The organism is Caballeronia arationis (assembly GCF_001544975.2).
GTDB lineage: Bacteria > Pseudomonadota > Gammaproteobacteria > Burkholderiales > Burkholderiaceae > Caballeronia > Caballeronia arationis.
On record NZ_FCOG02000004.1, the window covers coordinates 1 to 57,671 of the forward strand.

The window sequence follows — 57,671 nt, forward strand, 5'->3', positions numbered from 1 at the left end:
GTGAAAGTAGGTAATCGTCAGGCTCCTCATGCAGCAAAACAAAAACCCCACCCCCCAAAGGTGGGGTTTTTGCGTTCAGTTCAGCGTCTCAAACGGACTCGGTGGCCAATGCACGCCTGCGTTTTCGTGCCGCGAACCAAAGCCATGCGCATCCACCCTTCCAATCGTTGCCTCAGCGACGACGAGTTATGATCTCGCAGTTTTTTTATCCTCCCAAGCCCTGCTCGAAACGGCGATAACGCGCCGCAGCCAATCCTGCTTCCGGTCACCTGCGCTGCGCCGCGCAAAACGAACGAAGATCTCTCAAGGCCGAAGCCTCAGGAAAATCGGTGGCATCTACCGCCAGCCAAGCTCGCTCGGCCACGCTATTGCGTCAGAAAACGCTCAGCCAGCCGGACCCAATACGTCGATCCAATGGACAACAGTCCATCATTGAAGTCATAACTTGCGTTATGCAGCATGCAAGGTCCCGCGCCATGGCCCGACTCGCGATGTCCTCCCTCTCCGTTGCCCAAAAACGCGTAACACCCCGGTTTTTCCAGCAGCATGAATGAAAAGTCCTCGGCGCCCATCGTCGCTTCAACTGATGCGTCGACCTTTTCCTCGCCTACAACCCCCGCCATCACCGATGCAGCAAATCGAGCCTGCTCCGAATCATTGATCGTCGGCGGATAGTTGCGGTGGAAGTATGTTTCGACCTCACAGTCATACGCAGCGGCCGTCGACTCGACGATCCTGCGCATGCGATTTTCGATCAAATCGAGCGTCTCCACGGAGAACGTTCGCACGGTGCCCCCGAGCCAGGCTTCATCCGGAACGACATTCAGCGCATCGCCGGCATGAATTTGCGTGATCGAAAGAACAGCCGTGTCGATGGGCTTCTTGTTGCGCGTAATGATGCTCTGCAGACCGTTGGCGATCTGCACGGCCGTGAAGACGGGATCGTGCCCGTTATGCGGGAGCGCGGCGTGCGAACCCGTGCCGCGGATCTTGATGCGAAACTCGTTGCTGGAGGCCATGATCGGACCCTCGGTCACACCGAAGTGACCTGCCGGAATGCCGGGCCAGTTATGAATGCCGAAGACAGCGTCGACTGGAAAGCGTTGAAAAAGTCCGTCCTCGATCATCGCCCGCGCGCCCGCGCCGCCTTCCTCTGCGGGCTGGAAGATGAACACGACCGTGCCGTCGAATTTGCCGTGCTGCGCCAGATGTTTTGCCGCGCCGAGCAGCATGGCCGTGTGGCCGTCGTGCCCGCAAGCATGCATACGGCCGGAATTTTTCGAGCGATGATCGAACGTATTGAGTTCCTGGATGGGTAGCGCGTCCATATCGGCGCGAAGGCCGATGGCCGACGTGCTCGTGCCACGCTTGAGCACACCAACAACACCGGTCTTGCCGATTCCGCGATGAACGGTCACTCCCCAGCGTTCCAGATTTTCGGCCACCAGCTGCGCGGTGCCGACTTCTTCGTAGCGGAGTTCCGGATGCGCGTGGATCGTTCGTCGAAGTGCCTTGATCTCGTCGTGCGCTGCTTCTATTTCTGGAATCAGGTTCATTGAACTGGTCTCACTGTACAGAAGGAATGCGCAAAGTTGCGGCGCGCGCTTAAGACCATTTTACGCCGCGACAATTTAATCGATCTGACCGCTTGCCCACGGCCAGCCGTAATAAAATCGATGGATTAGCCTAGATCTGCGTGTTTTCTACCGGACGTCCGCATGAATGCCCCCACAGCTCCCGTCGAATTCGCCCGTGCCGTCTGTCCGCACGACTGTCCCGACACCTGCGCGATGCGCGTCACCGTGAAGGACGGCAAAGCCGTGAAGGTGACGGGCGATCCCGATCATCCGCCGACGCAAGGCGTGCTCTGCACGAAGGTGTCGCGTTATGCGGAGCGGACGCACCATCGCGATCGACTGCTGACGCCGCTTCGGCGCATTGGACGCAAAGGCGAAGGCCGGTTCGAAGCCATCGGCTGGGATGAAGCCCTGCGCTACGCCGCCGAGCGTCTGGAGCCCATCGCTGCGCGGGCGCCCGAAGCGATCCTCCCGTACAGCTATGCGGGCACGATGGGACTCGTGCAGGGCGAAAGCATCGCCGCGCGCTTTTTCAATGCGCTCGGCGCGTCGCGACTCGACCGCACGATCTGCGCCGCGGCCGGGGCGGCAGGCCTTCGATACACCTACGGCGCGAGCCTCGGGATGCATACCGAGTACTTCGAGGAAAGCGAACTGATCCTGATCTGGGGTTCGAACCCGATCGCGTCGAATCTCCATTTCTGGACGCGCGCGCAGGAAGCGAAGCGTCGCGGTGCCAAGCTGATCGCGATCGATCCTTATCGATCGCTCACCGCCGAAAAGTGTCATCAGCATATCGCGCTCAGGCCAGGCACCGACGCGGCGCTCGCGCTCGCGATGATTCACGTGCTGATCGGCGAGAACCTGATTGATCGCGAATACATCGATGCTCACACACTAGGATTCGAGCCGTTGAAAGCGCGTGCCGCCGACTATCCGCCGGCGCGCGCCGCACAGATATGTGGCATCGAGGAACAAGTGGTTGTCGATCTGGCCCGCGCGTTCGGCGCGACCAGAAAGGCGTCGATCCGGCTCAACTACGGCATGCAGCGCGTGCGCGGCGGCGGCAACGCGGTTCGGGCGATCGCGAGCCTTCCTTCGCTGACGGGCGCATGGCGCGAGCGCTCGGGCGGCGTTCTGCTGTCGTCGTCGGGGTGGGCGCCGGTTAACTCCGGCGCGCTCGAGAGGCAGGACTTGCTGCCGGGCTGGCCGTCGAAACTGCCGCGCATGATCAACATGAATGCGATCGGCGATGCACTGCTGCATCCAGGCGACGCCGGTTTCGGGCCGAAGGTCGAGGCGCTGATCGTCTACAACTCGAATCCGGTCGCGGTCGCACCGGATTCCGAGAAGGTCGCAGCGGGCTTCGCGCGTGAGGACCTGTTCACCATCGTGCTCGAACACTTCCAGACCGACACCGCGGACTACGCCGATCTGATCCTGCCTGCGACGACACAGCTCGAACATCTGGACGTCCACAAGTCGTACGGACACACGCACGTGATGGCGAACGTCCCCGCGATTGCGCCGGTCGGCGACGCGCGAGCGAACACCGAAATTTTCCGCGGACTCGCGCGGGCGATGGGCCTGAGTCACCCGGCCCTGCTCGAAACCGACGAGCAAATCGCCGCTAACGCGCTTCGCTGGGACGATCCGGCGCTGGCGGGCCAGAGCTGGGAAACGCTGAAGGCGAACGGCTGGGCGCAACTGAAGCTGGCCGAGGCGCCGTTTGCGAACGGCGGCTTTCGCACGCCGTCGGGCAAATGCGAGTTCTACAGCGAGCGACTGGAGAAAGAGGGGCGCGACCCGCTACCGGATTATCTGCCGCCGTACGAATCCGCCGACGGCGCTCCCGAACTCGCCGCGCGCTTTCCGCTTGCGATGATTTCGCCGCCCGCGCGCAATTTCCTGAACAGCAGTTTTGTGAACGTGGAGAGCCTGCGCTCGACGGAAGGCGAACCGCATGTCGACATTCATCCCGCCGATGCGCAAGCGCGCCAGATCGCGGACGGCGAAATCGTGCGCATCTACAACGATCGCGGCTCGATGCAGGCACGCGCCCGTGTGACCGATCGCGCGCGCGAGGGCGTGGTCGTCGGGTTGTCGATCTGGTGGAAGAAGCTCGCGCCGGACGGGCGCAACGCCAATCAGGTGACGAGCCAGGCGCTAACCGATCTGGGTGGATCGGCGACATTTTACGATTGCCTTGTCGAGGTCGAGCCGGCGCACTGAGCGGCATGAATCAGGATGTATCTGGACGAAATGGAAGGTGGCGTCTAACCCGGTTGTGGGAACGAAGTCGAGCCGTTAGCATTCGCTTTCCGCACGACCATTCGAAAATAAATAAAGGAGACGCCGTATGGAAAAAATCTGGCTGAAGTCTTATCCGGCCGGCGTGCCCGCGGCAATCGACGCTTCGGCGTACCGCTCGGTTTCGCAACTGCTCGAGGACAGTTTTCGCAAGAACCGCGACCGGCGCGCGTTTCTTTGCATGGGCCAATCGATCACCTACGCCGAGCTGGACGCAATGTCGCGAAAGCTCGCCGCGTGGTTCCAGTCGCGCGGGTTGAAACCCGGCGCGCGCATCGCGCTGATGATGCCGAACGTGCTGCAATATCCGGTCGCGATCGCGGCCGTTCTGCGCGCCGGCTATATCGTCGTGAACGTGAATCCGCTCTATACGCCGCGCGAGCTCGAACATCAGTTGAAGGACTGCGGCGCCGAAGCCATCGTCCTGCTCGAAAACTTCGCGAAGACCCTGCAGGCGGTGGTGCAGAACACGGCGATCAAGCACGTCGTCGTGGCGGCGATGGGCGACCTGATGGGACTCAAGGGTCTCGTCGTCAATTTCGTCGTGCGCCGCGTGAAGAAAATGGTGCCGGAGTGGCAGTTGCCGGGACACATCCGCTTCAACGACGCCCTCGCAGAAGGCGCACGCGAGCCGCTGAAGCCCGTCGAGCAGCATCCCGACGACGTAGCGTTCCTCCAGTACACGGGCGGCACGACCGGCGTCGCGAAAGGCGCGACGCTCTTGCACAGGAACCTCATCGCGAACGTGCTGCAGTCGGAAGTGTGGCTCGATCCGGCGCGCAAGAAGCGGCCGGATATCGATCAGTTCGTGTGCGTCGTCGCGCTGCCGCTCTATCACATCTTCGCGCTGACGGTCTGCGGGCTGCTCACGATCCGGACCGGCGGCCTCGGCGTGCTGATTCCGAATCCGCGGGACATCGCGGGCACGATCAAGGAACTGAAGGGCATCCCGATCAACACGTTTCCGGCCGTCAACACGCTCTATAACGCGCTCTTGAATCACCCGGATTTCGCGAGCCTCGACTTTTCGAAGCTGATCGCGGCGAACGGCGGCGGCATGGCCGTGCAGGAAGCGGTGGCGAAGCGCTGGTTCGAGACCACGGGCGCGCCGATCATCGAGGGTTATGGGTTGTCGGAGACGTCGCCTTGCGTGACCTGCAATCCGGTGACCGCGACCGAATACACGGGCACGATCGGCCTGCCGTTCCCGTCGACGGAAATCTCGATCCGCGACGACGACAACAACGAACTCCCGCTCGGCGCCGCCGGCGAGATATGCATTCGCGGACCGCAGGTCATGGCGGGCTACTGGAACCGGCCGGACGAAACGGCCAAGGTCATGACGCCCGATGGTTTCTTCAAATCGGGCGACGTCGGCGTGATGGACGAGCGCGGTTACGTGAAGATCGTCGACCGGAAGAAGGACATGATCCTGGTGTCGGGCTTCAACGTGTATCCGAACGAGATCGAGGATGTGGTCGCGAAGCTGCCGGGCGTGTTCGAAGTCGCGGCGGTCGGCGTGAAGGACCAGAACTCGGGCGAGGCGGTGAAGCTCTTCATCGTCAAGAAGGACCAGAGCCTGACGGAAGCCGACGTGATCGCGTTCTGCAAGGACCAACTGACGGGTTACAAGCGGCCGCGCATCATCGAATTCCGCAGCGATCTGCCGAAGAGCAACGTCGGCAAGATCCTGAGGCGGGAATTGCGCGACGGCAAGGCGTAGACGCCGCATCTAGCGCTAGTAAAAAGCCTTCGCGTCGAGAGACGCGAAGGCTTTTTTGTTGCGTAGCCGCAACGAAAGCGGATAAAAAAAGGCGCCCGAAGGCGCCTTTCCAATCGTGTGCTGCTTTGTTCAGACTTATTAGAACTTGTGGCGGATACCGACGATCGCGGCAACCTGGTTCGACGTCGACGACGGCGACAGGCCGTTGATGTTCGCCACTGCTGACGTGTTGGTCGAATCCGTGCCGATTGCGTGCTGGTAGACGCCTGCGACGTAGAAGTCCGTGCGCTTCGACAGGAAGTAGTCCGTGCCAAGCATTGCCTGGTGGTACTTCGCGTCGTTCACGCCGTAACCGTGCGTGTAGTCGTAAGCAGCGCCCAGCAGGAGAGCCGGGGTCAACTGATACTTGAAGTTGATTTCCGCGTTGTGGAAACGTGCGGAGCCGCCGTAGCCCAGCGGGTTCAGGCCGGCTTCGGAGCCCAGATCCTTGAACGCCGTGTTGCTGTACGTCACGCCGACCGTTGCAGCAGCGAACGTGTAAGCAGCGCCAGCCGAAATCACTTCTTGCGTGCGTGCCGATGCGTAGCCCGAGTACACGCGGCTGCCGGCCATGTTCGAACCGGTTGCGCTCGACGTTGCGTTGTTGCCGAAGAACGAGAAGTTCGGATCCTTGACGTTCAGGTAGCCAGCGCCGACTTGCAGCGGACCGCGGTTATAGCCAACACCCAACGACCAGATCTGGTTGCGGTTGAACTGGCCAGCGACGCCGCCCAGGCTGTACAGGCCGCCGAACGTGAAACCACCGTAGTTCGTGCTCGTGTACTTGACCGCGCTGTTCACGCGGTTCGAGTTGTTCATGTTGTCCAGGTCGCCCGGGTGCGCACCGAAGTACGTCGCCCACTGGCTACCGACTTCCAGCGCGCCGGTGTAATCGACGACGGAGTCGTACTGGCGACCGAGCGTGACCGTACCGTACTGGCTCGTCGACAGACCGACGTATGCCTGACGGCCGAACTCGTCGCCGCCTTGACCCAGACGGCCGTTCATCACGTTGAAGCCGTTTTCCAACACGAACAGGGCCTTCAGGCCGCCGCCCAGATCTTCCGTGCCACGCAGGCCCCAACGGCTGCCTTGCAGGTTACCGCTGTTCAGCGAGTACAGTTGTTCGCCGTTGCTGTTGTTGTTGAAGACAAAACCAGCGTCGACGATGCCGTACAGCGTCACGCTGCTCTGTGCTTGAGCGGCACCAGCAAACGTGCCCAATGCGGCCAGAGCGAGAAGCGACTTTTTCATTGAAATGATCTCCAAGGATGTTGAAACTGTTTGGCAAGGTCACTGTTCTAGCGCCAGTGTGTTGACGTCCCCGCCGGGTACTTCCAAAGAAGTTGACCGTAATGTAACAAAGAGGCTTTTGAGGACAAAGGAAAAGCCGGCCGTGCGGCCCCGTCCTGTGACGTTTACGCAACATGCGCTAAAATCCCGTTTCGCCGCTTTTTTGCGACCGGTGTTTGCCCTAATTCCAAAGCGCGACGCATTTTTCACGCTTTTTCGAGACACTCGGACAAGCACGGCAATTCGTAAGGATCGCGAACGACAGTGCGGCGATTGCACGTTGAGGGAGGGGTAAATGACGCTTGATGAACTGATTACGGAGTTCGATCGCGGACTGCGATCGATGGCGGGCGTAAGTCGCATGTCACGTCCCATTCCGGTTTCGAAAGCCGCTGGGAATGTCGACGAGTACGGTGTGCCCGTTGAAGTGGCGGAGTTGAGCGCCGAAGAGAAGGCGCATGCGGCCGGCCTGATGCGTGTGAACCATGTCGGCGAAGTGTGCGCGCAGGCGCTGTATCAGGCGCAGAAGCTCGCGACGGCGTCGCCCGCGCTCAAGGACGATTTCGAGCGCGCGGCGCGCGAGGAAGAGGACCACCTCGCGTGGACGGCCCAGCGGCTGAAGGACCTGGATTCGCGCCCGAGCTTGCTGAATCCGTTCTGGTACGCGGGTTCGCTCGCGATCGGCTTGCTCGCCGGGCGTTTCGGCGACCGCACGAGTCTCGGCTTCATGGCGGAAACCGAGCGCCAGGTCGAGCATCATCTCGACGGCCACATGAAGACGCTGCCGGCGAACGATCTGGCATCGCGCGCGATCGTGGAGCAGATGCGCATCGACGAAAGCGCGCACGCGGCCTCGGCGATCGCGGCGGGCGGCGCAGAATTGCCTTTCCCCGTTCGTGCGCTGATGCGGGCGGCATCGAAGGTCATGACCACCGCCGCTTATCGCATTTGAATCTCTCCTGCGCGGTGGGACGGCGTCCCACCGCGCCCGACACTTCCCGACCCGAGCGCGGATGCCGCGAATCGCGCTTGCAGAAGCTTTACGATTCGCGCGCTTCCCCGCTTCATTTCACGTACTACCTTCACATCCCGCACTAGTTCTTTCATTCATAACGGTTTTCGCTTTTCGGACGACTTCAAGGTCCCGCGCTAAGTCCTTGTTCTGGAAAACAAAATTAATCAAATAAAAGGGCGGAGTCTTGACCCTCGAAATACGTTCCTCTAAAGTGGGAGAACGTGTGAGAAAGTGTATTTTCGTGTGATTCCGATAGCACTTTCCGGCATATTCCAGCAGAGCAAGACGCCAACGGGGGCGTCGCAAATAGGGGAGAGGGCGAGTGTTCCAGGGGGCGTCGGCGCTGACGCTCGATGCGAAAGGGCGGATGTCGGTTCCGTCCCGCTATCGGGAAGCGCTGCAAGCACAGGCAGAAGGCCGGGTGACGCTCACGAAGAGCCCGGATGGATGCCTGTTGCTGTTTCCACGCCCCGAGTGGGAAGTCTTTCGCGCAAAGGTCGCCGCGCTTCCGATGGAAGCCGCCTGGTGGCAGCGTATTTTCCTTGGCAACGCAATGGACGTCGAACTCGACACTGCCGGGCGCGTGCTCGTGTCGCCGGAATTGCGTTCGGCCGCCTCGCTCGAGAAAAACGTGACGCTGCTCGGCATGGGAAATCGCTTCGAGCTCTGGGACGCAGACACGTACGCCGCGAAGGAAGCGGCGGCGATGGCGCAGGGCATGCCCGAAGCGCTGAAGAATTTCACCTTCTGACGCGGCGCTGAACATATGGCACCTGCGATGGGAAACGAATTGCAGCATCGCACGGTGCTGCTGGATGAAGCGGTAGACGCATTGGTCACGCGCACGGACGGTATCTATATAGATGGCACGTTCGGGCGCGGCGGCCACAGCCGGGCGGTTTTGGCGAAGCTTGCGGATGCGGGGCAACTGATCGCCTTCGACAAGGATCCTCTTGCCATCGCCACGGCGCAACAGATTGAGGACTCACGCTTTTCGATCGTGCATGACAGCTTTGCTGCCTTGCGCGACGCGGCGAGCGAACGAGGAGTAGCGCGAGTGTCGGGTGTGTTGCTGGATCTCGGGGTGTCGTCGCCGCAAGTGGACGATCCGGGTCGCGGCTTCAGCTTCCGGGCGGAAGGCCCGCTCGATATGCGGATGGACCCGACTCGAGGCGAGTCGGCGGCCGAGTGGCTCGCGCGGGCAACGGTGCAGGAATTGACGGAGGTGATCAGAGATTATGGGGAAGAACGGTTTGCTTTTCAGATTGCAAAGGCGCTTGTTGCTCGCCGGGCAGAGTCCGACCGTCTTGGGCCTCTCGTCAGCACGAGCGAGCTTGCCGAAATCGTGGGTCACGTCGTCAAAACCCGTGAGAAGGGCAAGGACCCGGCAACCCGCACCTTTCAGGCTATACGGATTCACATCAATCAAGAGCTTGCGGAGCTGCAGGTAGTCCTTGAAGCGGCATTGGCGTTGTTGGAGCAAGGGGGGCGGCTGGTCGTGATCAGCTTTCATTCGCTCGAGGATCGGATCGTCAAACGGTTCATGCAGGCGCACGCGAGCGCGCCCGCAATCGATCGCCGCCTGCCGATCCGCGCCGTCGATCTGCCGAGCCCGCCGCTGCGTATCGTCGGCCGCGTGTTCGCGAGCGAGGCCGAGGTCGCGGCGAATCCGCGCGCCCGTTCCGCCGTGATGCGCGTCGCGGAGCGCATTGCACCATGAACCGCCTCAACATTTTCTTGCTGATCGTCGTGCTCGGATGCGCGCTTTCCGTCGTCAGCGCGACGAATCAGCAGCGGCAGATTTTCATCGAATTGCAGCGCGCGCAGTCGCAGGAGCGTCAGCTTCAGCAGGACTATTCGCAGTTGCAGTATCAGCAGAGCGCGTTGTCGAAAACCTCGCGCATCGAGCAGTTGGCCACTAACTCTTTGAAGATGCAGCCCGTGACGACCGGCCGCACGCAATATCTCACCTACGATCCGGCGACCTCCAAGGCCACCGACGCACCGATGCCGCCGCCCCTGCCGGCGTCGGCACCTCCTGCGCGCGGAGCGAAGCGATGAAGAAATCCGCGAAGCAGAAGGACGTGGCCTACACCCCGAATCCGATCCTGTCGCTGCGCCTGCCGATGTGGCGCTCGAAGCTCGTCGTGTTCTTGCTGTTCATGGCGTTCCTCGCGCTCGCCGCGCGCGCGTTCTGGATTCAGGGCCCGGGCAACGCGTTCTTCAAGAAGCAGGGCGAGAGCCGCTATCAGCGCACGCTCGAATTGCCGGCGACGCGCGGCCAGATCCGCGACCGCAACGGCCTCGTGCTCGCGACGAGCCTGCCGGTCAAGGCGATCTGGGCAATTACCGAGACCGTGCCGAACGATCTCGGCGCGGACAAGCTCGCCCAGCTCGCCAAGCTCCTCGACATGACGGACAAGGAATTGCGCGCGAAGCTGTCGGTGGACAAGACGTTCGTCTACGTGAAGCGCCAGGTGTCGCTCGAAACCGCGCAGAAAGTCGCGGCGCTCGACATTCCCGGCATTTATTCGCGCGGCGAATACAAACGCTTCTATCCGGAAGGCGAAATCACCGCGCACCTGATCGGCTTTACTAACATTGAAGACAAGGGTCAGGAAGGCGTCGAACTCGGCGACCAGCACGTGCTCGCCGGCACGCCCGGCATGCGGCGCGTGATCAAGGACCGGATGGGTCACATCATCGAAGACGTCGACGAGCAGGTCGTGCCCCATAACGGCACCGACGTCGATCTTTCGATCGACAGCAAGATCCAGTACATCGCGTACACGAACCTGAAGGCGGCGGTAGAGAAGTCGAAGGCGAAGGCAGGCGCGGCAATCGTGATCGACGTGAAGACGGGCGAAGTGCTCGCGCTCGTCAACTATCCCACTTACAACCCGAACGACCGCTCGCGGATGACCGGCGAGCAGTTGCGCAACCGCATCCTCACCGACACCTTCGAACCCGGCTCGATCATGAAGCCGTTCACGGTGTCGCTCGCGCTCGACCTGCATCGCGTCACGCCGAACACACTCGTGGAGACGGGCGGCGGCGTATTCGTGCTCGATGGCGCGCGCATCACCGACGACGCCGGTTTCGGCACGTTGACAGTCGGCGGCGTGATTCAGAAATCGAGCAATATCGGCGCGACCAAAATCGCGATGCAATTGCGCCCCGAGGAAATGTGGAACATGTATACGAGCATCGGTCTGGGACAGGCGCCGAAGGTCGGCTTCCCGGGCGCGGTGACCGGGCGCCTGCGGCCGTGGAAAAGCTGGCGTCGCATCGAGCAGGCGACGATGTCGTACGGCTATGGCCTGTCGGCGTCGCTATTTCAGCTCGCGCGCGCCTACACGGCGATCGCGAACGACGGCCGGGTCCTGCCGGTGTCGATTTTCCGCACGCCTGGCGATCAGCCGGTGCAGACAACGCAGGTTTTCGCGCCGGCCACCGCGCGTGAAGTGCGCGCGATGCTCGAAACCGTGACGGCGAAGGGCGGCACGTCGCCGGATGCCGCTGTGCCGGGTTATCGCGTCGGCGGCAAGAGCGGCACGGCGTACAAGCACGCTGGCCGCGGCTACGACAAGTCGAAGTACCGCGCGTCGTTCGTCGGCATGGGACCGATGCCGAATCCGCGCATCGTTGTGGCGGTTTCCGTCGACGAACCGACGGTTGGCAGCCACTTCGGCGGCCAGGTGTCCGGTCCGGTGTTCTCGGCGATTGCCGGCGACACGTTCCGCGCGCTCAATCTCCCGCCCGACATGCCGGTCAAGCAGATGGTCGTGAACGACGAATCGCAGGCAGCTTCGCAGCCTGCGGCGGCCACGGCGCCCGGGCAGAACGCAGCGAAGAAGCTCGCCGTATCGAGCACTAACAAGAGCCATCCGGGAGTGGTTCGATGAGCGCGCAGAAGCAATCGAAGGCGCGCAAGGACGTCGCGCAGGCGGTGCAATGGCTGCGCGCGCATGCACAGCCCGACGCCCAGCTCCACGCCGACACGCGTTCGCTGCAAAGCGGCGACGTGTTTTTCGCATATGCGGTCGATGGCGCCGACAATCGTCCGTACATCGATGCCGCGCTCGCGAGCGGCGCCGCTGCCGCGCTCTACCAGCCGGAAAATTTCGACGGCAAGCCCGATGCCGCGAAGACGCTCGCGGTCAAAGGGCTGAACGAACTGGCCGGACCGATTGCCGCCGCGTGGTACGGCGAGCCGACCGAGTCGATGCTGACGGTCGGCGTGACCGGCACGAACGGCAAGACGTCGTGCAGCCAGTGGCTCGCCACCGCGCTGACGGCGGTGGGCAAGCCCTGTGCGATCGTCGGCACGCTCGGGATCGGCATGTCGGGCAAGCTCGTGCACAGCGGCTTCACCACGCCCGATGCGCCGCAGCTGCAGCGCAGTCTCGCGCAACTAAAGGCCGAGGGCGCGCAGGGTGTCGTCATGGAAGTGTCGTCGCATGGGCTGCACCAGGGGCGCGTGAACGGCACGCAGTTCGACCTCGCCATCTTCACGAATCTCACGCAGGACCATCTCGACTATCACGGCACCTTCGACGCCTACGAAGCCGCCAAGGCGCGACTGTTCGCGTGGCCGTCGCTGACGGCTGCAATCGTCAATCGCGACGATGCCGCCGGCCAGCGCCTGATCGAATCGTTGCGTGGCAAGCTGCGCACGATTGCATACGGTGTCGAAATTGCGGCTGAAGCCGCGCCGCGTGCCGACGCGATGCTGCTCGCCACGAACGTGCGAGCGACGGCGAATGGCACCGCGTTTCATCTGGCGTCGGACTGGGGCGAGGCGGACGTCGAAGTCGGCACGCTCGGCACGTTCAACGTGAGCAACCTGCTCGCGGTGACCGCGGCGCTGCTCGAAAGCGGCGTCCCGCTCGACGCCGCGCTCGCGCAGATCGCAAAGCTCGAACCGGTCAACGGTCGCATGCAGCGTCTTGGCGGCCGGCTGCAGAGCGACGAGCCGCTCGTCGTGATCGACTACGCGCACACGCCCGACGCGCTCGACAAGACGCTCGACGCGCTGCGGCCGATTGCCGAAGCACGCGGCGGCGAACTCATCTGCATGTTCGGTTGCGGCGGCGACCGCGACGCGACCAAGCGTCCGCTGATGGGCGCGATCGCGGAGAAGCTCGCGGATCAGGTGGTGATCACGAGCGACAACCCGCGCAGCGAGGACCCGCAAGCCATCATCGACCAGATCGCCGTCGGCATGAGCAATGCGCAAAAGGCGCGCCGCATCGAAGACCGCGCGAGCGCGATTCTCCAGGCGATCCGCACGGCGGCTCGCGAAGACGTGGTCGTGCTGGCCGGCAAGGGGCACGAGGCAACACAGGAAATCATGGGAAAGAAACGCGCCTTCTCCGATCAGGATCACGCGCGCCTCGCGCTCGCCGCACGCGCCACGCACACGCGCGGAGGTGGCGAATGACGATGTTCACCTTGCGCGAAGCCGCCGCGCTGATTCCGGGCGCCGTCGTGATCGGCGACGAGAACGTGGCGATCGAACGCGTATCCACGGACAGCCGCAAGGCGCAGGCCGGAGATCTGTTCGTCGCGGTGAAGGGCGATCGTTTCGATGCGCATGATTTCCTGACGCAGGTTGCGGAGCGCGGGATATCGGCGGCGCTGGTCTCTCGCGTGCCTGCCGATCTGTCCCTGCCGGTCATCAAGGTAAAGGACACCCGCGCGGCCCTCGGTGCGCTCGCGCACGGATGGCGCAAGCGCTTCACGTTGCCGCTCGTCGCGGTCACCGGCAGCAACGGCAAGACGACGGTCAAGGAAATGATCGCGTCGATCTTCGCGGCGGCTGTCGGCGAGGAGGCGCGCATGGCGACCGCGGGCAACTTCAACAACGACATCGGCTTGCCGCTCACGCTGTTTCGCCTGAACGCGACGCATCGTCTCGCGGTGGTCGAGCTCGGTATGAACCATCCGGGCGAAACTGACGTGCTTGGTAAAATCGCGGCGCCGACGGTCGCGGTGGTCAATAACGCGCAGCGCGAGCATCAGGAATTCATGGCGACGGTCGAAGCGGTCGCGCTGGAGCACGCATCGGTGATCCACGCGCTCGGCGAAACGGGTACCGCCGTATTCCCCGCCGACGACGCCTACGCCAGCATCTGGCGCGTCGCGGCAACCGGCAATCCGATCATCGACTTCGCGCTCTCCGACGATCCGTCGAAGGCAGCGGTGACGGGGCGTCTTGCCGGCACGACTGTCGAGATGGTCACGCCGCAAGGACCGTTGACGGTCGCGTTGCGTGTGCTCGGCGAACACAACGCGCGCAACGCGCTTGCCGCGACGGCGGCGGCGCTCGCCGCAAACGTCTCGCCCGATGCGATCAGGCGCGGTCTCGAAGCGTTCGAGCCGGTGAAGGGCCGCCTGCAGGTGAAGCGCGCGGCCGTGGCGCCGATCGAAGGCGCAACCGTCATCGACGACACCTACAACTCGAACCCCGATTCGATGCGCGCAGCCATCGACGTGCTTGCTTCGCAGCCGTCGCCGCGCGTGCTCGTGATGGGCGACATGGGCGAAGTCGGCGACCAGGGACCGGCGTTTCATCGCGAAGTGGGCGCCTATGCGGCACAGCGCGGCATCGACGCACTTTTCGCTCTCGGCGACGCCAGCGCCGATGCAGCGAAGTCGTTCCATTCGGCTGCATCGAACAAGACGGCAAAGCATTTCAGCGATGTCGCCGCGCTCACCGCAGCATTGAATAACGCCGGTTTCGGACCCGGCGCAACGTTTCTCGTGAAAGGCTCGCGATTCATGCAGATGGAACGCGTGGTGGACGCCGTGACGAGTCCACACCAACCCGCTGCGGGCGAGAAGCCCGCGGCACACTGAAAGAAAAGAAGGACCAGCATGCTACTCGCACTCGCGCAATGGCTCCAGAATGACGCCAGCTTCATGCGCGTGTTCATTTACATCACGTTCCGCGCCGTGGGTGCCACGGCGACGGCGCTGTTGATAGGCCTCGTCTGCGGACCGTGGGTCATCCGCAAACTGACGGCGATGAAAGTCGGCCAGGCCGTGCGCAAGGACGGCCCGCAGTCGCATCTCGTCAAATCCGGCACGCCGACGATGGGCGGCGTGCTGATCCTGCTCGGCATCGCGGTATCAACGCTGCTGTGGGCCGATCTCACGAACCGCTTCGTGTGGATCGTGATGCTCGTCACGTTCGGCTACGGCGTGATCGGCTGGGTCGACGACTACCGCAAGGTGGTTCACAAGGACCCGCGCGGCATGTCGTCGCGCGAGAAGTATTTCTGGCAATCGGTGATCGGCCTGTTCGCGGCCGTGTATCTGGCGTTCAGCGTCTCCGAGGCGAACAACGCGCGCGTGTTCGATCTCTTCATGGCCTGGGTGCGAAGCGGCCTCTCGATGGGCCTGCCCGCGCGCGCCGACCTGATGCTGCCGTTCGTGAAGGCGATCAGCTATCCGCTCGGCGTGTGGGGCTTCATCGCGCTGACGTATTTCGTGATCGTCGGCGCGAGCAACGCGGTGAATCTCACCGACGGCCTCGACGGCCTCGTGATCATGCCGGTCGTGCTGGTGGGCGCATCGCTTGGCGCGTTCGCGTACGTGATGGGCAGCTCGGTTTACTCGAAGTACCTGTTATTCCCGCACATTCCCGGCGCGGGCGAACTGCTGATCTTCTGCTCGGCGATGGGCGGCGCGGGACTCGCGTTCCTCTGGTACAACACGCACCCCGCGCAGGTCTTCATGGGAGACGTCGGCGCGCTCGCGCTCGGCGGCGCGCTCGGCACGATCGCCGTGATCGTGCGGCAGGAAATCGTGCTCTTCATCATGGGCGGCATTTTCGTCGCGGAGACGCTCTCCGTGATGCTCCAGGTGTTCTGGTTCAAGTACACGAAGCGTCGTTACGGCGAAGGGCGGCGCGTCTTCAAGATGGCGCCGCTGCATCACCACTACGAATTGTCCGGCTGGACCGAGACGCAGGTCGTCGTGCGTTTTTGGATCATCACGCTGATGTTGTGCCTGTTCGGGTTGTCGACGCTCAAGTTGCGTTAAATCGTTGTCAGAGAAAGGTTAAAAGCGATGTTTGGCGAGAAGTTCCTGGATCGGCAAAGTCCGATGGTGCTCGTGCTGGGGCTCGGTGAATCCGGCCTCGCGATGGCGCGCTGGTGCGCCAGGCACGGTTGCCGCCTGCGGATCGCCGATACGCGTGAGGCGCCGGCCAATCTGTCGCAACTCGAAGCGCTCAGGATCGACGCTCAGTTCGTCGGTGGCGCCTTTACGCCCGCGCTGCTCGACGGCGGGATCGACATCGTCGCGATCAGCCCGGGCTTGTCGCCGCTGGCTGAAGACCTCAAGCCGCTGATCGAAGCCGCGAAGGAACGCGGCATCCCCGTGTGGGGCGAACTCGAATTGTTCGCGCAGGCACTGCGCGCGCTCGGCGTGAACGGCTACGCGCCGAAGGTGCTCGCGATCACCGGCACGAACGGCAAGACCACGACGACCGCGCTCACGGGTCTTCTTTGCGAACGCGCGGGCAAGACGGTGGCGGTTGCGGGCAACATCAGCCCGGCGATGCTCGACAAGCTGCTCGACGCCATCGACAACACCGCGTTGCCCGACGTCTGGGTGCTCGAACTGTCGAGCTTCCAGCTGGAGACGGCGCACTCGTTCGCGCCGGACGCCGCCGCGGTGCTGAACATCACGCAGGATCATCTCGACTGGCACGGCGGCCTCGATGCCTACGCCGCCGCGAAGGGCCGCATCTTCGGTGCGAAGACGGTGCGCGTGCTGAACCGCGACGACGCCCGCACGATGGCGCTCGCACAAGGGTCGTCGAGCATGGTGACGTTCGGCCTGGACGAGCCGAACCGCCTGGGCGACTACGGCCTCTTGCGCGACAACGGCATCGCGTGGCTCGCACAAGCCCACGACCGCGATGCAGCCGACGAACCGGCACCGACGCGCCGTCGCAAGCAGGAAGCCGCCGCGCCCGATCTGTACTCGAAGCGCCTGATGCCCGCCGACGCGCTGCGCATCCGCGGCCTGCACAACGCGGCGAACGCGCTGGCGGCGCTCGCGCTCGCCCGCGCGATCGAGCTGCCGCTCGCGCCGCTCCTGCACGGCCTGCGCGAGTATCGCGGCGAGCCGCATCGCGTGGAAGTGATCGCACAGATCGAAGGCATCGACTACGTCGACGACAGCAAGGGCACGAACGTCGGCGCGACGGTCGCCGCGCTCGACGGCCTCGCGCAGCGCGTCGTGCTGATCGCCGGCGGCGACGGCAAGGGACAGGACTTTTCGCCGCTGGTGGCGCCTGTCGCGCGCTGGTGCCGCGCCGTGATGCTGATCGGCCGCGACTCGCCGCGCATCCGCGAAGTGCTCGCCGAGACCGGCGTCGAACTGCACGACCACGCGACGCTCGAAGCCGCCACGCTAGCCGCGTCTCAACTCGCGCAGGCGGGCGACGCCGTGTTGCTCTCGCCCGCGTGCGCGAGCCTCGACATGTTCAGGAACTACGCACATCGCGCGGACGTGTTTCGCCGCGAGGTCGAAGAAATCGCCGCCGTGCGGGGAGTGATGCTATGAGCTGGTCCGAACGCTTTGGATCGAAACTCACGGGACAACGCAGCGCGGTCGCTAACGACAGCGCCGCGCTCGGCGGACGCACGAGCCGTGTCGGCCGGGTGAGCGAACGCGCGGAAGGCGTCGGCGGCATTTCGAGCGCCGTGAACGGTGTGCGCCCGATCCGCTCGCGCATGCTCGACTATGACCACTCGCTCCTGTGGGTAACGATCGCGCTGCTCGGGCTCGGCATCGTGATGGTGTATTCGGCGTCCATCGCGATGCCCGATTCACCCAAGTACGCGCAATACCGCGACTATCACTTCCTCGTGCGCCATCTGATTTCGGTGACGACGGCGCTCGTCGGCGCGATCATCGCGTTCAAGATTCCGGTGTCGGCGTGGGACAAGTACGCGCCGAAACTCTTCCTGATTGCGCTCCTGATGCTGATCTTCGTGCTGATTCCACACATCGGCAAAGGCGTGAACGGCGCGCGTCGCTGGATTCCGCTCGGCATCACGAACATGCAGCCGTCGGAAATCATGAAGCTCGCGGTGACGATCTACGCTGCCAACTACACGGTGCGCAAGCAGGAGTTCATGCAGAGCTTCGGCCGCGGCTTCCTGCCGATGGCGGTGGCGGTCGGCGCGGTCGGCGCGCTCCTGCTGCTCGAACCGGACATGGGCGCGTTCATGGTGATCGCTGCGATCGCGATGGGCGTGCTGTTCCTCGGCGGCGTGAACGGCAAGCTGTTCGGCGGCCTCGTGCTGACGGCGGTCGGCACGTTCACGATGCTCGTGTGGCTGTCGCCGTGGCGTCGCGAGCGGATCTTCGCGTATCTCGACCCGTGGGACGACCGCTACGCACAGGGCAAGGCGTATCAGCTCACGCACTCGCTGATCGCGTTCGGTCGCGGCGAGTGGTTCGGCGTGGGCCTGGGCGGCAGCGTCGAGAAACTCAACTACCTGCCCGAAGCGCATACCGACTTCATCCTCGCGGTGATCGGTGAGGAGCTCGGGTTCGTCGGCGTGATCGTCGTCATTCTGCTGTTCTACTGGATCGTTCGACGCGCGTTCGAGATCGGCCGTCAGGCGCTTGCGCTCGATCGCACGTTCGCGGGACTGATGGCGAAGGGCGTCGGCATCTGGTTCGGCGCGCAGACCTTCATCAACATGGGCGTGAACCTCGGTCTTTTGCCGACCAAGGGTCTCACGCTGCCGCTCGTGAGTTACGGCGGCTCGGGCATTTTGCTGAACTGCGTCGCGCTCGCGGTGCTGATGCGCGTGGACTACGAGAATCGTGTGCTGATGCGCGGAGGGAAGGTATGACCGCTTCCGGCGCACAAGGCTCGCGCACGCTGATGGTGATGGCGGGCGGCACCGGCGGACATGTGTTCCCGGGGCTCGCGGTCGCCCACTGGATGCAGGCGCGCGGCTGGCGTGTCGTGTGGCTCGGCAATGCGGCTGGCATGGAAGCGACGCTCGTCCCGAAGCACGGCATTCCGATGGAATACGTGAGATTCGGCGGCGTGCGCGGCAAGGGGCTGAAGACGAAGCTGATGCTCCCGGTGAACCTCCTGCGCGCATGCTCGCAAAGTCTTGACGCGCTGCGTCGAGTGAAGCCCGACGTCGTGCTCGGCATGGGCGGGTATATCACGTTTCCGGCCGGACTCATGACGAAGCTCGGCGGCTATCCGCTCGTGCTGCACGAACAGAATTCGATCGCCGGGCTCGCGAACAAGGTGCTCGCGCATCTCGCGAAGCGCGTGCTCGTGGCGTTTCCGAACGCATTGCCGAACGCCGAATGGACCGGTAATCCGATTCGTGCGGAACTTGCGTGCGCATTGCCACCCAAAGAACGCTACGCCGCTCGCAGCGGCCGGCTCAATGTTCTGATCGTTGGCGGCAGCCTGGGCGCGGCCGCACTGAACGAAACGGTGCCGAAGGCAATGGCGCTGCTCGACCCGGCACTGCGTCCGCGCATCGTGCATCAGGCGGGCGCGAAGCACATCGAGGCGTTGGAGGCGAACTACGCGTCAGCCGGTCTGCAACGCGGCGACGACCTGCAACTCGTGCCGTTCATCGAGGACATGGCAAGCGCCTACGCCGCCGCGGACCTCGTGATCTGCCGTTCGGGCGCGATGACGGTGTCGGAGATCGCGGCGGTCGGCGTGGCGGCGCTCTTCGTGCCGTTCCCGTTCGCCGTCGACGATCACCAGACGACCAACGCCGCGTTCCTCGAGAAGAACGGCGCGGCGCAATTGATACAGCAACGCGACCTGTCGGCGGAAAAGCTCGCCGGCTGGTTGTGCAGCCAGACGCGCGAGTCGCTTGGCGGTATGGCGGCGCGTTCGCGCGAACTGGCCAAGCCCGACGCGACCGAGCGTGTCGCCAGAGTGTGCGCCGACGTGGCAGGCATGGGCATCGGTGCAGGCGAAAGCGCGCAAGCGCTGAAGGATTCGAAATGAAACACATCGTCAAACATATTCACTTCGTCGGGATCGGCGGCGCGGGCATGAGCGGCATCGCCGAGGTGCTGCTCAATCTCGGCTATCAGGTGAGCGGCTCGGACCTGTCGAAGAACGCCGTCACCGAGCGGCTGATGAAGCTCGGCGCGCGCGTCGCGATCGGGCATCACGCCGAGAACATCGAAGGCGCGAACGCCGTGGTCGTGTCGACCGCGGTGCGCTCCGACAATCCCGAAGTGCTCGCCGCGCGCCACCGGCGCATTCCGATCGTGCCGCGTGCCGTGATGCTCGCCGAACTGATGCGCCTGAAGCAGGGCATCGCGATCGCCGGCACGCATGGCAAGACCACGACGACCTCGCTCGTCGCGAGCGTGCTTGCCGCGGGCGGCCTCGATCCGACCTTCGTGATCGGCGGGCGCCTGATCAGCGCGGGCGCGAACGCGCGGCTCGGCACGGGCGACTTCATCGTCGCGGAAGCGGACGAGTCCGACGCATCGTTCCTGAATCTTTTTCCGGTGATCGAAGTCATCACGAACATCGACGCCGATCACATGGACACCTACGGCCACGACTTCGCGCGGCTCAAGCAGGCGTTCATCGAATTCACGCACCGGCTGCCGTTCTACGGCATCGCGGTGCTGTGCGTCGACGATCCGAACGTGCGCGAGATCCTGCCGTTCGTGTCGAAGCCGATCATCCGCTACGGTCTCGGCGCCGAGGCGCAGGTGCGCGCGGTGAACGTCGAGGCGCGCGATGGCCGCATGCATTTCACGACGCTGCGCGAAGACGCGCCGCCGCTCGACATCACGCTGAACCTGCCGGGCACGCACAACGTGCAGAACGCGCTCGCGGCTATCGCGATTGCGACTGAACTTGAAGTCGCAGATGCCGATATCCAGAGGGCGCTCGCCGAATTCAACGGCGTGGGCCGGCGCTTCCAGCGCTACGGCGAAGTGAAGGTGAACGACGGGGCCTACACGCTGATCGACGACTACGGTCATCACCCGGTCGAAATGGCCGCGACGATCGCGGCGGCGCGCGGCGCGTTTCCGGATCGCCGGCTCGTGCTCGCGTTTCAGCCGCATCGCTTCACGCGCACGCGCGACTGTTTCGAAGATTTCGTGAAGGTGCTCTCCACCGTCGATGCGCTCGTGCTGACCGAAGTCTATTCGGCCGGCGAAGCGCCGATCGTTGCCGCCGACGGCCGTGCGCTCGCGCGCGCGATTCGCGTCGCGGGCAAGGTCGAGCCGGTGTTCGTAGAGACGGTCGATGAAATGCCGGACGCGCTTGCGACTTTGGCAAGGAACGGCGACGTGGTGATCACGATGGGCGCGGGTTCGATCGGCAGCGTATGCGGGCGCATCACGCAGGACCAGCAATCGCAAGAACTGAAATGAATGAAGCAACGGGCAAAAACGTGAAAGAGATCGATCCGAAAGCATTCGGCAAAGTGGCAGTGCTCCTCGGCGGCAATTCCGCCGAGCGCGAGGTATCGCTGAATTCGGGGCGCCTCGTGCTGCAGGGCCTGCGCGACGCGGGCATCGACGCGCATCCGTTCGATCCGGCCGAGCGTCCGCTTTCGGAACTGAAGGACGAAGGCTTCGTGCGAGCGTTCATCGCGCTGCATGGCGGCTATGGCGAGAACGGCCAGTTGCAGGGCGCGCTCGATTTCTACGGCATCCGCTATACGGGCAGCGGCGTGCTCGGCTCGGCGCTCGGCATGGACAAGCTGCGCACCAAGCTCGTGTGGCAGCAGACCGGCGTGCCGACGCCGCCGTTCGAAACCGTCATGCGCGGCGACGACTTTGACGCGCGCGCCCACGACATCGTCGCGAAGCTCGGCCTGCCGCTCTTCGTGAAGCCGGCGAGCGAAGGATCGAGCGTCGCGGTCATCAAGGTGAAGAGCGCCGAGACACTGGTGCCGGCGCTCGTCGAAGCGGCGAAGTTCGACAAGATCGTGATCGTCGAGAAGAGCATCGAAGGCGGCGGCGAGTTCACGTGCTGCATCGCGGGCGACCTCGACCTGCCGGTCATCAAGATCGTGCCGGCGGGCGAGTTCTACGACTACCACGCGAAGTACATCGCCGACGACACGCAGTACCTGATTCCGTGCGGCCTCACGCCCGCCGAAGAGACGCGCATGAAGCAACTGACGCAGCGCGCCTTCGACATGCTCGGCTGCACCGACTGGGGCCGCGCCGATTTCATGCTCGATTCGGACGGCAATCCGTATTTCCTGGAAGTGAACACGGCGCCCGGCATGACCGATCACTCGCTTCCGCCGAAGGCGGCGCGCGCGGTCGGCATCAGTTACCAGGATCTCGTCGTGAAGGTTTTGTCGCTGACGCTCAGGGATTGATTCGACGCCATGTGGAACAACGCCCGCCAACTGAACCTCGCTGCCAATGCGCTGCACGTGGTGCTCGTGCTCGTGCTGCTCGGCGCGGCGGGCTACTGGGCGATCCAGCGTCCGGAGTTCCGGTTGCGCGAAATCCAGATCGACGGCGACACGCAGCACATCAATTCGCCAACGGTGCGCGCAGGCGTCGTCGGGCGGCTGAAGGGCAACTTCTTCACCGTCGATCTCGACATCGCGCGCACCGCGTTCGAACAGATGCCGTGGGTGCGTCATGCGAGCGTGCGCCGGGTATGGCCGAACGCGCTCGCGGTGACGCTCGAAGAATACAAGCCGCTCGGCACGTGGGGCAGCGACCAGCTCGTGAGCGTCGACGGCGAGCTGTTCACCGCGAACCAGGGCGAGCTCGACGACGACCTGCCCGCATTCGACGGTCCGGAAGGCACGGCCAAGGAAGTGGTCGCGCGGTATCGCGATTTCGCGAAGTGGTTCGCGCCGCTCGACGCGCATCCGGACGAAGTGATCCTGTCGCCGCGTTTCGCGTGGACGGTGAAGCTCTCGAACGGCACGCAGATCGAACTCGGGCGCGAGCGCAATCAGGACACTTTGTTCGACCGCAGCCGCCGGTTCGTGGCGGCGTGGTCGTCGGTGACGGGGCGGTGGGGAAATGACATCGAGTACGCGGATTTGCGCTATCCGAACGGCTTCGCAGTACGGGCCGCCGGCATGCGCTTCATCAACGACACCGACAAGGCCAAGAAGTAAGCAGACATCACAGGCAATGAGCACGCTATGAGCAAAGACTACAAAGACCTGCTGGTCGCCCTCGACATCGGGACGTCGAAGGTGGTGGCGATCGTCGCTGAATTGAAGGGCGAGGGCCACTACGAGGTGATCGGACTCGGCCAGAACGACTCAAAGGGGTTGAAGAAGGGCGTCGTGGTCAACATCGAGGCCACGGTGCAGTCGATCCAGCGCGCGCTCGAGGAAGCGGAACTGATGGCCGACTGCAAGATCACCAACGTGTTCACGGGGATCGCGGGCAGCCACATCCGCAGCTTCAATTCGAGCGGCATGGTCGCGATCAAGGACAAGGAAGTCACGCAGACCGACGTCGCGCGCGTGATCGAGACGGCCAAGGCGATCAACATCCCGACCGACCAGCAGGTGCTGCACATCCTGACGCAGGAATTCATCATCGACGGCCAGGAAGACGTGCGCGAGCCGATCGGCATGAGCGGCATCCGGCTCGAAGTGAAGGTGCATATCGTGACGGGCGCGGTGAGCGCGGCGCAGAACATCGTGAAATGCGTGCGCCGCTGCGGGCTCGAAGTGAACGACCTGATCCTGCAGCCGCTCGCGTCGTCACTGGCGGTGCTGACGGAAGACGAGAAGGAACTGGGCGTCGTGCTGGTCGACATCGGCGGCGGCACGACCGACATCGCGATCTTCAGCGAAGGCGCGATCCGCCATACGGCCGTGATCCCGATCGCGGGCGACCAGATCACGAGCGACGTCGCGATGGCGCTGCGCACGCCGACGCCCGACGCCGAGGACATCAAGGTGACCTACGGCATCGCGAAGCAGGCGCTCGCCGATCCGGACGAGATGATCGAAGTGCCGGGGCTTGGCGAGCGCGGTCCGCGCACGCTGTCGCGCCAGGCGCTGGCGGCGGTGGTCGAGCCGCGCGTCGAGGAGTTGTTCTCGCTCGTGCAACAAGTGGTGCGCGAGTCGGGCTACGAAGAACTGCTTTCCAGCGGCGTCGTGCTGACCGGCGGCGCGTCGATGATGCCCGGCATGGTCGAGCTGGGCGAAGACATTTTCCTGAAACCGGTGCGCATCGGCGTGCCGGAATACGCGGGCGGTCTCGCGGATGTCGTGCGCAATCCGCGCTATTCGACGGCGATGGGTCTGCTCGTCGAAGGACGCTCGCAACGCATGCGCGGCCGCAAGGTCGCGGTGCAGTCGGGATCGATGGGACAGGTGTTCACGAGGATGAAGGACTGGTTCCTCGGCAATTTCTGAATCAGGTTTGACGAGAGTTACAACACGAGCTTTTTAAAAGGCTCGCTGCAAAAGAAAATTCGCGCTGGTGCCGGCGGCTGGCGCGCGACAAGCGGTTGCCCGATCGTTTGCCGAATAACGCCGCTTTTCATCTTGACGGAGGCAACATGGATTTCGAAATGCTGGAAACGGAAACCAACGGAACGATCATCAAGGTCGTCGGTGTTGGTGGCGCTGGCGGTAATGCCGTGCAGCACATGATCAACCGCGGCGTGCAGGGCGTCGACTTCATCGTGATGAACACGGACGCGCAGGCACTCGCCCGTTCGCGCGCGAGCACGGTGATCCAGCTCGGCAACACGGGCCTCGGAGCCGGTGCGAAGCCGGACATGGGCAAGGCCGCGGCTGAAGACGCACGCGAGCGCATCGCCGATGCACTGCGCGGCGCGCACATGGTGTTCATCACCGCCGGCATGGGTGGCGGCACGGGCACGGGCGCGGCGCCGGTAGTCGCGCAGATCGCGAAGGAAATGGGCATTCTGACGGTCGGTGTCGTCAGCAAGCCGTTCGAGTTCGAAGGCGGCCGCCGCATGCGCGTGGCCGAAGCAGGTTCGCAGCAACTGGAGGATCACGTCGATTCGCTGATCGTCGTGCTGAACGACAAGCTGTTCGAGGTGATGGGCGACGACGCCGAGATGGACAAGTGCTTCCAGTGCGCCGACGACGTTCTGAACAACGCCGTGGCCGGTATCGCGGAAATCATCAACGTCGACGGCCTCGTGAACGTCGACTTCGAGGACGTGAAGACGGTCATGGGCGAGCAGGGCAAGGCGATGATGGGCACGGCAACGGTTGCCGGCGTCGATCGCGCGCGTCTCGCGGCCGAGCAGGCAGTTGCAAGCCCGCTGCTGGAAGGCGTCGACCTGTCGGGTGCGCGTGGCGTGCTGGTGAACATCACGTCGAGCCGTTCGCTGCGTCTGTCGGAAACGCGCGAAGTGATGAACACGATCAAGAGCTACGCAGCAGATGATGCGACCGTGATTTTCGGCGCGGTGTACGACGACGCGATGGGCGACGCGCTGCGCGTGACGGTGGTGGCAACGGGTCTCGGCCGCGCGGCGAAGAACAAGCAGGCCGCTCCGATGACGCTGTTGCGCACCGGCACCGACAACCAGCCGATCTCGCACGCGCCGCAGCACACCTACGCGCCGCAGCAGTCGCACGCGACGGATTACGGTGCGCTCGACACGCCGGCTGTATGGCGTTCGACGCGTGAAACGGCGGCTTCGCACGTGCAGGCGCTGCAGGAAAAGGGTGTCGATACGTACGACATTCCGGCGTTCCTGCGCAAGCAAGCCGACTAAGACCGGCGCACGCTTTTTGCTGCGCAGGTGCAATGCGATGCATTGCACACGCGAGGCAGAACGCAAAAGCGTGACCGGTCGGGCTGCTGGGGCGACTGTCCAAGGCCGCGTTCTTTACTGGACGCCGGGCCGTGGCCAGCCGACCTCCACGGATTCGCGCGAAGTATGCGGGTTGAAGCCGAATTTGAAGCCGATCGCGTCGCGCCGTGCGACATGAGCTGTATCGCCAGGATTGCAAGAAGCACTGACGAGCAAAGGACCGAGCATGATCAAAGTGGGTGACACGTTGCCGGATGCGCGCCTCTTCGAGTTCGTCGAAGTGGCGGGCGAGGGCTGTGCCGTGGGACCGAACGGGTTCGCGGTGCGCGAGCGGACGGCGGGAAAACGCGTGGTGATCTTCGGATTGCCGGGCGCGTTCACGCCGACGTGTTCCGCGAAACACGTACCCGGTTATGTCGATGCGGCACAGCGCCTGAACGACGCTGGCATCGACGAGATCTGGTGCGTTTCCGTCAACGACGCGTTCGTGATGAACGCGTGGGGACGCGATCTTCAAACCTCGGGCAAGGTAAAGATGATCGCCGACGGAGCCGCGCGTTTCACTCAGGCACTCGGTCTGGATCAGGATTTGTCGGAGCGGGGCATGGGAATTCGTTCCCAGCGCTACGCGATGGTGGTCGACAACGGCGTGGTCAAGACGCTCAATGTCGAAGCACCCGGCAAGTTCGAAGTCAGCGACGCCGAAAGCATCCTGACGACGTTGCGCTGATTCTCGCGGCGTCGTGTCAGACGTTGCGTTGCAGTGACGCAACGAGCGAACACGCCGCGAAATCAGCAGCGACTTGGGGCCGATGACCGGAAATGCCTCCATTCCGGCCATCGGCCCGTTCTGCTTTCTCATCCGCGCAATCTCTCGCGTAACACAGGGAAACAGATTGATACTTCCCGTTTGGGACGGCGCGCAGCGGATGGAGTATAATTCGTGCTATTGAATAGATATTCACGATTAATTCTCTTTATAGGGAATTTAAATCGAAGCGGAAAAATCATGTTGAAGCAGCGAACAATCAAAACTGTCGTCAAGACCGTGGGTATCGGGTTGCATTCCGGGCGCAAGGTCGAATTGACGCTCAAGCCGGCCCCGGCGGGTACGGGCATCGTGTTTTCGCGTATCGACCTCGCCACGCCGGTCGATATTCCCGCGAACGCAATGGCTATCGGCGACACGCGCCTCGCGTCCGTGCTGCAGAAGGACGGTGCGCGCGTTTCCACCATCGAGCATCTGATGTCGGCGTGCGCGGGTCTTGGTATCGACAATCTGTATGTCGACGTTACTGCTGAAGAAATCCCGATCATGGACGGCAGCGCAGCTTCGTTCGTGTTTCTGATTCAGTCGGCTGGCATCGAGGAGCAGAATGCTCCGAAGAAATTCATCAAGGTGACGAAGCCCGTGGAAATTCGCGACGGCGACAAATTCGCGCGCCTCGATCCGTATTTTGGTTTCAAGCTGAGCTTTACCATCGACTTCCGCCATCCGGCCGTCGATAAAACCGGCCAGGCGCTCGAAGTCGATTTTGCAAATACGTCGTACGTCCGTGAAATCGCACGCGCACGCACGTTCGGATTCGCGCATGAAGTCGAAATGATGCGCGAGCTCGGTCTCGCGCGCGGCGGCAGCATGGACAACGCCATCGTGCTGGACGAATACCGCATCCTGAACAACGACGGCCTGCGCTACGACGACGAATTCGTAAAGCACAAGATGCTCGACGCAATCGGCGATCTGTACGTGGTCGGTCATCCGCTGCTCGCGTCGTACACCGCGTACAAGGGCGGTCACGCGCTGAACAACAATCTGCTGCGCGAATTGCTGGCGCACGAAGAAGCATACGAAATCGTCACTTTCGACGACACGCAGAAGGCGCCACGCGGCTTCGCCTTCGATACGCAGACGGCGTTTGCCTGAAAACCTCAGGCTCGAACGATGAAATGAGCGGCAGCGAAAGCGCCGCTCATTTTTTTTGCGCTTTCGCCTGGTGGCGCGCGGCCATTTTCGCAAGCGCCTCGCGCAACGGCGACGGTTCGAGTGTATCTGCGAGTTCCTTGAGCGCGTCGGCGCCTGCTGGGGACATGCGCGCCTGCTTGGGCGGCGCTGCTTCCTTCATTGATTGCGGCCGCACGCGGATCCTCAGCGAATTCACCGCCCAGCCGCGTTGCTGCAAATCGGCGAGCAGACGTGGTTCGATATGCCGCAGCCGTGCCGCGAGCGCATTGTGTCCCGCAAAAAGCGACAGTACGCCGTCCTTGATGAATCCCGGTTCGACGCTTGACGCAAGGTAATCGGGCAAGAGCGCCGACAGGTCGCGCTGCATCGCCGCCATCTGGTCGACTCCGGCACGCAGCGCGCGCATCGCATCGGTGCGGCCGAGCAGTTCGGAAATCGACTGAGGTTTGCGCGGATTGAATCGCTGCGGCGGCCTTGAATTCGTCGGAAAACGGCTCATTTTTAATCGATAGGCGCGAGGGCGATGCGTCGATTGTACCCGCGCGAGAGCCGCCTACGCGCTCGGCCGTCCGAAGCTTTCAGGGGTCTGACTGTCGCGGCTCGACGACGCGGGCGGCCCGACGTGGACACAGGCTGCGCCGGGCCCGCGTGCTAAAATCCCCCGATTAAATTTCACCCATGGACTTAAGCCGCCGAGGTTCTCCGAACTCGGGCGCATGCACCGTGCACCCGTCCGACACCGCGACGCAGACACTGATCCGATGACCACCGGTTTCCTTCAAAAGATTTTTGGCAGTCGCAACCAGCGGCTGGTCAAGCAATATCAAAAGACCGTTGCGGCGATCAATGCGCTCGAGCCGACGATCGAAAAGTACACGGACCAGCAACTGCGCGCGAAGACCGACGAATTCCGTCAGCGCGTCGCGAGCGGCGAGTCGCTCGACGTTCTGCTGCCCGAAGCATTCGCCGTCTGTCGCGAGGCGAGCAAGCGCGTGCTGCACATGCGTCACTTCGACGTCCAGCTGGTCGGCGGCATGGTCCTGCATTACGGCAAGATCGCGGAAATGCGCACGGGCGAGGGCAAGACGCTCGTCGCCACGCTTGCTGCGTACCTGAATGCGTTGTCGGGCCGCGGCGTGCACGTCGTGACGGTGAACGATTACCTCGCGCAACGCGACGCCGAATGGATGGGCCGGCTCTACAACTTCCTCGGATTGTCGTGGGGCATCAACCTGTCGCAGATGGAACACGATCTGAAGCAGGAAGCCTACGCCGCCGACATCACCTACGGCACGAACAACGAATTCGGCTTCGACTATCTGCGCGACAACATGGTCTACGAGACCGACGCGCGCGTGCAGCGGCCGCTCAATTTCGCCATCGTCGACGAAGTGGACTCGATCCTGATCGACGAAGCGCGCACGCCGCTCATCATCTCGGGTCAGGCCGAAGATCACACCGATCTCTACGTGCGCATGAACGCGCTGCCGCCGCTGCTCGAACTGCAGATCGGCGAAGAGAAGGCGGACGGCACCGGTGTCGAAAAGCCGGGCGACTACACGCTCGATGAAAAAGCGCGTCAGGTTTTCCTCACCGAAGAGGGCCACGAAAAGGCGGAGCGACTGCTGGCCGAGTGGGGTCTGATCGGCGAGGGCGAAAGCCTGTACGCCGCGCAGAACATCACGCTGATGCACCACGTGTACGCCGCATTGCGCGCGCATACGCTCTTCCACCGCGACCAGCATTACGTGGTGCAGGGCGGCGAAGTCGTGATCGTCGACGAATTCACGGGCCGCATGATGACCGGCCGCCGCTGGTCCGACGGCCTGCATCAGGCGGTCGAAGCGAAGGAACAGGTCAAGATCCAGAACGAGAACCAGACGCTCGCGTCGATCACGTTCCAGAACTACTTCCGGATGTATTCGAAGCTGTCCGGCATGACCGGCACGGCCGACACCGAAGCGTACGAATTCAACGAGATCTACGGCCTGGAAACGGTCGTGATCCCGACCAACCGGCCGCCCAAGCGGATCGACAAGCAGGACCAGATCTACAAGACGGCGAAGGAACGCTACGACGCGGTGATCCGCGACATCCGCGATTGCGTCGAGCGCGGCCAGCCTACGCTCGTCGGCACGACGTCGATCGAGGCGTCGGAACTGCTCTCCACGCTGCTCACGCAGGCCGGCATCAAGCATGAAGTGCTGAACGCGAAACAGCACGCGCGGGAAGCGGCAATCGTCGCCGAGGCGGGCCGTCCGGGCGTCGTCACCATCGCGACGAACATGGCGGGCCGCGGCACGGACATCGTGCTCGGCGGCAACGTCGAGAAACAGGCGTCGTTCATCGAAGCCGATCTCTCGATCCCCGAAGACGAGAAGCAGCCGCGCATCCAGAAGCTTCACGACGAATGGCAGGCGCTGCACGATCAGGTGAAGGCCGCGGGCGGCCTGCACATCATCGGCACCGAGCGTCACGAATCGCGCCGGATCGACAACCAGTTGCGCGGCCGCGCGGGTCGGCAGGGCGATCCGGGATCGTCGCGCTTCTATCTGTCGCTCGACGATCCGCTTCTGCGCATTTTCGCCGGCGACCGCGTCCGCTCGATCATGGATCGCCTGAAGATGCCGGAAGGCGAGCCGATCGAGGCGGGCATCGTCACGCGCTCGATTGAAGGCGCGCAGCGCAAGGTCGAAGCGCGCAACTTCGATATCCGCAAGCAACTGCTCGAATACGACGACGTCTCGAACGACCAGCGCAAGGTGATCTACCAGCAGCGCAACGAACTGCTCGAAGCCAACGACGTGCAGGAAACCATCGCTGCGATGCGCCAGAGCGTGATCGGCGACGTCGTGCGCACGTTCGTGCCGGCGGGCAGCATCGAGGAGCAGTGGCAGGCGCCGGAACTCGAGGAAGTGCTGCGCAACGACTGGTCGCTGGATCTCGCGATCCAGGAGATGATCAACGAGTCGAATTCGATCGACGCCGAAGAAATCCTGGAAGCCGTGCTCGCCGCCGCCGACGAAGCCTATGAGGCGAAGGTCACGCTCGTGGGCCGCGAATCGTTCAGCGCGTTCGAGCGCTCGATCATGCTGCAGACGCTCGACAGCCGCTGGCGCGAGCATCTTGCCGCGCTCGACCATTTGCGTCAGGGCATCCACCTGCGCGGTTATGCGCAGAAGAACCCGAAGCAGGAATACAAGCGCGAGGCGTTCGAACTCTTCGCCGCGATGCTCGATTCGGTGAAGGAGGAAGTGACGCGCGTCGTGATGAACGTGCAGATCCAGTCGCCGGAGCAGCTCGAAGAGGCCGCCGAGCAGTACGAGGAAAAGGGCAGCCATCTCGAGAATGTCGCGTTCACGCACATGGACTTCGCGGAAGCCGCTGCAGCCCCCGCACCGGCCGATGCCACCGCGCAGATGGTCAACCAGGCGATGGCGTTCGGCGACGACACCACGGTCGCCACACGCCCGGCGGACGATGTGCCGAAGGTCGGCCGCAACGATCCGTGCCCGTGCGGCAGCGGCAAGAAGTACAAGAACTGTCACGGCAAGCTGGTTTAATCGGCGAACCCGTTACGGTTGGGAACAAGCGACGCAGCGATGCGTCGTTTGTCTTTGCAGGTCCGGTTTTTCCTGGCGCCATTGCAGTGTCCCGTGAGCGGCGCCCGTTCATTCATCCCGTGCTGGCGCATTGTGTGCAACGACAAGCGCCGGCACGCGCCACATTCAGCGAGTCGCGAACATGGCCGTCAATTTTCCCTCGATCGATCCCGCAGCGCTTTATCCCGTCGCCGGCGTCACGCTAGGCTGGGCCGAAGCCAACATTCGCAAGCCGAATCGCAAGGATCTGCTCGTCATCCAGCTCGAAGAGGGCGCGACCGTCGCGGGCGTGTTCACGCTGAATCGCTTCTGCGCCGCGCCGGTGACGGTGTGCCGCGAGCATCTCGATGCGGTTCGCAAAGGTGGCAAGGGCATTCGCGCGCTCGTCGTGAACACGGGTAACGCGAACGCGGGCACGGGCGAGCCGGGCATGGCCGCGACCCGCGCGACTTGCGACGAACTCGCGCGGCTGACGGGCCTCGATGCGCAGCAGATCCTGCCGTTCTCGACCGGCGTGATTCTGGAGCCGCTGCCGGTCGACCGGCTGAAAGCGGGCCTGCCCGCCGCGCTCGCGAACCAGCAGCCCGCGCACTGGTTCGACGCCGCGCAAACCATCATGACCACGGACACGCTGCCGAAGGCGTCGTCGCGCAAGGTGCAGATCGACGGCCACACGGTCACGCTGTCGGGGATCAGCAAGGGCGCGGGCATGATCAAGCCGAACATGGCGACGATGCTCGGCTTTCTCGCCTTCGATGCCGCCGTCGCGCAACCGGTGCTCGATCAGCTGGCAAAGCACGTCGCGGATCGCTCGTTCAACTGCATCACGATCGACGGCGATACGTCGACGAACGATTCGTTCATCCTGATCGCATCGGGCAAGTCGAGCCTGCCGGCGATCACGTCAACGGATTCACCCGCCTATGCCGCGTTGCGCGACGCCGTGACGGCGGTCGCGCAGGAACTCGCGCAGCTGATCGTGCGCGACGGCGAAGGCGCGACCAAATTCATGACGATCACGGTGGAAGGCGGCAAGAACGAGGCGGAGTGCCGCCAGATAGGTTATGCGATCGGCCACTCGCCGCTCGTGAAGACCGCGTTCTACGCATCCGATCCGAACCTCGGCCGCATTCTCGCCGCGATCGGTTATGCGGGCGTGACGGATCTCGACGTCGAACGCATCGATCTTTATCTCGACGACGTGCTCGTCGCGAAGGCGGGCGGGCGGAACCCGGAGTATCGCGAGGAAGACGGCCAGCGCGTGATGAAGAAAAGCGAGATCGCGATTCGCGTGCTGCTTGGCCGAGGCGACGCCCGCGCGACCATCTGGACCTGCGATCTCTCGCACGAATACGTGAGCATCAACGCCGACTACCGCTCGTAAAGCTCGTCAATACTCAGGCACGTCATGGACAAACTCGAACAATTTCTGACTCGCGCTGAAGCGGTGCTGGCGCGCATCGAAGGCATGCTGCCGCCCGCGGCGCCGCAGATCGACTGGGATTCGGCCGTCGCGTTTCGCTGGCGCAAGCGGCAGGGGCGCGGCTTTCTGCAGCCCGTGCCGGCGATTTCCCTCATTTCGCTCGACGACCTGCAAAACATCGATCGCCAGAAGGCGTTGATCGAGCAGAACACGCGCCAGTTCGTCGCGAAAGCGCCCGCGAACAACGTGCTTCTGACAGGCGCGCGCGGCACCGGCAAGTCGTCGCTGATCAAGGCTTGCCTGAACGCGTATTCGAAGGACGGCCTGAGGCTGATCGAAGTCGACAAGGACGACTTGCACGATCTCGGCGACATCGTCGATCTGATCTCGGCGCGGCCCGAGCGTTTCGTCGTGTTCTGCGACGATCTTTCCTTCGAGGAAGGCGAGTCGGGCTACAAGGCGCTGAAGGTGGCGCTCGACGGCTCGGTCGCCGCGCAGTCGGACAACGTGCTGATCTACGCAACGTCGAACCGCCGCCACCTGATGCCCGAGTACATGAGCGACAACGAGACGTACAAGCACACGTCCGATGGCGAGATTCACCCGGGCGAGGTCGTCGAGGAGAAGATTTCGCTCTCCGAGCGTTTCGGTCTGTGGGTGAGCTTCTATCCGTTCAAGCAGGACGACTATCTTTCGATCGTCGGCCACTGGCTGAAGCACTTCGGCTGCGATCAGGTTGAAATCGAAAGCGCGCGCGGCGATGCGCTCGTGTGGGCGCTGGAGCGCGGCTCGCGTTCGGGGCGCGTCGCGTGGCAGTTCGCGCGCGACTGGTCGGGGCGCAAGGCATGACGGAGTTCGCTGCGAACGGACGCAAGGTTACCGAGGTGGCGGTCGGCGTGATGGTGCAGCCGGACGGCCAGTATCTCCTCGCGCAGCGCCCCGAGGGCAAGCCCTACGAGGGCTACTGGGAGTTTCCAGGCGGCAAGATCGAAGCGGGCGAGAGCGTCGAGAAGGCGCTCGGACGCGAACTGCACGAAGAGCTGGGTATCGACGTCACCGCGTGCGAGCGCTGGCGTACGCTCGAACACGACTATCCGCACGCGTACGTGCGGCTCTATTTCTGCAAGGTGACCGGGTGGTCCGGAGCGCCTGTCGGCCGCGAGGGCCAGGCGCTCGCCTGGCAGCACTTGCCCGTGGAGGTCGCGCCGCTGCTTCCCGCGGCCATTCCGGTGCTGGAATGGCTTGCCGCGGAAGCGAAGTAGACGCTTCAGTTCAGGCCGCCGTGTGAATCGTCATCGGGCGGCGTTTCCTGCGAATTGCCGCCGATGCGATATTTCCCGGTGGCCCAGGCGCCGAGATCGATCTGCTTGCAGCGCTCGGAGCAAAACGGGCGAAAGCGGTTTTCCGGAACCCAGCGGACTTCCTTGGCGCAGGTCGGGCATTTGACGACGGTGGTCATACGGATCGGACGTTATCGAAAATACCGAGCTTAATACATGAGGCCGTCCGGCCGCATTTTCAAAGCCGGATCAAAGACTGCACAGCGTGAGGTGGAACGGCACGTCGACGTCGACGGGGCGCGGCCGCAGATCGCCGTCCTGCACCGTGAAGCGCACCCACAGCATGTACTTGTTGGCGCTCGCCTCGGGGATCACCCGCACTTCGGGCGATACCCGCACCTGCATCAGCTGATAGGTCCGTCCCGAGAGCATCTGCTGATAGCTGCCCTGCATCGCCATCACCTTCGACGCCTGCCCCGATTCGCGCGCAAGCCGCAGCACGATGGTGGCCGCGTCGCGCAGGGCGAGCATGGGCATGACCCACTTCGCGATGTCCTGGCGACGCTGCTCGACCGGCAATTGCTGCCATGCGAAGTACGACGGCAAGTCGAATTTGCAGGTGCCCCCGGGAATGATCGTGCGGCTGCGAATGCTGGCGAGCCATTCGTTGTCGATCAGGTGCTGGCCGGTCTTGCCCTGCATCTGCGCGAGCCCGGCGAGCGTCTGTTCGATCTCTCCGAGCACGGCTTCGAGCGCTTCCTGTTCGATGCCGGGATTGCCGCGAAACGGCGCGAGGGTCTGGCGCTGGCGTTCCAGTTCTTTCATCAGATCGGCTTTCAGATCGGTGCGGCCCGCGACTTCGGCGATTTCGAAGAGAGTCGTCAGCGCGACGTGATGCTCTCTCGGGTCTTCCTGGGTCAGGAAGAAGGTGAAGCGCTCGAACAGGTCTTCCAGGCGCAGCAGCGTTCGAATTCGCTCGTTGAAGGGATACTCGTAAAGGATCAAGCGCGCTCGCCTCGGCGTGGGTCGGTGCTTCGTGGGACGGAAAGTCAGGACATTCTAATGCCGCAACCCCACCCTAGCAAATGGACGCCCAATGAGCTTGTCGCAGCGCATTTTCGCCGCCGATCGCGACAGTTTCCAATTGTTAAGTGTGAACTTTGGACTCGCTCACGTCGCGGTTCAACCATTCGCAAGCGACAGATAGCGCGCGTGCAACGCATCGACATCGCGCTTGAGCGTGTCGAGCGTCGCGTTCGCATCGTTGACGACGATGTCATCGGCTGCGGCGAGACGTGCTTCGCGAGTCGCCTGGCGCGCGATGATGGCAAGCACCTGTTCGCGCGAGAAGCCATTGCGCTGCATCACGCGTTCGATCTGCGTCTCGACCGGACAGTCGACGACCAGAATCCGGTTGGCGCGCGACGACCAGTTCCCCGATTCCACGAGCAGCGGCACGACCACGATGTGATACGCGCCGCGCGCCATGCTGCGCTGTCGTTCGGTTTCCGCGCGGATCAGCGGATGCGTGATGGCTTCGAGTCTGGCCTTGGCGGCGTCGTCGGCGAAGACGCGCGCGCGCATCTTCGCGCGATCGAGCGACCCGTTCTCTGCGACGAACTCGCGTCCGAACTCACTTTCGATCAGCGGCATCGCCACGCCGCCCGGCGCCGTGATGCCGTGCGCGATGAGATCGGTGTCGATCACGGGCACGCCGTGCGTCGCGAAGAGATCGGCGACGGTCGTCTTGCCGCTGCCGATACCGCCCGTCAAGCCGATGCTGAACATCCCTGGCTCCTCGTAGTCATCCTTGTAGTCACCCGAACAGCGCGTAAAGCGGCGTGCCGAAGAAGAGTGTAAGTGCACCGCCGATCGCGAGGAACGGCCCGAACGGAAGCGGTTCTTCGAAGCGCATGCGCTTGCGCCACGTTGCGATCAGTCCGACGAGCGCCCCCGCAATCGCCGAGACCATCAGGATCTGCGGCAGCGCCATCCAGCCGAGCCATGCGCCGAGCGCGGCGAGCAGCTTGAAGTCGCCGTAGCCCATGCCTTCGACGCCGCGCACCAGCCGGAAGATCCAGTAGACGCACCACAGGAAGAGATAACCCGCGATCGCGCCGATAACTGCATCGCGCAACGGGGCGAAGCCGCCGTCGCCGAGATTGATGATCAGGCCGGCCCACAGAAGCGGCAGCGTGAGCGAGTCGGGCAGGTATTTCGTGTCGAAGTCGATGAGACTCATTGCGAGCAGCGTCGCGCACAAGCCGAAGGCGGCGAGCGCGAGCCAGTCCGGGCCGAACGCATAGAGCGAGGCCGCAGCAAAAAGCGCGGTGGCGAGTTCGATCAGCGGATAGCGCGGGCTGACGGGCGCACCGCATTTCGCGCATCGTCCGCGCAGCAGCACAAAGCTGACGACTGGAATGTTTTCCCATGCGCGCAGTGTATGGCCGCAGTGCGGGCACCCGCTGCGCGGCACGGCCAGGTTATAGCGGACGGGCAATGGCCGCTCGTGCGGATCGTGTTCGCTGTGAGCGTCCTTCGCATCCGTGGCTTCGATTTCGGCTCGCCACGCGCGCTCCAGCATGATCGGCAGCCGGTGCACGACGACCGTCAGGAAGCTGCCGATCACGAGACCGAACACCACGGCGAAACCGTACTTCGCCGCGGCTGGCAGCGCGGCGAAGGCTTGAAGGTAGACGCCGGCATGATCCGCGACGTAGGGTTCGAACGAAGGCAGCATGGACGGTGAGGGAATGAATTCGGCAGCGATGCTACACCACTACACCACGTTACCGAGTTGAATGATGGGAAGATACATCGCGATGACGAGTCCGCCCACGAGAGCGCCGAGCACGACGATCACGACCGGCTCGCACAAGCTCGCGAAGGTGCCGATCCGGTCGTCGACCTGCCGGTCGCCCAGGGTGGCGAGGTCCATCAGCATCGAGTCGAGCGAGCCCGATTCCTCGGCGACCGCGATCGGCTGGACGACTTCGGGCGGGAAGCAGCCGAGGGCGCGCATGGCCGCGCGAGCCGTTCGCCGCGATGCAGGCGCGCCGCGATGTCGACCGTCGCGCGGTCAAAGATACGGTTGCCGGTGGCATTCGCGAGCGAATCGAATGCGTCGGAGAGCGGTGTGCCCGCCGCGAGCAACGTGCCGAGCGCGCGGCTCCAGCGCGCGACCGCGAGCGAGCGCAGCAATGCGCCGACGATCGGCAGCCTGAGCAGCGCGCGATCGACGGCATCGCGTGTCGGCGGTGAACGCTTCAGCGCGCGCGCACACGCCGCGCCCGCAACGACGCACGCAATCGCGAACGGCACGCTCCAGCGCGCCACACCATCCGACAACGCCAGCACGAAGCGCGTCGGCGCGGGCAGCGCGGCCCCGAAGCCGTCGAAGATCGTCTTGAAGGTAGGCACGACGCCGACCAGCAAGCCGGCCGTGATCAACAGCGACAGCAGCAGCACCATCACCGGATAGGTCAGCGCGCCCTTGAGCTTCGCGCGCAGCGCGGCGGCGCGCTCGCGGTCGTCGGCGAGGCGCGCAAGCACCGTCGGCAATGCACCCGCCAGTTCGCCCACCGACACGAGCTGGCAATAGAGCGGCCCGAAGCACGCCGGATGGCGCGCGAGCGCAGCGGAGAACGGCACACCCTGCGTGATGTCGCGCGCGACGCTTCGCACGATCCGCGGCAAACCGCCGCGCATCGGCGTTTGCGCAATCAGTTCGAGCGAAGGCGCGAGCGGCAGTCAGGCGCGCAGCAAGCCGGCAAGCTGGCGCGTGAAGAGCGTCACGTCGGCGCCGCTCGTCTTCGGCGGCGGCGCCTCGCCGAGCGCGTCGAGTTCCAGCACCGTCCAGCCTTCGCGCCTGAGCGCGGCGCGCGCCGATGCCGCATCGGCCGCGATCGTCCTGCCGCGCTTCGTCGCGCCGTTTGTATCGACGCCGCGCCATGCAAAACGAAGATCGGCGGCCATCACGCGATCTCCGTGGCTTCGAGCGCCTCCGCGACGCTCCTCATGCCTTCGCGCACGCGTTGGAAGGCCGCGTCGCGCAGCGCCGGCATGCCTTCGGACTGCGCCTGACGCGTCACCGCATGCGTGGCGGCGCGCGCGACGATCAGTTCGCGCAGCGCGTCGGTGACAGGCATCAACTGATGCACGCCCACACGTCCCCGGTAGCCGATCCCGTGGCACTTCGCGCAGCTGCGCGGCTCGAACGGTCGGATGCCGTCGTCGAGCGGAAGTTCGGAAGGCACGCGACACGCCTCGCAGAGCTTTCTCACGAGCCGCTGCGCCGTGACGAGCCGCAGCGCCGACGCGAGGTTGTACGGCGCCACGCCGATGTCGATCAGCCGCGCGATGGCGGCGGGCGCATCGTTCGTGTGAAGCGTAGAAAGCACGAGATGGCCGGTCTGTGCGGCCTTCACGGCGACATCGGCGGTCTCGGCGTCGCGGATTTCGCCGACCATGATCACGTCCGGGTCCTGGCGCATGAACGCGCGCAACGCGACGGCGAACGTGAGCCCTGCCTTGTCGCGCACGCTGACCTGATTAATGCCGTTCAGCTGGATTTCGGCCGGGTCCTCGACCGAACAGACGTTGCGCGCCTCGGCATTGAGCATCTGAGGAAGCAGTAGAGCGAAAGCGTCTTGCCGCTGCCGGTCGGCCCGGTGACGAGGATGAGCCCGTGCGGCGCGTGAATCGCGGATTCGACGGCTTCGCTCTGTCGCGCGTCGAGTCCGAGCGTGCCGAGCGAGAGGTCAGCGGGCAGCGCTTCGAGCCGTCGCAGCACGAGTTTTTCGCCGAAGAGGGTCGGCAAAGAGTTCACGCGATAGTCCTCGATCTGGCCGTTCGCGAGCGGCAGTCTCAGCCGGCCGTCCTGCGGCACGCGCCGCTCCGCGATGTCCATCCGCGAGAGCACCTTGATGCGCGTGACCACCGCATCGCGCAGATGCAGCGGCGGCTTTTGCAGGACGTGCAGCGCGCCATCGATCCGCAACCGGATGCGCCATTCATGTTCCGAAGGCTCGACATGGATATCGGAAGCGCCGCGCGCCGCTGCGGTGCGCAGCGTCTCGGTCAGGAGCGCGACGGCCGGGGCGTCGTCTGCGGGAAGCGGGTCGGGCGGGCGCGGCGCGAGGCGCGCGAAAGTATCGCGGGAATGGGTTGGCATGCGTTGATCGGCGTGGGCCGTCCGGGTACGTGATGACCCATCATCGCGCCGCCGCGCACGGCTTCACACTCGGCCGGATGGCTAACGTTGCAGCCGGTTTGTCGTCGCCGCAGCGGGGCGGAAGATTTTCACTGTGCGGATCGCCTGATCGTCGCTGCGCATCACTTCGAAATGCACGCCCGCGATCTCCACCGACACGTCGCCGTCCGGAATGTCCTCCAGCGTCTCGAGGATCAGTCCGTTGAGCGTCTTCGGGCCGTCTGTCGGCAGCTTCAGGTGCAGCCAGCGGTTCAGTTCGCGCAGCGGCATGCTGCCCGCCACGATGCATTCGCCGCGTTCGTCCCAGCCGCCGCGCGAGCCGGTGCCGCGCGGAATCGTCGTCGTGAATTCGCCGATCAGTTCCTCGATGATATCTTCCGGCGTGACGAGCCCCTGTAGTTCGCCGTATTCGTCGACGACGATCGCGATCCGGTGGCGGCTCTCCTGGAAATACTGCAGCTGCTGGAATACCGGCGTGCCGGCCGGCACGAAATACGGCTCGGTGAGCAGTTCGCGCAGCGTCTCGCGCTCCAGTTCCTGGTTGTGCAGCGCCGATAGCGTCTTCCTCACGTGCAGGATGCCGAGCACGCGGTCGATGTCACCCTGATAGACGACGAGCTTGTTGTGATAGCAGGTTTCGAGCTGATGCAGGATCTGCTCGAATGGCGCATCGAAATCGAGCGCTTCGATGCGCCGGCGCGGGATCATCACGTCGTCGACGGTGATGTTCTCCAGATCGAACAGATTCAGCAGGATGCTGCGGTGCTTGGTCGGCATGAAGCTGCCCGACTCCAGCACGACGGTGCGCAGTTCCTCGGGCGACATGCGCTGATCGCGGCCGCCCTTCGTATTGATATGCAGCGCGGCGAGGAGCGCATTCGCGAACAGGTTGACGAACCACACGACCGGCCGCGCTATGCGCATCAGCGGTGCAAGAATCAGGCTCGCGGGCAGCGCGACTTGCTCCGGATAGGTCGCGCCCACAATCTTCGGCGCGATCTCCGCAAACACGATGATGAGGAAAGCGACGATGCCCGTCGCGATCGACAGCACGAAGTTGTCGTGGCCGAACGTGCGCAGCGCGATCGACGTGACGAGGACCGGAATGATCGTATTGATCAGGTTGTTGCCGATCAGGATCACGCTCAGCAACTGATCGGTTTTCGCGAGCAGACCCTGCGTCGTGCGCGCGCGCAGCGACCCCTGGCTCGCGAGGTACTTCAGACGATGGCGATTGAGCGCCATCATCGACGTTTCAGAGATCGAGAAGAAGCCGGACAGGAAAAGAAGCAGAAAGATGGCGCAAATTTGCGCCCATAAGGGGAGGTTGTCCACGCGACCGATGAAAGAGGGGGAGGGATGGAATGGACTATAACAGACCGGTTGCGAAAGCTCGCGTGACCGGCGGATTCGCCGATGGACGGGCCTCGCAGGGATTTTTCACATCGTCGGGGCGTGGCGTCGGGCGAGGCGCGCGACGCACGGTCGTTCGATGAAATGCGGCCGCGACGGTCGCTTCGCGCCGGATCGAATTTGTTCAGGATATCTCTGTATATGGCGCGGTTCGAGTCTCAAATACGCTTCGCGTCGGCATAGGACTCACTGGTGCAACAATATTTTGCGAAACCGGCGACGATGCGCGGATTGCGTCCGTCGATGAGCGGCAAAGCCAGACGGGGCGGGCGTTTCGTCGGGATGAGGAGGGGCGTTCGAGCCTCGGTCGTCAGGTCGGTGTAATCCGCCCCGGCCGACGAATGCCGCTACCATCGTGCCTTCGTCATCCACAGGAATCGCCGCAGTGACTGAAGATGAAATCCGCAAGAATGCCTATGCGATGCCCGTGCATCGTCCCGCGTATCCTCGTCCGCCGTTTCGCTTTCTCAATCGCGAATACTTCATCATCTCGTACGAAACAGACCTCGACGCCCTGCGCGCAGTCGTGCCGGAACCGCTGACCGTCGACAACGGGCTCGTGCATTACGAGTTCATCCGCATGCCGGATTCGTCGGGCTTCGGCGACTACACTGAAAGCGGACAGGTCATCTCCGTCATCGACGAAGAAGGCCGCAAGGCGAGCTATACCCACGCGATGTATCTCGACGACGAAGGCCCGATCGCGGGCGGCCGCGAGATCTGGGGCTTCCCGAAGAAACTCGCGTCGCCGCGTCTTTCAGTCGACGGCAAGGACACGCTGCTCGGCACGCTCGATTACGGCACGCAACGCATCGCCACCGGCACGATGGGCTTCAAGTATCGCCCGCTCGATATCGACGCCGAGCGGCGCAAGCTCGCCGATACGCCGAACTACCTGCTGAAGGTGATTCCACATGTCGACGGTTCGGCGCGCGTCTGCGAACTCGTGCGCTTCTTCCTGCGCGACGTCACCGTGCTCGGCGCATGGGAAGGCCCGGCCGCGCTCGAACTTCACGCGCACGCGCTCGCGCCGGTCGCGGACTTGCCGGTGAAGAGAATCGTCGGCGCGCGGCATGTCATCGCGAATCTCACGCTGGACATTGGCGAAGTCGCTTACGACTATCTCGCTCCCGCCGATGCGCTGAAGCTCGCCGTCAATCAATAACTCCGCAGTCACCCGCAAACTCAGAAGGAAACACGCTCATGTCGTTGCAAGGAAAAGTCGCGCTCGTGACGGGCGCAGCAAGCGGTATCGGTGAACAATGCGCGCGCAGGCTCGCCGCGGATGGCGCGGCCATCGTGATCGCCGACCTGAATCTCGCGAACGCGCAGAAGGTCGCAGACGATATCGTCGCGGGCGGCGGCAAGGCGATTGCGGTATCGATGGACGTGACGAGCGAAGACGAAGTCAACGCGGGTATCGAAGAGGCCGTGGCGAAGCTCGGCTCGATCGACGTGCTGGTGTCGAACGCGGGCATTCAGATCGTCAACCCGATCGAGGAGTACGCATTCGCCGACTGGAAGAAGATGCTCGCGATCCACCTCGACGGCGCGTTCCTGACCACGAAGGCCGCCATCAAGCACATGTACGCGGCGGGCAAGGGCGGCTCGATCATCTATATGGGATCGGTGCATTCACACGAGGCGTCGAAGTTGAAGTCGGCGTATGTCACGGCGAAGCACGGGTTGCTCGGACTCGCGCGCGTGGTCGCGAAGGAAGGCGGCTCGCGCGGCGTGCGGGCGAATGTCGTGTGCCCGGGCTTCGTGCGCACGCCGCTCGTCGACAAGCAGATTCCCGAGCAGGCGAAGGCGCTCGGCATCACCGAGGCGCAGGTCATCAAGGACGTGATGCTGAAGGAAACCGTCGACGGCGAATTCACCACGGTCGAGGACGTAGCGAACACGGTGGCGTTCCTGGCAGGCTTCGGATCGGCGGCGCTGACGGGGCAGTCGGTGGTCGTCAGTCACGGCTGGTTCATGCAGTAAGGAGCCGACGACATGCGCCGAAGTCCACGCAACAAACTGAAGCAGCCGGGACGCCTCGCGTTGCCCGCCTACGATGAAATCGGCCTCGTCCTGCAGGGCGGCGGCGCGTTGGGCTCCTATCAGGCCGGCGTCTACGAAGGGCTCGCGGAGGCGGGCATCGAGCCGAGCTGGATCTCCGGCATCTCGATCGGCGCGCTGAACACCGCGATCATCGCGGGCAACGCGCCGGAGCATCGCGTCGAGGCGTTGCGCGGTTTCTGGAACACGATCTGCCAGCCGGCGGATCTGCTCGGGCACTTCGGCGCGCTGATTCCTACGGTTTTCGGGTTTCCGAACATCGGCCGCAAGTGGTCGAGCATGTGGTCCGCGACGCGCACGCTGACCGAAGGGCAAACGGGGTTCTTCGCGCCGCGCGTGGCCGTCCCGGTGCCGATCGCGAACTCAGCGCGGAAACTGCCGAACGAAGTCAGCTTCTACGACACGGCGGCTCTGCGCGCGACGCTCCTGAAGTACGCGAACTTCGATCGCATCAACGATGGCAACGTTCGCGTGTCGGTCGGCGCGGTGAATGTGCGAACCGGCAATCTCGTCTATTTCGACAACACGAAGACGCGCCTCGAACCCGAGCACTTCATGGCTTCGGGCGCGTTGCCGCCGGGCTTCCCGGCAGTCGAGATCGACGGCGAGTATTACTGGGACGGCGGCCTCGTCTCGAATACGCCGCTGACCGAGATCATCGGCGAAGCGCAGCACAAGGACGCGCTCGTATTCCAGGTCGATCTGTGGAGTTCGAAGGGCACACTGCCGGGCGATTTCCTCGATATCTCAGAGCGCACCAAGGACATTCAGTATTCGAGCCGCACGCGCGCGATCACGGACTTCGTTTCGCAGAACCAGAAGCACGCACGCATGATCAAGGAATTGCTGGAGCATGTGCCGGAGAAGGTGCGGCGCACCCATCCGCTGATGAAGCAGGCGCAGGAGGTCGCCGACGGCGGCGCGGTGAATGTCGTGCATCTCATCTACAAGAACAAGTTCTTCGAAGGCCACTACAAGGACTACGAGTTCAGCAACGACACGATGGGCGAGCATTGGGCGAGCGGGCTCGAAGATATCCGGCGTTCGTTCGGTCATCCGGAGTGGTTCGAGATTCCGAGCCACGACCTGGGGTTCGTCACGCATGACGTGCATCGATACGAAGTGGCGCCGGCGGCGGTGGCCGGAGCGGGTCGGGAAGAGCCGCGCGAGGCGGAAGCGGCCGACGAGGTCGGCACGGAGTGAGTGATTGACGCGAGGCGCGCTACTGCCGGGCTGTTCGGCTGTAGCGCGCTTTTGCATACGCTCTCGGGACTCAGGAACCGACGAGCGCAGTCATTTCGTCGATGCTCGTCGGTGCCGTGGCGGTTGTCGTGCCCGTGTTGCCGCCGTCCATGGCGAGGGTCACGCTGGCGTTGCCGGCGAACGTCGCGGTGACGGTGTCGGTCGCGTTCGCGAGCCTGACACTGCCGCTCGTCAGCGATCTGCCGTCCAGCGCGAGGATGGGCGCGGGCGTCGATACGAGCAATGAGCCGTTGCCGTCCGCGGACATCACCTTGAGCGTGCCAGCGACTGACACCGTGTCGACGCTCGTTGTGCGGCGTAGTCGTGGGTTTCGGTCCAGTCGAGCAGGGTGATGATGTCCTGCTTGCGCAAATTCTTACGAGCGCGCGATTCGATGAAAGACCATTCCGGGAGCCGACCTTTCCGGTCTGCGTCGAGCGCGTGTGATCGCCCAAAACAAAAAACCGCCCAGCAAGCTGGGCGGTTTCGGCCTTGACGGTTGGTCTCAACTCATCAAGGAAAATTCTGGTCGGGGTGAGAGGATTCGAACCTCCGGCCTCTACGTCCCGAACGTAGCGCTCTACCAGGCTAAGCTACACCCCGAATTGATACGACTTGGATACTGCTGGACTCTTACAGCCATTCAGTCTCTTTCAAGACTGTCTCGCCGTCGAGTAAGAACATAATTCTAGCAGGCTTTCTTTGTAAATGGAATCGGGAAACGAAGAAATCGCGTTCGCCGCCGCCTGTGCCTCGCCGCGCGCGCATTCGAGCGTGTGATCGAGCGCGCCGGAACGGGTGATTGCCTCGAAGATCGTGTCGAAGCGATCCGTACCGCCCTGTTCGATCGCTTCGCGCGCGAGCGCCGCCTGTTCTTCCGTGCCGTGTTCCATCAGATAGATGAGCGGTAGTGTCGGCTTGCCTTCGCGCAGGTCGTCGCCGGCGTTCTTTCCCATCGATTCCGCCGTGCCGGTGTAGTCCAGCCAGTCGTCCATGATCTGGAACGCCGTGCCGATGCGTCGCCCGAACTCCGCGGCGGCCGCTTCCGTCTTGGCATCCGCGCCTGACAGCACCGCGCCCAGTTGCGCGGCGGCCTCGAAAAGCTTCGCCGTCTTGTAGCGGATGACCTGCATGTAGCGCGCCTGATCAACGTCCGGGTCGTGCATGTTCAGGAGCTGTAGCACCTCGCCTTCGGAAATCACGTTGGTCGCGACCGACAGAATCTCCATCACGCGCATCTTGCCGACGCCGACCATCATCTCGAACGAGCGCGAGTACAGGAAATCGCCGACCAGCACGCTCGCCGCGTTGCCGAACAGCGCGTTGGCCGTCTTGCGACCGCGCCGGAGATCGGATTCGTCGACGACGTCGTCATGCAGCAGCGTCGCCGTGTGAATGAACTCGACGACGGCCGCCAGTTCGTGCCGATGACCGGTCGTATCGCCGAGCGCGCCCGCGACGAGCAGCAGCAGCGCCGGTCGCAGCCGCTTGCCGCCGGCCCCGATGATGTACTCGGAGATCTGGTTGATCAGCATCACTTCGGATGCCAGGCGCTGCCGGATGACGCGATTGACCTGCTGCATGTCCTCGGCGATCGGGGCGAGCAGAGTGGCGGCGTTGGGGGAAGAAGTGGCGGTGGACGACATGATCGGCAATTAGGATAGTGCCGCGAATTATAAGGCGAATCTGCCCGGCGACGGCGGTTCGGCGCCCGATGCGCCGCCGCGGGCGCCCCGATTGTGCCGGATTCCGCCGATTTCCACCGCTCATTACGGCTGAATGGCCGATCCCTGGCACGGAGAACGTCGGGGCGGTGTTGGTCCGGCAAAGTGAACGGACTTTGACGGCGATCCTAACTCTATGTATAATCACGCGTTTTCGCGCACGGTGTGCGGAAAAACGAATTCAGAGTGAGGTTCTCAATGTACGCGGTCATAAAAACCGGTGGCAAGCAGTATAAGGTTGCCGTCGGCGAAAAATTGAAAGTAGAACAGATACCGGCAGACATTGACGCTGAAATCACGCTCGACCAGGTTCTCGCAGTAGGCGAAGGTGAATCGATTCAGTTCGGTACGCCGCTGGTCAGTGGGGCTTCCGTCAAGGCTACCGTCGTGTCTCAGGGTCGTCACAAGAAGGTCACGATCTTCAAGATGCGTCGCCGGAAGCACTACCAAAAGCACGCTGGCCATCGCCAGAACTATACCGAACTGCGCATCGACGCGATCAACGCTTAAAGCGCGTCGTCGATCCAGCTAACGGTCAAGGAGTAATCACATGGCACACAAAAAAGCAGGCGGGTCTTCCCGCAACGGCCGCGATTCCGAATCGAAGCGCCTCGGCGTGAAGGTTTATGGCGGCCAGGCAATCAACGCGGGCGGCATCATCGTTCGCCAGCGCGGCACGCGCATGCACCCGGGCGAGAACGTCGGCATCGGCAAGGACCACACCTTGTTCGCGCTGACCGACGGCCACGTCCAGTTCACGACGAAGGGCGCAGCGAAGAAGCATCTGGTCAACGTCGTCCCGGCAGCCTAAGGTTTACAGGCACGGGCTTCAGGACCGAAAAAGGCCCCGCGAAGTTCGCGGGGCCTTTTTCATTGGGCGTCCGGATTGATGCGCCCATTTCGAAAGACACTTTGGCTTATATCTTTTGCACGATGGCCGGCACCCGCCGGTCGCGGCAAAATGGCAGAAACACGGGACGGAGCAACGCATGAAGTTCATTGACGAAGCGAGAATTGAAGTCATCGCCGGCGACGGAGGGGATGGCAGCGCGTCGATGCGCCGCGAAAAGTTCGTTCCGTTCGGCGGACCGGACGGCGGCGACGGCGGCCGGGGCGGCAGCGTCTATGCGGTCGCTGATCGCAACATCAACACGCTGATCGACTACCGGTACGCGAAGAAACATCAGGCGCGCAACGGCGAAAATGGCCGCGGCGCGGACTGCTACGGCAAGGGCGGCGACGACATCACGCTGCGCATGCCGGTCGGCACCGTCATTGCCGACATGGACACAGGCGAACTGATCGCCGACCTGACCGAGCACAACCAGGAAGTGCTGATCGCGAACGGCGGTGCGGGCGGCCTCGGCAACCTGCACTTCAAGTCGAGCACGAATCGCGCGCCCCGCCAGAAGACGGAAGGCAAGCCGGGCGAACGGCGCATGCTCAGGCTCGAACTGAAGGTACTCGCCGATGTCGGGCTGCTCGGCATGCCGAACGCGGGGAAATCCACGTTCATTTCGTCGGTGTCGAACGCGCGGCCAAAGATCGCCGACTATCCGTTCACGACGCTCGCGCCCAATCTCGGCGTGGTGCGCGTCGGGCCGAGCAAGAGTTTCGTGATCGCTGACATTCCGGGCCTGATCGAAGGCGCGGCAGAAGGCGCGGGCCTCGGGCATCGCTTCCTGCGTCATTTGCAGCGTACCGGCGTGCTGCTGCACCTGGTCGATCTGGCGCCGTTCGACGAGAGCGTCGACCCGGTCGCGGAGGCAAGGGCGATCGTGAACGAATTGCGCAAGTACGACGAGGCGCTGTATCAGAAACCGCGCTGGCTGGTGCTGAACAAGCTCGACATGGTGCCGGAAGACGGGCGCGAAGCGCGCGTCGCGGATTTCCTCGAGCGCTACGAGTGGAGCGGTCCCGTCTTTGAGATTTCCGCGCTGACCGGCCAGGGTTGCGAAGCGCTGACGTACGCGATCTTCGATTACATCTCGCAGAACTCGGACGCGTCGCGCGCGGCGGAGGCGGAAGACCTCGCCGCCGACGTACGGTTCCGCGACGAGGCCGCAGCAGCACCTAAGCCCGCGCAGCAGGAATAAACAGCGGCCCGAGCGCGCTAAGCGCGGGCTATTCCCAATCCCAGGAGAATGCGCACGATGCGTTCCGTCATCGCTGCTTCGAAGCGTCTGGTAGTGAAAGTCGGGTCGAGCCTCGTCACCAACGACGGCCGCGGACTCGACCACGCGGCGATCGCCCGCTGGGCATCGCAGATCGCGGCTCTGCGCGAGCAGGGCAAGGAAGTCGTGCTGGTCAGTTCGGGCGCGATCGCGGAAGGGATTCACCGGCTCGGCTGGACCAAGCGCCCGCGTGAAATCGACGAACTGCAGGCCGCCGCGGCGGTCGGCCAGATGGGGCTCGCGCAGGTCTACGAGAGCAGTTTTGGCGCGCACGGCATCCGCACCGCGCAGATTCTCCTCACGCACGCCGACCTCGCCGACCGCGAGCGCTATCTGAACGCGCGCTCGACGCTTCTCACGTTGCTGCGTCTCGGCGCGGTGCCGATCATCAACGAAAACGACACCGTCATCACCGACGAGATCAAGTTCGGCGACAACGACACGCTCGGCGCGCTGGTGGCGAACCTGATCGAAGGCGACGCGCTCATCATCCTCACCGACCAGCGTGGCCTCTTCACCGCCGATCCGCGCAAGGATCCGAACGCCACGCTCGTCGAACAGGCCGACGCTGGCACGCCCGAACTCGAAGCGATGGCGGGCGGCGCGGGCTCGAGTCTGGGCCGAGGCGGCATGCTGACCAAAATCCTCGCCGCGAAACGCGCCGCGCATAGCGGAGCGAACACGGTGATCGCGAGCGGACGGGAGTCTGACGTCCTCACGCGGCTCGCGTCGGGCGAGATGATCGGCACGCAACTCGTCGCGCGCACTGCTCGCATCGCGGCTCGCAAGCAGTGGATGGCCGATCACCTGCAGGTGCGCGGCCACGTCGTGATTGACAACGGCGCTGTCGAAAAGCTGACTGCCGGCGGCAAGAGCCTGCTGCCAATCGGCGTGATCGACGTGAAGGGCGCGTTCGCGCGTGGCGAAGTGATCGCCTGCGTGAATCCGGACGGCCAGGAAGTCGCGCGCGGCATCACGAATTACAGCAGTTCGGAGGCGCGCCTGATTCATCGGCGGCCGAGCGCGGAGATCGAAACGGTGCTCGGCTACATGCTGGAGCCAGAGCTGATCCATCGCGACAATCTGGTGCTCGTATAGCGAAAAGCCCGCTGAATCTTACGAATCAGCGGGCTTTTTCCCAATCGAATCCGGCGCTTCACCGATACTGCGTCACCGCCGACCGCTTGTACTGGATGGCGTTGACGATCTGCTTGGCATCGCCCATCGGCAGCTTGTTTGCGCAGAAGTAGTCCTGATACAGCGCCGCGTGATACGCGTTCAGCTCGCCGTTCTCAATGCGACGAAAGTCGTTCGCCACCGTGCGGTCCCAGGCACTCTGACTGTCGTCGATGCTGGCGTAGAGGCGCCACTCGTAGTTGTCGCAGCGAATCCCTTCGTAGTTCACGTTACGCGCGCCCGCCGGGCTCGTCACGACCACCGTGTAGCGCACGACGCCATCCGTGCCGACGGAAACCGAATTCTTGTCGACGGAGAAGGTGAGCGGCGTGTTTTGCGAAACCGTGAACGGCAACAGGCTCGACGACTGCGGCAGCGGCGGCAGGTTTTCGACCTTGTTCTCCGTCCATTCGGTCTTGCGGTCGAGCAGATAGGTGAACACGCCGTCGTCCTGGTTGGACGGGCCCTTGTTACTGGAACAACCGGCGAGCACGACAAGTGCTGCCGCGGATGCCGCAAATAAGGCGATGGCTTTCAATTAGATCTTCCCGAAAACATCCGCGCAGCGCGCCCGACAGAACCAAGCGAGCGAAGCGAGCTGAGCGGAAAAAAAGCGGGACACGTCGCCGTGTCGCCGCTTTGAGTCATGCGGAGTGGAAAAGTTGGCAAGGAAGGGCGGAGTCACTCGTGCAACGGACGTCGCGCGAAAACATGCACTTCCTCGACCGAGCATTCTGCCTCAATCGCGGCACCCGCCGCGGAAACCGAGGGTGCTTCGATTGTCATCGTCTGGATGACGCGCGGGTAGCGCGGTCCATGATGTGCGGCACGCTCGCCGCGCTCGCTTCTCGCGGATGTCCGCCGCAAAAAACGCGACAGCTCGGTGAGCGCCAGTTGATAAACGTCACGCTTGAACTCGATCACCGCATCGAGCGGGACCCAATACTCGTTCCAGCGCCAGGCATCGAATTCCGGATGATCAGTCGCACGCAGGCAGATGTCGCAATCGCGGCCTACCATTCGCAGCAGAAACCAGATCTGTTTCTGGCCACGATAATGGCCGCGCACCTCGCGCTTGATGAATTTGTCCGGCACCTCATAACGCAGCCAGTCGCGGGTACGCCCCACGACTTTGACGTGTTCCGGTAGCAAGCCGGTTTCTTCGTGTAACTCCCGATACATCGCTTGCACGGGGGTCTCGCCGTACTTGATGCCCCCTTGCGGAAACTGCCAGGAATGTTCACGCAGTCGCTTACCCCAAAACACTTCGTTGCGCGCGTTCAAGAGGATGATGCCGACGTTCGGGCGAAAGCCTTCACGATCCAGCATACAACCACCTTCGAATCCTTTAAAATTGCTTTGATTATAAACAGATAACGGGCCTGGCGCACCGGCACGAACCCGAATCCGGGTACGCCATTCGCCGGATATTCCGGCCGGCGGCAGATTCTTCCTCCCGCCAGCCGTCCCGTCTTTCACTCGTTCTGCACGCCATTACGCCGCCAGCGGCACTCCGGCGCGCTCCGCTTTTTGGAAATTTTTCAATGAAAGCATCACGTTTCTTCATCGGCACCCTGAAAGAAGCCCCCGCCGAAGCCGAAATCGTCAGCCACAAACTGATGTTGCGGGCTGGCATGATCCGCCGCGTCGCGGGCGGTATCTATGACTACATGCCGATCGGACTGCGCTCGATCCGCAAGGTCGAAGCCATCGTGCGTGAGGAGATGAACCGGGCGGGCGCGCTCGAAATTCTGATGCCGGCCGTGCAGCCCGCCGAGCTGTGGCAGGAATCCGGCCGCTGGGTGCAGTACGGCCCGGAACTGCTGCGCTTCAAGGACCGCCACGAGCGGGATTTCGTGGTGGGACCGACCCACGAGGAAGTCGTGACCGACATCGCGCGGCGCGATATCAAGAGCTATCGCCAGTTGCCGGTGAACTTCTACCAGATCCAGGCGAAGTTCCGCGACGAGATCCGTCCGCGTTTCGGCGTGATGCGCGGCCGCGAATTCATCATGAAGGACGCGTATTCGTTCGATAAGGACCAGGCGGGCCTCGCCGAGTCGTATCGCAAGATGTTCGATGCATACGTGCGAATCTTCTCGCGCATCGGGCTGGAATTCCGCGCTGTCGCGGCCGACAACGGCTCCATCGGGGGCAGTGGCTCGCACGAGTTCCACGTGATCGCCGACACGGGCGAGGACGCCATCGCGTATTGCCCGAATTCGGACTACGCGGCGAACGTCGAAGCGGCCGACGCGCTGCCGCTCATCGCCGAGCGCGCCGCGCCGGCCGAGGACATGAAGAAGACGCCGACGCCCGGCAAGGCGAAGTGCGAAGCGGTCGCGGAATACCTGAACATTCCGCTCGAGCGCACGATCAAGTCCATCGTGCTCGCCACGGAAAACGAAGGCGCCGAGCCGACCATCTGGCTCTTGATGCTGCGCGGCGATCACTCGCTCAACGACATCAAGGCGAACAAGCTGCCGGGCCTCGCGGGCTACCGCTTCGCGACGGAGCAGGAAATCGTCGACTGGTTCGGCACGCCGCCGGGCTACCTCGGCCCTGTCGGCACGAAAAAGCCGGTGAAGGTGGTCGCGGACCGCACGGTCGCGAACATGAGCGACTTCGTCGTCGGCTCGAACGAGGTCGACTATCACACTACCGGCGTGAACTGGGACCGCGATCTGCCGGAGCCGGTCGTTGCCGATATTCGCAATGTCGTCGAGGGCGATCCGTCGCCGGACGGGCAGGGCGCGCTAGCAATCTGCCGCGGCATCGAAGTCGGCCACGTGTTCCAACTCGGCACGAAGTATTCGGATGCGATGGGCGCGACCTATCTCGACGAGAACGGCAAGCCCGCTTCAATGCTGATGGGCTGCTACGGAATCGGCGTGACGCGCGTACTCGGCGCCGCGATCGAACAGAATTTCGACGACAAGGGCATCATCTGGCCGGAATCGATCGCGCCGTTCGAAGTCGTGCTGTGCCCGATGGGCTACGATCGCAGCGAGGCCGTGCGCGAACAAGCCGACAAGCTCTACGCGCAGTTGCAGGAAGCAGGCATCGACGTGATCCTCGACGACCGCGGCGAGCGCCCGGGCGTGATGTTCGCCGACTGGGAACTGATCGGCGTGCCGCACCGGCTCGTGATCGGCGACCGCGGGCTGAAGGAAGGCAAGCTCGAATATCAGGCGCGCCGGGATACCGAAGCCACGCTGCTACCCGTCGACGACGCGGCGCACGTCGTGATTGAGAAGGTCAAAGCGGCGCTTTCGAAGTAACGTGCAGTACAACTTCCTCTCGGCGACCGTACTGCTCATCCTGATCACCGATCCGCTCGGCAACATCCCGATCTTCATCAACGCGCTGCGCGGGGTGGCGGCCGAGCGGCGGCGCATTGTGATCCTGCGGGAAATCGCGATCGCCTTCGGCATCCTGCTCGTCTTCATGCTGGTCGGCGACCGTTTCCTGCGCGCGATGAGTCTCACCGACTTGTCGCTCAGGATCGGCGGCGGGATCGTGCTGTTCCTGATCGCGCTCCGGATGATCTTCCCGCATCCCGACGGGCCGATGGGCGGCGATTCGCGCGGCGGCGAGCCGCTGATTGTGCCGCTCGCGATTCCGGCGATCGCGGGCCCGTCGGCGCTGGCGACGGTGATGCTGCTGACGTCGCAGGCACCGGGCAAGATGATGGAGTGGATCGGCGCGCTGACGGTGACGATGGTCGTCTGCGCGATCGTGCTGATTCTTGCCGAGAAGATCCAGCACTGGCTCGGCGAGCGGGCCGTGACCGCGTTCGAGCGCTTAATGGGACTCGTGCTGGTCGCGATCTCGGTCGAGATGATCCTGACTGGTATACGGACCTTCGTGCATCAGCTATAAAAAAAGCGGCCTCGGCCGCTTTTTTCTTCACGCTGATTCGAGCTTCACGCGCCCTCAGTCAGCGCCCGGATGGTCGGAAGGTTACGCCAGTAGCCCTTCGCGTCCATGCCGCAGCCGAACACATAGCGGTCCGGCACCTCGAATCCGCAGAAATCCGGACGCAGCGGCTTCGCCTTCGGAATGGTTTTCTCGCACAGCACCGCCGACAGGAACTGCTTCGCGCCCATCATCATGATGCGGTCGCGGATCGCGGCCATCGTCTCGCCTTCGTCGAGGATGTCGTCGAGCACGAGCACCACGCGATCCTTCACCGATTCAGCCGGCGCGACGCGCCATTGCATCTCGCTGCCGCCCTTGATCGCGTTGCGATAACGCGTCAGGTGGATGTAATCGAACTCGAGCGGGAAGTCGAGATGCGGCAGCAGCATGCCGGTGAACACCGCCGCGCCGCCCATCACGGAGAGGACGAGCGGAAACTCCTCGCTCGTCGCCGTGCGGATTTCCTGCGCCATGCGTTCGATCGACGCATTGACATCGGCCGCCGACACGATTTCTTCGGAGTGGCTGAAAATGTGGAGAGCTTCTTCGCGATTCATAAGGGAAAGCGGCGCGGTGGCGTGAATACCTAGTGTGGGAAAAAATGGCGGCTAGCGCCATATGATAAACCCGCGCACGCCACGGCTTCGCGGGCGGGCGCGGGTTCGGCGGCGCCTCGGTCAGCGCATGCCGGGCATCATGCCCTTCATGCCGCGCATCATCTTCTGCAGGTTGCCGCCTTTCAGCTTCTTCATCATGCCGCGCATCTGCTCGTACTGATTCAGCATCCGGTTGACATCCTGAACGTGCACGCCCGCGCCCGCGGCGATCCGGCGCTTCCTCGCGGCCTTGATCAGCTCGGGCTTCGCGCGTTCCTGCCGCGTCATCGAGTTGATGATGCCTTCCATCCGGCGCATCTGCTTTTCGGCGACGCCCATGTCGGCGCCCTGCGCGGCCTGCTGGAACTGCGCTGGCAGCTTGTCCATCAACGACGACAGCCCGCCCATGTTCTTCATCTGCGCGAGCTGCGCCTTGAAGTCGTTCAGGTCGAAGTCACCGCCTTTCTTGACCTTGTCGGCCAGCTTTTGCGCTTCCTTCTGGTCGACGCCGCGCTGCGCTTCCTCGACGAGCGCCAGAATGTCGCCCATGCCGAGGATCCGGTTCGCCATGCGGTCCGGATGGAACACTTCGAGGCCGTCGAGCTTTTCTGCGACGCCGACAAATTTGACCGGCTTGCCGGTCACGTGACGCACGGACAGCGCCGCGCCCCCACGCGAATCGCCGTCGAGCTTGGTGAGCACGACGCCGGTGAGAGGCAGCGCGTCGTTGAACGCCTTCGCTGTGTTGACCGCGTCCTGGCCGAGCATCGCATCGACGACGAAGAGCGTTTCGGCGGGTTTCAGCAGGCCGTGAAGCTCGCTGATTTCCTTCATCATCGCTTCGTCGATGCCGAGGCGGCCGGCCGTATCGACGATCAGCACGTCGTGGTAATGGCGCTTCGCCCAGTCGACGGCGGCCCGCGCGATGTCAGCGGGCTTCTGGTTCGGTTCGGACGGGAAGAAGTCCGCGCCGACCTGCTCGGTCACCGTCTTCAACTGCGCGATGGCCGCGGGACGGTAAACGTCGACGGAAACCGTCAGCACTTTTTTCTTTTGCTTCTCGCGCAGGAGCTTTGCGAGCTTGCCCGTGGTCGTGGTCTTGCCGGCGCCCTGAAGGCCGGCCATCAGGATCACGGCGGGCGGCGTGACCGCGAGGTTCAGCTCGGCGGCCTTGCCTTCGTAGTCGCCGCCGATCACGGCCGTCAGTTCGCGCTGCACCACGGCGACGAGCGCCTGTCCTGGCGAAAGGCTCGAAATGACTTCCTCGCCGAGCGCCTTCTCCTTCACCTTGGCGATGAATTCGCGCACGACCGGCAGCGCGACGTCCGCCTCCAGCAATGCGAGACGCACTTCGCGCAGCATTTCCTGCGTGTTAGCCTCGGTGAGCCGGGCCTCGCCGCGCAGCGTCTTGACGACGCGCGCCATCCGTTGAGTGAGATTGTCGAGCATGGGGAGCGGTAGAGAGTGCGGCCTCGCCGTGGCGCCCGGTCCCGCCCTGACGGCGGGAGGGGAAGACGTCGTGAGTTCGGGGCCTAGTGTAAACTTCGAACATGGATATTGTACTGTATGCCCTCACTGCGCTTCTGTACGGCGGCCTCGCCGTAGCGGGCTGGCGCGCGCATCGTCACACGGCCGTCGAGCCCGCGCTGGCGGGCATTCCTGCGGGCGCGCCGGTGCCGCCCCCGCGGGCGTCGAAGGCGTCGGGCATGAGCGGCATCGGGCGCGCTCTATTATTTATAGCGCTCGTCGTGCACGGGGTGTTGCTGCACACCACCATCTTCCCGCAGAACGCGATGGTCTTCGGCTTCGCGTTCGCGCTTTCGGCGATGTTCTGGCTCGGCGCGGGCATCTACTGGATCGAGAGCTTTTTCTTTCCGCTCGACGGTTTGCGTCTGCTCGTGTTGCCGCTCGCCTGCCTTGCGTCGCTGCTGCCGCTTCTCTTTGGCGGCGTGCGCGTGCTGCCGTATTCGGCCGCGCCAATGTTCAAGCTGCACTTCCTGATCGCGAACATCGCGTATGGCCTCTTCGCAATCGCGGCGCTGCACGCAATCCTGATGCTGATGGTCGAAAGGCGCCTGCAGAACATGCGCGGCGTGGCGGCGCGTCACACGTCCAACGGCTGGCTGTCGAGTTGGCTCGACACGCTGCCGCCGCTGCTCACGCTCGAAAAGCTGCTGTTCCGCCTGATTGCGGCGGGCTTCGTGCTGCTGACGCTCACGCTCGTCTCGGGCATCGCCTTCAACGAACAACTCGTCGACCGGGCGTTCAAGCTCGATCACAAGACGGTGTTCGCGTTCCTTTCATGGCTCATGTTCGGCGCACTCCTCACCGCGCGCCGCGTCTCCGGCTGGCGCGGTCGTGCCGCGCTGCGCTGGGTACTCGCTTCGTTCGTCGCGCTCCTGCTCGCTTATGTCGGCAGCCGCTTCGTATTCGAAGTGCTGCTGCACCGGGCAGTCGTCTGAGCCGGGCAGCCCTCTTATATTAGTAACGCCATGCGACAACTTCTTCTCCTGATCTTCGTGTTCTTCGCGAGCCAGTGGCTGTTCCGCAAGCTGCGCCGCGCGAACGCGCGCTCGCAGGCCGCCTCGCAGGGCACGCGCGGCGGCACCGGCAGCACCCGTGCGCGCAGCGGCAACGGCGCGAGCGGCGCGCCGCAACTGCCCGATCCGCTCGTGCGCTGCGCAGAGTGCGGCGTGCACACGCCGCGCAGCGAAACGCTCGTCGTCGCGGGGCAGCGCTTCTGCTGCTCCGATCACGCGCATCGCCACGCCGCGCGCCCCACGGGCCGCGACGCGCGATGACGCAGTCATCGCGCGCCGAAGCGAGCGCTTCGGTCGACGCCGACGGCTGGCTCTCCACCGCAACGCGCCTGCCGTCGCCGAATTACGAGGCGCGGCCGGGCGCGATCGAGCCGACGCTCATCGTCGTGCACAACATCAGCCTACCGCCCGACGACTTCGGCGGCAACGCTATCCGCGACTTCTTCCAGAATGGCCTCGACCACGACGCCCATCCGTACTTCGATCAGTTGCGCGGCATGCGCGTGTCTGCGCATTTCGTGATCCGGCGCGATGGTGCGATCGAGCAGTACGTTTCCTGCAACGAGCGCGCGTGGCACGCGGGCGTCTCGGACTTCTTCGGGCGTGAGCGCTGCAACGATTTTTCGATCGGCATCGAACTGGAAGGCAGCGACCGCTTTCCATTCGAACGAGCGCAATACGACGCGCTGAAGACGCTCGTCGACGCACTCACGAAGCGCTATCCGATCGATGCGCTCGCGGGCCATTCGGACATCGCGCCGGGCCGCAAGACCGATCCCGGTCCTCACTTCGACTGGCAGCGTTTCGTGCGCGCAACCGGTCTCGACTCGCGGTTCTTCCCGTACCTGAATCAGGCGTAAGGGCATTCTCGTTGCGTCGCAGCACGAGGAACGCCCGAGGCCTTGCCGTGCTTCGGCCAAGCAAAAGTCAATCCCTCGCAAGCATTCGACAGGCAAATAAATCTTTTTGAGACTGTGCGGAAGTTCACTATACTTGGTGCCTAGAGACGTAAATGGCACTACATCTTGTGTTGTTGAGGCGGCGCCCGCTCTTGAGAGCCGGCGCCGCTGGCTTTCCGGCGTAAAGGAAGTTAGCTGGCCCGGGGCGATGCGATTCAAAGGTAACGGCAGCACGAATCGTATCGATGCCAGCGAGAAAGACCGTGAAGAAGGCAGGCACGACGAGCGCAGTTTGCGTCGACCGAAGCCACCCGCCGGCGTGCGGGCAGGATGGCCCGGTCCGGCGCGAGCGAAAGTGATGGGCGATACAACGCGACGCGTTTCCGGCAGGCCGAATTCACATTTCACATCCGCGTGTCCGGTGTTTTTCATCGAAACATCGCGCGCGGCATAAGTCATAAATCCGCGGACAACGTCCGCACCATTCGAACACCAGGAGTTTTGCACATGCAAACCACCGACAACGCCACGACCTCCTTCGACGGCGTCTCCGCACGGCCAGCGGGCGCCGGACAGCAGCCGGGCGCGCAGACGCTCGCGCCGAACACGACGCTTGCCGACTACAAGGTCATCCGTCGCAACGGGACCGTGGTGTCGTTCGAGCCGTCGAAGATCGCGATCGCGGTGACGAAGG

General features: G+C 63.6%; 51 protein-coding genes, 1 tRNA gene and 2 pseudogenes (1 of these 54 running past the window's edge). 37 read left to right on the top strand and 17 right to left on the bottom strand.

Going from position 1 to position 57,671, the window contains the following annotated elements; translation table 11 throughout:
• Positions 1-365: 365 nt before the first annotated feature.
• Positions 366-1,556, bottom strand: coding sequence for a M20 aminoacylase family protein (locus AWB81_RS03320; protein ID WP_062632484.1), 1,191 nt, complete (start codon positions 1,554-1,556; stop codon positions 366-368).
• Between the two features lie 162 nt (positions 1,557-1,718).
• On the opposite strand from AWB81_RS03320, the gene AWB81_RS03325 reads away from it, so the two are divergent.
• On the top strand, positions 1,719-3,809 hold the full coding sequence (locus AWB81_RS03325; protein ID WP_062632485.1) for a molybdopterin-containing oxidoreductase family protein: 2,091 nt from the start codon (positions 1,719-1,721) through the stop codon (positions 3,807-3,809).
• A gap of 127 nt (positions 3,810-3,936) precedes the next feature.
• Entirely contained in the window at positions 3,937-5,610 is a 1,674-nt protein-coding gene (locus tag AWB81_RS03330; RefSeq protein ID WP_062632486.1) for a long-chain fatty acid--CoA ligase, read from the top strand.
• 138 nt (positions 5,611-5,748) lie between these two features.
• Here the strand turns inward: AWB81_RS03330 and AWB81_RS03335 are convergent, their stop codons facing one another.
• Positions 5,749-6,903, bottom strand: a complete 1,155-nt coding sequence (locus AWB81_RS03335; RefSeq protein WP_062632487.1) for a porin — start codon at positions 6,901-6,903, stop codon at positions 5,749-5,751.
• A 334-nt stretch (positions 6,904-7,237) separates the two neighbouring features.
• Between AWB81_RS03335 and coq7 the strand changes: the two genes are divergently transcribed.
• From coq7 to lpxC, 18 genes are all read left to right on the top strand, one after another.
• A complete protein-coding gene (gene coq7 / locus AWB81_RS03340; protein WP_062632488.1) occupies positions 7,238-7,894 on the top strand; it encodes a 2-polyprenyl-3-methyl-6-methoxy-1,4-benzoquinone monooxygenase in 657 nt (218 codons plus the stop codon).
• A 385-nt stretch (positions 7,895-8,279) separates the two neighbouring features.
• Positions 8,280-8,708 (top strand): division/cell wall cluster transcriptional repressor MraZ, encoded by a 429-nt coding sequence (gene mraZ / locus AWB81_RS03345; RefSeq protein WP_062632489.1) that lies wholly within the window; start codon positions 8,280-8,282, stop codon positions 8,706-8,708.
• A 15-nt stretch (positions 8,709-8,723) separates the two neighbouring features.
• Positions 8,724-9,677 carry a 16S rRNA (cytosine(1402)-N(4))-methyltransferase RsmH gene (gene rsmH / locus AWB81_RS03350; protein ID WP_087134789.1) on the top strand — a complete coding sequence of 318 codons (954 nt, stop codon included), beginning with the start codon at positions 8,724-8,726 and terminating at the stop codon, positions 9,675-9,677.
• Positions 9,674-10,018 carry a cell division protein FtsL gene (gene ftsL, locus AWB81_RS03355; RefSeq protein ID WP_062632491.1) on the top strand — a complete coding sequence of 115 codons (345 nt, stop codon included), beginning with the start codon at positions 9,674-9,676 and terminating at the stop codon, positions 10,016-10,018. Before rsmH ends, ftsL begins: the two co-directional genes overlap by 4 nt.
• Positions 10,015-11,862, top strand: a complete 1,848-nt coding sequence (locus AWB81_RS03360; RefSeq protein ID WP_062632492.1) for a peptidoglycan D,D-transpeptidase FtsI family protein — start codon at positions 10,015-10,017, stop codon at positions 11,860-11,862. The genes ftsL and AWB81_RS03360 overlap by 4 nt, the downstream gene beginning before the upstream one ends.
• Entirely contained in the window at positions 11,859-13,400 is a 1,542-nt protein-coding gene (locus AWB81_RS03365) for a UDP-N-acetylmuramoyl-L-alanyl-D-glutamate--2,6-diaminopimelate ligase (protein WP_062632493.1), read from the top strand. Before AWB81_RS03360 ends, AWB81_RS03365 begins: the two co-directional genes overlap by 4 nt.
• Positions 13,397-14,818, top strand: coding sequence for a UDP-N-acetylmuramoyl-tripeptide--D-alanyl-D-alanine ligase (locus AWB81_RS03370; RefSeq protein ID WP_062632494.1), 1,422 nt, complete (start codon positions 13,397-13,399; stop codon positions 14,816-14,818). The genes AWB81_RS03365 and AWB81_RS03370 overlap by 4 nt, the downstream gene beginning before the upstream one ends.
• Positions 14,819-14,836: 18 nt before the next feature.
• Positions 14,837-16,006, top strand: a complete 1,170-nt coding sequence (mraY, locus tag AWB81_RS03375) for a phospho-N-acetylmuramoyl-pentapeptide-transferase (protein ID WP_062632495.1) — start codon at positions 14,837-14,839, stop codon at positions 16,004-16,006.
• A 27-nt stretch (positions 16,007-16,033) separates the two neighbouring features.
• Positions 16,034-17,539 carry a UDP-N-acetylmuramoyl-L-alanine--D-glutamate ligase gene (murD, locus tag AWB81_RS03380; protein WP_062632496.1) on the top strand — a complete coding sequence of 502 codons (1,506 nt, stop codon included), beginning with the start codon at positions 16,034-16,036 and terminating at the stop codon, positions 17,537-17,539.
• A complete protein-coding gene (gene ftsW, locus AWB81_RS03385; protein WP_062632497.1) occupies positions 17,536-18,843 on the top strand; it encodes a putative lipid II flippase FtsW in 1,308 nt (435 codons plus the stop codon). The genes murD and ftsW overlap by 4 nt, the downstream gene beginning before the upstream one ends.
• A complete protein-coding gene (murG, locus tag AWB81_RS03390; protein WP_062632498.1) occupies positions 18,840-19,982 on the top strand; it encodes an undecaprenyldiphospho-muramoylpentapeptide beta-N-acetylglucosaminyltransferase in 1,143 nt (380 codons plus the stop codon). The genes ftsW and murG overlap by 4 nt, the downstream gene beginning before the upstream one ends.
• The gene (gene murC / locus AWB81_RS03395) at positions 19,979-21,379 is read left to right on the top strand and encodes a UDP-N-acetylmuramate--L-alanine ligase (protein ID WP_062632499.1); all 1,401 of its coding nucleotides are present in this window, start codon (positions 19,979-19,981) and stop codon (positions 21,377-21,379) included. The genes murG and murC overlap by 4 nt, the downstream gene beginning before the upstream one ends.
• Positions 21,380-21,399: 20 nt before the next feature.
• Positions 21,400-22,341, top strand: coding sequence for a D-alanine--D-alanine ligase (locus tag AWB81_RS03400; protein WP_087134797.1), 942 nt, complete (start codon positions 21,400-21,402; stop codon positions 22,339-22,341).
• Between the two features lie 9 nt (positions 22,342-22,350).
• Positions 22,351-23,103 carry a cell division protein FtsQ/DivIB gene (locus AWB81_RS03405; RefSeq protein ID WP_062632501.1) on the top strand — a complete coding sequence of 251 codons (753 nt, stop codon included), beginning with the start codon at positions 22,351-22,353 and terminating at the stop codon, positions 23,101-23,103.
• Positions 23,104-23,130: 27 nt separating this feature from the next.
• A complete protein-coding gene (gene ftsA, locus AWB81_RS03410; RefSeq protein WP_062632502.1) occupies positions 23,131-24,363 on the top strand; it encodes a cell division protein FtsA in 1,233 nt (410 codons plus the stop codon).
• Between the two features lie 146 nt (positions 24,364-24,509).
• Positions 24,510-25,706, top strand: coding sequence for a cell division protein FtsZ (ftsZ, locus tag AWB81_RS03415; RefSeq protein WP_062632503.1), 1,197 nt, complete (start codon positions 24,510-24,512; stop codon positions 25,704-25,706).
• A 265-nt stretch (positions 25,707-25,971) separates the two neighbouring features.
• Positions 25,972-26,475 (top strand): peroxiredoxin, encoded by a 504-nt coding sequence (locus AWB81_RS03420; protein ID WP_062632504.1) that lies wholly within the window; start codon positions 25,972-25,974, stop codon positions 26,473-26,475.
• A gap of 279 nt (positions 26,476-26,754) precedes the next feature.
• A complete protein-coding gene (gene lpxC / locus AWB81_RS03425; RefSeq protein WP_062632505.1) occupies positions 26,755-27,672 on the top strand; it encodes a UDP-3-O-acyl-N-acetylglucosamine deacetylase in 918 nt (305 codons plus the stop codon).
• 46 nt (positions 27,673-27,718) lie between these two features.
• Here the strand turns inward: lpxC and AWB81_RS03430 are convergent, their stop codons facing one another.
• Positions 27,719-28,210 (bottom strand): DciA family protein, encoded by a 492-nt coding sequence (locus AWB81_RS03430; protein ID WP_062632506.1) that lies wholly within the window; start codon positions 28,208-28,210, stop codon positions 27,719-27,721.
• 262 nt (positions 28,211-28,472) lie between these two features.
• Between AWB81_RS03430 and secA the strand changes: the two genes are divergently transcribed.
• From secA to AWB81_RS03450, 4 genes are all read left to right on the top strand, one after another.
• Positions 28,473-31,274 carry a preprotein translocase subunit SecA gene (secA, locus tag AWB81_RS03435; protein ID WP_062632507.1) on the top strand — a complete coding sequence of 934 codons (2,802 nt, stop codon included), beginning with the start codon at positions 28,473-28,475 and terminating at the stop codon, positions 31,272-31,274.
• A 181-nt stretch (positions 31,275-31,455) separates the two neighbouring features.
• On the top strand, positions 31,456-32,697 hold the full coding sequence (gene argJ, locus AWB81_RS03440; RefSeq protein WP_062632508.1) for a bifunctional glutamate N-acetyltransferase/amino-acid acetyltransferase ArgJ: 1,242 nt from the start codon (positions 31,456-31,458) through the stop codon (positions 32,695-32,697).
• A gap of 24 nt (positions 32,698-32,721) precedes the next feature.
• Positions 32,722-33,585, top strand: coding sequence for an ATP-binding protein (locus AWB81_RS03445; RefSeq protein WP_062632509.1), 864 nt, complete (start codon positions 32,722-32,724; stop codon positions 33,583-33,585).
• Positions 33,582-33,998: an NUDIX domain-containing protein gene (locus AWB81_RS03450; protein WP_062632510.1), complete on the top strand. Its 417-nt coding sequence runs from the start codon at positions 33,582-33,584 to the stop codon at positions 33,996-33,998. The genes AWB81_RS03445 and AWB81_RS03450 overlap by 4 nt, the downstream gene beginning before the upstream one ends.
• Before the next feature lie 5 nt (positions 33,999-34,003).
• Here the strand turns inward: AWB81_RS03450 and AWB81_RS03455 are convergent, their stop codons facing one another.
• From AWB81_RS03455 to AWB81_RS03485, 7 genes and pseudogenes are all read right to left on the bottom strand, one after another.
• Entirely contained in the window at positions 34,004-34,195 is a 192-nt protein-coding gene (locus AWB81_RS03455) for a DNA gyrase inhibitor YacG (RefSeq protein ID WP_062632511.1), read from the bottom strand.
• Positions 34,196-34,265: 70 nt separating this feature from the next.
• Positions 34,266-35,021, bottom strand: a complete 756-nt coding sequence (zapD, locus tag AWB81_RS03460) for a cell division protein ZapD (protein WP_062632512.1) — start codon at positions 35,019-35,021, stop codon at positions 34,266-34,268.
• Between the two features lie 177 nt (positions 35,022-35,198).
• Positions 35,199-35,804 (bottom strand): dephospho-CoA kinase, encoded by a 606-nt coding sequence (gene coaE / locus AWB81_RS03465; RefSeq protein WP_062632513.1) that lies wholly within the window; start codon positions 35,802-35,804, stop codon positions 35,199-35,201.
• A 28-nt stretch (positions 35,805-35,832) separates the two neighbouring features.
• Positions 35,833-36,756 (bottom strand): prepilin peptidase, encoded by a 924-nt coding sequence (locus AWB81_RS03470; protein ID WP_062632514.1) that lies wholly within the window; start codon positions 36,754-36,756, stop codon positions 35,833-35,835.
• A 39-nt stretch (positions 36,757-36,795) separates the two neighbouring features.
• Positions 36,796-37,991, bottom strand: a pseudogene (locus AWB81_RS03475) (type II secretion system F family protein).
• Positions 37,991-39,189, bottom strand: a pseudogene (locus AWB81_RS03480) (GspE/PulE family protein). The pseudogenes AWB81_RS03475 and AWB81_RS03480 overlap by 1 nt, the downstream one beginning before the upstream one ends.
• 81 nt (positions 39,190-39,270) lie before the next feature.
• Entirely contained in the window at positions 39,271-40,563 is a 1,293-nt protein-coding gene (locus AWB81_RS03485; RefSeq protein ID WP_062632515.1) for an HlyC/CorC family transporter, read from the bottom strand.
• A 463-nt stretch (positions 40,564-41,026) separates the two neighbouring features.
• Between AWB81_RS03485 and AWB81_RS03490 the strand changes: the two genes are divergently transcribed.
• Genes AWB81_RS03490 through AWB81_RS03500 form a run of 3 tightly spaced genes read left to right on the top strand, consistent with a single transcriptional unit; the run spans position 41,027 to position 43,908 of the window.
• On the top strand, positions 41,027-41,806 hold the full coding sequence (locus AWB81_RS03490; protein ID WP_087134790.1) for an acetoacetate decarboxylase: 780 nt from the start codon (positions 41,027-41,029) through the stop codon (positions 41,804-41,806).
• 38 nt (positions 41,807-41,844) lie between these two features.
• Positions 41,845-42,627, top strand: a complete 783-nt coding sequence (locus tag AWB81_RS03495; protein WP_062632516.1) for a 3-hydroxybutyrate dehydrogenase — start codon at positions 41,845-41,847, stop codon at positions 42,625-42,627.
• Positions 42,628-42,639: 12 nt separating this feature from the next.
• Positions 42,640-43,908, top strand: a complete 1,269-nt coding sequence (locus AWB81_RS03500) for a patatin-like phospholipase family protein (protein WP_062632517.1) — start codon at positions 42,640-42,642, stop codon at positions 43,906-43,908.
• Positions 43,909-43,978: 70 nt separating this feature from the next.
• On the opposite strand, the gene AWB81_RS03505 is transcribed toward AWB81_RS03500, so the two are convergent.
• The 3 genes from AWB81_RS03505 to AWB81_RS03515 form a co-directional block, all read right to left on the bottom strand.
• The gene (locus AWB81_RS03505; RefSeq protein ID WP_062632518.1) at positions 43,979-44,242 is read right to left on the bottom strand and encodes a hypothetical protein; all 264 of its coding nucleotides are present in this window, start codon (positions 44,240-44,242) and stop codon (positions 43,979-43,981) included.
• 231 nt (positions 44,243-44,473) lie between these two features.
• Positions 44,474-44,550: transfer RNA gene (locus AWB81_RS03510), tRNA-Pro, on the bottom strand.
• A 50-nt stretch (positions 44,551-44,600) separates the two neighbouring features.
• A complete protein-coding gene (locus AWB81_RS03515) occupies positions 44,601-45,593 on the bottom strand; it encodes a polyprenyl synthetase family protein (RefSeq protein WP_062632519.1) in 993 nt (330 codons plus the stop codon).
• A gap of 276 nt (positions 45,594-45,869) precedes the next feature.
• Between AWB81_RS03515 and rplU the strand changes: the two genes are divergently transcribed.
• From rplU to proB, 4 genes are all read left to right on the top strand, one after another.
• Positions 45,870-46,181 carry a 50S ribosomal protein L21 gene (gene rplU, locus AWB81_RS03520; protein WP_008342953.1) on the top strand — a complete coding sequence of 104 codons (312 nt, stop codon included), beginning with the start codon at positions 45,870-45,872 and terminating at the stop codon, positions 46,179-46,181.
• Positions 46,182-46,221: 40 nt separating this feature from the next.
• On the top strand, positions 46,222-46,482 hold the full coding sequence (rpmA, locus tag AWB81_RS03525) for a 50S ribosomal protein L27 (protein WP_062632520.1): 261 nt from the start codon (positions 46,222-46,224) through the stop codon (positions 46,480-46,482).
• A 178-nt stretch (positions 46,483-46,660) separates the two neighbouring features.
• Positions 46,661-47,767, top strand: coding sequence for an Obg family GTPase CgtA (gene obgE, locus AWB81_RS03530; protein WP_062632521.1), 1,107 nt, complete (start codon positions 46,661-46,663; stop codon positions 47,765-47,767).
• A 57-nt stretch (positions 47,768-47,824) separates the two neighbouring features.
• Positions 47,825-48,943, top strand: a complete 1,119-nt coding sequence (gene proB / locus AWB81_RS03535; protein ID WP_062632631.1) for a glutamate 5-kinase — start codon at positions 47,825-47,827, stop codon at positions 48,941-48,943.
• Between the two features lie 58 nt (positions 48,944-49,001).
• On the opposite strand, the gene AWB81_RS03540 is transcribed toward proB, so the two are convergent.
• Together AWB81_RS03540 and AWB81_RS03545 are read right to left on the bottom strand one after the other, a co-directional pair.
• The gene (locus AWB81_RS03540) at positions 49,002-49,559 is read right to left on the bottom strand and encodes a CNP1-like family protein (RefSeq protein WP_062632522.1); all 558 of its coding nucleotides are present in this window, start codon (positions 49,557-49,559) and stop codon (positions 49,002-49,004) included.
• A gap of 143 nt (positions 49,560-49,702) precedes the next feature.
• Positions 49,703-50,350, bottom strand: a complete 648-nt coding sequence (locus AWB81_RS03545; RefSeq protein ID WP_062632523.1) for an RNA pyrophosphohydrolase — start codon at positions 50,348-50,350, stop codon at positions 49,703-49,705.
• 215 nt (positions 50,351-50,565) lie between these two features.
• Between AWB81_RS03545 and AWB81_RS03550 the strand changes: the two genes are divergently transcribed.
• Together AWB81_RS03550 and AWB81_RS03555 are read left to right on the top strand one after the other, a co-directional pair.
• A complete protein-coding gene (locus AWB81_RS03550; RefSeq protein WP_062632524.1) occupies positions 50,566-52,302 on the top strand; it encodes a proline--tRNA ligase in 1,737 nt (578 codons plus the stop codon).
• Between the two features lies 1 nt (position 52,303).
• Entirely contained in the window at positions 52,304-52,903 is a 600-nt protein-coding gene (locus AWB81_RS03555; RefSeq protein WP_062632525.1) for a MarC family protein, read from the top strand.
• 44 nt (positions 52,904-52,947) lie between these two features.
• On the opposite strand, the gene AWB81_RS03560 is transcribed toward AWB81_RS03555, so the two are convergent.
• On the bottom strand, positions 52,948-53,499 hold the full coding sequence (locus AWB81_RS03560) for a hypoxanthine-guanine phosphoribosyltransferase (protein WP_062632526.1): 552 nt from the start codon (positions 53,497-53,499) through the stop codon (positions 52,948-52,950).
• 120 nt (positions 53,500-53,619) lie between these two features.
• Positions 53,620-54,987, bottom strand: coding sequence for a signal recognition particle protein (gene ffh, locus AWB81_RS03565; RefSeq protein ID WP_062632527.1), 1,368 nt, complete (start codon positions 54,985-54,987; stop codon positions 53,620-53,622).
• Positions 54,988-55,088: 101 nt separating this feature from the next.
• Here ffh and AWB81_RS03570 point away from each other — a divergent pair, with 101 nt between their 5' ends.
• The 4 genes from AWB81_RS03570 to AWB81_RS03585 form a co-directional block, all read left to right on the top strand.
• Entirely contained in the window at positions 55,089-56,000 is a 912-nt protein-coding gene (locus tag AWB81_RS03570; protein ID WP_062632528.1) for a cytochrome C assembly family protein, read from the top strand.
• Positions 56,001-56,030: 30 nt separating this feature from the next.
• The gene (locus AWB81_RS03575) at positions 56,031-56,339 is read left to right on the top strand and encodes a PP0621 family protein (protein WP_062632529.1); all 309 of its coding nucleotides are present in this window, start codon (positions 56,031-56,033) and stop codon (positions 56,337-56,339) included.
• A complete protein-coding gene (ampD, locus tag AWB81_RS03580) occupies positions 56,336-56,938 on the top strand; it encodes a 1,6-anhydro-N-acetylmuramyl-L-alanine amidase AmpD (RefSeq protein ID WP_062632530.1) in 603 nt (200 codons plus the stop codon). The genes AWB81_RS03575 and ampD overlap by 4 nt, the downstream gene beginning before the upstream one ends.
• 546 nt (positions 56,939-57,484) lie before the next feature.
• A protein-coding gene (locus AWB81_RS03585; protein WP_062632531.1) for a ribonucleoside-diphosphate reductase subunit alpha crosses the window boundary here: on the top strand, positions 57,485-57,671 show its 5' portion. The gene runs 2,813 nt beyond the window's last position; only the first 187 of its 3,000 coding nucleotides appear in the window; its start codon is at positions 57,485-57,487; the stop codon falls past the right edge of the window.

Bases quoted from the DNA above. Each gene is read 5' to 3' on its own strand.
- AWB81_RS03320 (WP_062632484.1), bottom strand. From the start codon at position 1,556: ATGAACCTGATTCCAGAAATAGAAGCAGCGCACGACGAGATCAAGGCA.
- AWB81_RS03325 (WP_062632485.1), top strand. From the start codon at position 1,719: ATGAATGCCCCCACAGCTCCCGTCGAATTCGCCCGTGCCGTCTGTCCG.
- AWB81_RS03330 (WP_062632486.1), top strand. From the start codon at position 3,937: ATGGAAAAAATCTGGCTGAAGTCTTATCCGGCCGGCGTGCCCGCGGCA.
- AWB81_RS03335 (WP_062632487.1), bottom strand. From the start codon at position 6,903: ATGAAAAAGTCGCTTCTCGCTCTGGCCGCATTGGGCACGTTTGCTGGT.
- coq7 (WP_062632488.1), top strand. From the start codon at position 7,238: ATGACGCTTGATGAACTGATTACGGAGTTCGATCGCGGACTGCGATCG.
- rsmH (WP_087134789.1), top strand. From the start codon at position 8,724: ATGGCACCTGCGATGGGAAACGAATTGCAGCATCGCACGGTGCTGCTG.
- ftsL (WP_062632491.1), top strand. From the start codon at position 9,674: ATGAACCGCCTCAACATTTTCTTGCTGATCGTCGTGCTCGGATGCGCG.
- AWB81_RS03360 (WP_062632492.1), top strand. From the start codon at position 10,015: ATGAAGAAATCCGCGAAGCAGAAGGACGTGGCCTACACCCCGAATCCG.
- AWB81_RS03365 (WP_062632493.1), top strand. From the start codon at position 11,859: ATGAGCGCGCAGAAGCAATCGAAGGCGCGCAAGGACGTCGCGCAGGCG.
- AWB81_RS03370 (WP_062632494.1), top strand. From the start codon at position 13,397: ATGACGATGTTCACCTTGCGCGAAGCCGCCGCGCTGATTCCGGGCGCC.
- mraY (WP_062632495.1), top strand. From the start codon at position 14,837: ATGCTACTCGCACTCGCGCAATGGCTCCAGAATGACGCCAGCTTCATG.
- murD (WP_062632496.1), top strand. From the start codon at position 16,034: ATGTTTGGCGAGAAGTTCCTGGATCGGCAAAGTCCGATGGTGCTCGTG.
- ftsW (WP_062632497.1), top strand. From the start codon at position 17,536: ATGAGCTGGTCCGAACGCTTTGGATCGAAACTCACGGGACAACGCAGC.
- murG (WP_062632498.1), top strand. From the start codon at position 18,840: ATGACCGCTTCCGGCGCACAAGGCTCGCGCACGCTGATGGTGATGGCG.
- murC (WP_062632499.1), top strand. From the start codon at position 19,979: ATGAAACACATCGTCAAACATATTCACTTCGTCGGGATCGGCGGCGCG.
- AWB81_RS03405 (WP_062632501.1), top strand. From the start codon at position 22,351: ATGTGGAACAACGCCCGCCAACTGAACCTCGCTGCCAATGCGCTGCAC.
- ftsA (WP_062632502.1), top strand. From the start codon at position 23,131: ATGAGCAAAGACTACAAAGACCTGCTGGTCGCCCTCGACATCGGGACG.
- ftsZ (WP_062632503.1), top strand. From the start codon at position 24,510: ATGGATTTCGAAATGCTGGAAACGGAAACCAACGGAACGATCATCAAG.
- AWB81_RS03420 (WP_062632504.1), top strand. From the start codon at position 25,972: ATGATCAAAGTGGGTGACACGTTGCCGGATGCGCGCCTCTTCGAGTTC.
- lpxC (WP_062632505.1), top strand. From the start codon at position 26,755: ATGTTGAAGCAGCGAACAATCAAAACTGTCGTCAAGACCGTGGGTATC.
- AWB81_RS03430 (WP_062632506.1), bottom strand. From the start codon at position 28,210: ATGAGCCGTTTTCCGACGAATTCAAGGCCGCCGCAGCGATTCAATCCG.
- secA (WP_062632507.1), top strand. From the start codon at position 28,473: ATGACCACCGGTTTCCTTCAAAAGATTTTTGGCAGTCGCAACCAGCGG.
- argJ (WP_062632508.1), top strand. From the start codon at position 31,456: ATGGCCGTCAATTTTCCCTCGATCGATCCCGCAGCGCTTTATCCCGTC.
- AWB81_RS03445 (WP_062632509.1), top strand. From the start codon at position 32,722: ATGGACAAACTCGAACAATTTCTGACTCGCGCTGAAGCGGTGCTGGCG.
- AWB81_RS03450 (WP_062632510.1), top strand. From the start codon at position 33,582: ATGACGGAGTTCGCTGCGAACGGACGCAAGGTTACCGAGGTGGCGGTC.
- AWB81_RS03455 (WP_062632511.1), bottom strand. From the start codon at position 34,195: ATGACCACCGTCGTCAAATGCCCGACCTGCGCCAAGGAAGTCCGCTGG.
- coaE (WP_062632513.1), bottom strand. From the start codon at position 35,804: ATGTTCAGCATCGGCTTGACGGGCGGTATCGGCAGCGGCAAGACGACC.
- AWB81_RS03470 (WP_062632514.1), bottom strand. From the start codon at position 36,756: ATGCTGCCTTCGTTCGAACCCTACGTCGCGGATCATGCCGGCGTCTAC.
- AWB81_RS03495 (WP_062632516.1), top strand. From the start codon at position 41,845: ATGTCGTTGCAAGGAAAAGTCGCGCTCGTGACGGGCGCAGCAAGCGGT.
- AWB81_RS03500 (WP_062632517.1), top strand. From the start codon at position 42,640: ATGCGCCGAAGTCCACGCAACAAACTGAAGCAGCCGGGACGCCTCGCG.
- AWB81_RS03515 (WP_062632519.1), bottom strand. From the start codon at position 45,593: ATGTCGTCCACCGCCACTTCTTCCCCCAACGCCGCCACTCTGCTCGCC.
- rplU (WP_008342953.1), top strand. From the start codon at position 45,870: ATGTACGCGGTCATAAAAACCGGTGGCAAGCAGTATAAGGTTGCCGTC.
- rpmA (WP_062632520.1), top strand. From the start codon at position 46,222: ATGGCACACAAAAAAGCAGGCGGGTCTTCCCGCAACGGCCGCGATTCC.
- obgE (WP_062632521.1), top strand. From the start codon at position 46,661: ATGAAGTTCATTGACGAAGCGAGAATTGAAGTCATCGCCGGCGACGGA.
- proB (WP_062632631.1), top strand. From the start codon at position 47,825: ATGCGTTCCGTCATCGCTGCTTCGAAGCGTCTGGTAGTGAAAGTCGGG.
- AWB81_RS03545 (WP_062632523.1), bottom strand. From the start codon at position 50,350: ATGCTGGATCGTGAAGGCTTTCGCCCGAACGTCGGCATCATCCTCTTG.
- AWB81_RS03550 (WP_062632524.1), top strand. From the start codon at position 50,566: ATGAAAGCATCACGTTTCTTCATCGGCACCCTGAAAGAAGCCCCCGCC.
- AWB81_RS03560 (WP_062632526.1), bottom strand. From the start codon at position 53,499: ATGAATCGCGAAGAAGCTCTCCACATTTTCAGCCACTCCGAAGAAATC.
- ffh (WP_062632527.1), bottom strand. From the start codon at position 54,987: ATGCTCGACAATCTCACTCAACGGATGGCGCGCGTCGTCAAGACGCTG.
- AWB81_RS03570 (WP_062632528.1), top strand. From the start codon at position 55,089: ATGGATATTGTACTGTATGCCCTCACTGCGCTTCTGTACGGCGGCCTC.
- AWB81_RS03575 (WP_062632529.1), top strand. From the start codon at position 56,031: ATGCGACAACTTCTTCTCCTGATCTTCGTGTTCTTCGCGAGCCAGTGG.
- ampD (WP_062632530.1), top strand. From the start codon at position 56,336: ATGACGCAGTCATCGCGCGCCGAAGCGAGCGCTTCGGTCGACGCCGAC.